The sequence below is a fragment of the Bradyrhizobium sp. USDA 4516 genome (assembly GCF_054055915.1).
This window is the reverse complement of the sequence record NZ_JBSRXT010000001.1, coordinates 6,156,185-6,213,855: the sequence shown is the minus strand read 5'-3', so window position 1 is coordinate 6,213,855 and position 57,671 is coordinate 6,156,185. Positions and strand designations below refer to the sequence as shown.

At 63.6% G+C, this 57,671-nt stretch carries 47 protein-coding genes (2 of these 47 running past the window's edge); 12 read left to right on the top strand and 35 right to left on the bottom strand.

The genetic code is table 11. From position 1 onward, the window contains the following. Positions 1-268: the 5' portion of a response regulator transcription factor gene (locus tag ACVI1L_RS28280; protein ID WP_016841655.1), read on the bottom strand. It extends 395 nt beyond the left edge of the window; the window shows 268 of its 663 coding nt (coding positions 1-268); the start codon lies at positions 266-268; the stop codon falls past the left edge of the window. Positions 269-440: 172 nt separating this feature from the next. Between ACVI1L_RS28280 and ACVI1L_RS28275 the strand changes: the two genes are divergently transcribed. Beyond that, positions 441-1,040: a VanZ family protein gene (locus ACVI1L_RS28275; RefSeq protein ID WP_210263074.1), complete on the top strand. Its 600-nt coding sequence runs from the start codon at positions 441-443 to the stop codon at positions 1,038-1,040. An 18-nt stretch (positions 1,041-1,058) separates the two neighbouring features. On the opposite strand, the gene ACVI1L_RS28270 is transcribed toward ACVI1L_RS28275, so the two are convergent. Continuing rightward, positions 1,059-1,292 carry a hypothetical protein gene (locus ACVI1L_RS28270; protein ID WP_347340178.1) on the bottom strand — a complete coding sequence of 78 codons (234 nt, stop codon included), beginning with the start codon at positions 1,290-1,292 and terminating at the stop codon, positions 1,059-1,061. Beyond that, positions 1,289-2,449, bottom strand: a complete 1,161-nt coding sequence (locus tag ACVI1L_RS28265) for a hypothetical protein (RefSeq protein WP_456784374.1) — start codon at positions 2,447-2,449, stop codon at positions 1,289-1,291. Before ACVI1L_RS28265 ends, ACVI1L_RS28270 begins: the two co-directional genes overlap by 4 nt. 126 nt (positions 2,450-2,575) lie before the next feature. Here ACVI1L_RS28265 and ACVI1L_RS28260 point away from each other — a divergent pair, with 126 nt between their 5' ends. Together ACVI1L_RS28260 and ACVI1L_RS28255 are read left to right on the top strand one after the other, a co-directional pair. Further along, positions 2,576-4,153, top strand: a complete 1,578-nt coding sequence (locus ACVI1L_RS28260) for a hypothetical protein (protein ID WP_456784373.1) — start codon at positions 2,576-2,578, stop codon at positions 4,151-4,153. Between the two features lie 36 nt (positions 4,154-4,189). Continuing rightward, the gene (locus ACVI1L_RS28255) at positions 4,190-5,176 is read left to right on the top strand and encodes a UbiA family prenyltransferase (RefSeq protein WP_229190050.1); all 987 of its coding nucleotides are present in this window, start codon (positions 4,190-4,192) and stop codon (positions 5,174-5,176) included. Between the two features lie 100 nt (positions 5,177-5,276). On the opposite strand, the gene galE is transcribed toward ACVI1L_RS28255, so the two are convergent. The 5 genes from galE to ACVI1L_RS28230 form a co-directional block, all read right to left on the bottom strand. Next, entirely contained in the window at positions 5,277-6,272 is a 996-nt protein-coding gene (gene galE / locus ACVI1L_RS28250; protein WP_253587352.1) for a UDP-glucose 4-epimerase GalE, read from the bottom strand. A gap of 139 nt (positions 6,273-6,411) precedes the next feature. Then, positions 6,412-6,669, bottom strand: a complete 258-nt coding sequence (locus ACVI1L_RS28245) for a hypothetical protein (protein WP_143271190.1) — start codon at positions 6,667-6,669, stop codon at positions 6,412-6,414. Positions 6,670-6,827: 158 nt separating this feature from the next. Further along, positions 6,828-7,457, bottom strand: a complete 630-nt coding sequence (locus tag ACVI1L_RS28240) for a transglutaminase-like cysteine peptidase (RefSeq protein WP_076833281.1) — start codon at positions 7,455-7,457, stop codon at positions 6,828-6,830. Between the two features lie 219 nt (positions 7,458-7,676). Beyond that, a complete protein-coding gene (locus ACVI1L_RS28235; protein ID WP_028345280.1) occupies positions 7,677-8,339 on the bottom strand; it encodes a ParA family protein in 663 nt (220 codons plus the stop codon). A 15-nt stretch (positions 8,340-8,354) separates the two neighbouring features. Next, positions 8,355-9,590, bottom strand: coding sequence for a glycosyltransferase family 4 protein (locus ACVI1L_RS28230; RefSeq protein WP_057020241.1), 1,236 nt, complete (start codon positions 9,588-9,590; stop codon positions 8,355-8,357). 194 nt (positions 9,591-9,784) lie between these two features. Here ACVI1L_RS28230 and ACVI1L_RS28225 point away from each other — a divergent pair, with 194 nt between their 5' ends. Continuing rightward, entirely contained in the window at positions 9,785-10,711 is a 927-nt protein-coding gene (locus tag ACVI1L_RS28225; RefSeq protein ID WP_229158222.1) for a hypothetical protein, read from the top strand. Here ACVI1L_RS28225 and ACVI1L_RS28220 read toward each other — a convergent pair. Then, positions 10,695-11,405, bottom strand: coding sequence for a hypothetical protein (locus tag ACVI1L_RS28220; RefSeq protein ID WP_456784372.1), 711 nt, complete (start codon positions 11,403-11,405; stop codon positions 10,695-10,697). The two genes, ACVI1L_RS28225 and ACVI1L_RS28220, sit on opposite strands and share 17 nt — an antisense overlap. On the opposite strand from ACVI1L_RS28220, the gene ACVI1L_RS28215 reads away from it, so the two are divergent. Continuing rightward, positions 11,361-13,292 carry a glycosyltransferase family 2 protein gene (locus ACVI1L_RS28215; RefSeq protein WP_456784371.1) on the top strand — a complete coding sequence of 644 codons (1,932 nt, stop codon included), beginning with the start codon at positions 11,361-11,363 and terminating at the stop codon, positions 13,290-13,292. The two genes, ACVI1L_RS28220 and ACVI1L_RS28215, sit on opposite strands and share 45 nt — an antisense overlap. Here the strand turns inward: ACVI1L_RS28215 and ACVI1L_RS28210 are convergent. Further along, positions 13,233-15,809 carry a glycosyltransferase family 2 protein gene (locus ACVI1L_RS28210; RefSeq protein WP_456784370.1) on the bottom strand — a complete coding sequence of 859 codons (2,577 nt, stop codon included), beginning with the start codon at positions 15,807-15,809 and terminating at the stop codon, positions 13,233-13,235. The genes ACVI1L_RS28215 and ACVI1L_RS28210 overlap by 60 nt on opposite strands. On the opposite strand from ACVI1L_RS28210, the gene ACVI1L_RS28205 reads away from it, so the two are divergent. Next, positions 15,808-17,115: a UDP-glucose dehydrogenase family protein gene (locus ACVI1L_RS28205; RefSeq protein ID WP_057020237.1), complete on the top strand. Its 1,308-nt coding sequence runs from the start codon at positions 15,808-15,810 to the stop codon at positions 17,113-17,115. The two genes, ACVI1L_RS28210 and ACVI1L_RS28205, sit on opposite strands and share 2 nt — an antisense overlap. Positions 17,116-17,250: 135 nt before the next feature. On the opposite strand, the gene rfbD is transcribed toward ACVI1L_RS28205, so the two are convergent. Together rfbD and rfbC are read right to left on the bottom strand one after the other, a co-directional pair. Next, positions 17,251-18,162, bottom strand: coding sequence for a dTDP-4-dehydrorhamnose reductase (rfbD, locus tag ACVI1L_RS28200; protein WP_456784369.1), 912 nt, complete (start codon positions 18,160-18,162; stop codon positions 17,251-17,253). Continuing rightward, a complete protein-coding gene (gene rfbC, locus ACVI1L_RS28195; RefSeq protein WP_028331576.1) occupies positions 18,162-18,716 on the bottom strand; it encodes a dTDP-4-dehydrorhamnose 3,5-epimerase in 555 nt (184 codons plus the stop codon). The genes rfbD and rfbC overlap by 1 nt, the downstream gene beginning before the upstream one ends. 109 nt (positions 18,717-18,825) lie before the next feature. Here rfbC and rfbA point away from each other — a divergent pair, with 109 nt between their 5' ends. The 3 genes from rfbA (at position 18,826) to ACVI1L_RS28180 (ending at position 21,529) form a co-directional block, all read left to right on the top strand. After that, on the top strand, positions 18,826-19,737 hold the full coding sequence (rfbA, locus tag ACVI1L_RS28190; RefSeq protein ID WP_018270712.1) for a glucose-1-phosphate thymidylyltransferase RfbA: 912 nt from the start codon (positions 18,826-18,828) through the stop codon (positions 19,735-19,737). Further along, complete coding sequence (gene rfbB / locus ACVI1L_RS28185; RefSeq protein WP_057020236.1) at positions 19,727-20,794, top strand: dTDP-glucose 4,6-dehydratase; 1,068 nt, start codon at positions 19,727-19,729, stop codon at positions 20,792-20,794. The genes rfbA and rfbB overlap by 11 nt, the downstream gene beginning before the upstream one ends. A 168-nt stretch (positions 20,795-20,962) precedes the next feature. After that, complete coding sequence (locus tag ACVI1L_RS28180) at positions 20,963-21,529, top strand: hypothetical protein (protein ID WP_225161215.1); 567 nt, start codon at positions 20,963-20,965, stop codon at positions 21,527-21,529. Positions 21,530-21,645: 116 nt separating this feature from the next. Here ACVI1L_RS28180 and ACVI1L_RS28175 read toward each other — a convergent pair whose 3' ends face one another. The 12 genes from ACVI1L_RS28175 to ACVI1L_RS28120 all read right to left on the bottom strand — a co-directional run bounded on the left by ACVI1L_RS28175 (position 21,646) and on the right by ACVI1L_RS28120 (position 42,365). Continuing rightward, complete coding sequence (locus ACVI1L_RS28175) at positions 21,646-22,890, bottom strand: glycosyltransferase family 92 protein (RefSeq protein ID WP_057020235.1); 1,245 nt, start codon at positions 22,888-22,890, stop codon at positions 21,646-21,648. A gap of 503 nt (positions 22,891-23,393) precedes the next feature. Further along, positions 23,394-24,317 (bottom strand): glycosyltransferase family 2 protein, encoded by a 924-nt coding sequence (locus ACVI1L_RS28170; RefSeq protein ID WP_168856486.1) that lies wholly within the window; start codon positions 24,315-24,317, stop codon positions 23,394-23,396. Positions 24,318-24,328: 11 nt separating this feature from the next. After that, on the bottom strand, positions 24,329-26,533 hold the full coding sequence (locus tag ACVI1L_RS28165; protein ID WP_168856485.1) for a glycosyltransferase WbsX family protein: 2,205 nt from the start codon (positions 26,531-26,533) through the stop codon (positions 24,329-24,331). A gap of 334 nt (positions 26,534-26,867) precedes the next feature. Next, positions 26,868-28,904, bottom strand: a complete 2,037-nt coding sequence (locus ACVI1L_RS28160) for a tetratricopeptide repeat protein (protein WP_253587356.1) — start codon at positions 28,902-28,904, stop codon at positions 26,868-26,870. Then, complete coding sequence (locus ACVI1L_RS28155; protein WP_076833256.1) at positions 28,901-30,247, bottom strand: HlyD family type I secretion periplasmic adaptor subunit; 1,347 nt, start codon at positions 30,245-30,247, stop codon at positions 28,901-28,903. Before ACVI1L_RS28155 ends, ACVI1L_RS28160 begins: the two co-directional genes overlap by 4 nt. Next, positions 30,237-32,471, bottom strand: coding sequence for a peptidase domain-containing ABC transporter (locus tag ACVI1L_RS28150; RefSeq protein ID WP_057020230.1), 2,235 nt, complete (start codon positions 32,469-32,471; stop codon positions 30,237-30,239). The genes ACVI1L_RS28155 and ACVI1L_RS28150 overlap by 11 nt, the downstream gene beginning before the upstream one ends. 195 nt (positions 32,472-32,666) lie before the next feature. Then, entirely contained in the window at positions 32,667-33,281 is a 615-nt protein-coding gene (locus ACVI1L_RS28145; RefSeq protein ID WP_057020229.1) for a class I SAM-dependent methyltransferase, read from the bottom strand. A 460-nt stretch (positions 33,282-33,741) separates the two neighbouring features. After that, positions 33,742-35,013: a calcium-binding protein gene (locus ACVI1L_RS28140; protein ID WP_076833253.1), complete on the bottom strand. Its 1,272-nt coding sequence runs from the start codon at positions 35,011-35,013 to the stop codon at positions 33,742-33,744. 668 nt (positions 35,014-35,681) lie between these two features. Then, complete coding sequence (locus ACVI1L_RS28135) at positions 35,682-36,836, bottom strand: glycosyltransferase (protein WP_076833251.1); 1,155 nt, start codon at positions 36,834-36,836, stop codon at positions 35,682-35,684. Further along, positions 36,833-38,821, bottom strand: a complete 1,989-nt coding sequence (locus tag ACVI1L_RS28130; RefSeq protein ID WP_456784368.1) for an alginate lyase family protein — start codon at positions 38,819-38,821, stop codon at positions 36,833-36,835. Before ACVI1L_RS28130 ends, ACVI1L_RS28135 begins: the two co-directional genes overlap by 4 nt. Before the next feature lies 1 nt (position 38,822). Then, a complete protein-coding gene (locus tag ACVI1L_RS28125) occupies positions 38,823-41,003 on the bottom strand; it encodes a bi-domain-containing oxidoreductase (protein ID WP_456784367.1) in 2,181 nt (726 codons plus the stop codon). Between the two features lie 111 nt (positions 41,004-41,114). Further along, on the bottom strand, positions 41,115-42,365 hold the full coding sequence (locus ACVI1L_RS28120; protein ID WP_456784366.1) for a glycosyl hydrolase: 1,251 nt from the start codon (positions 42,363-42,365) through the stop codon (positions 41,115-41,117). 117 nt (positions 42,366-42,482) lie between these two features. Between ACVI1L_RS28120 and ACVI1L_RS28115 the strand changes: the two genes are divergently transcribed. The 3 genes from ACVI1L_RS28115 (at position 42,483) to ACVI1L_RS28105 (ending at position 45,892) form a co-directional block, all read left to right on the top strand. Further along, complete coding sequence (locus tag ACVI1L_RS28115) at positions 42,483-43,775, top strand: glycosyltransferase family 4 protein (RefSeq protein WP_456784365.1); 1,293 nt, start codon at positions 42,483-42,485, stop codon at positions 43,773-43,775. Between the two features lie 78 nt (positions 43,776-43,853). Continuing rightward, positions 43,854-45,164, top strand: a complete 1,311-nt coding sequence (locus tag ACVI1L_RS28110) for a nucleotide sugar dehydrogenase (RefSeq protein WP_456784364.1) — start codon at positions 43,854-43,856, stop codon at positions 45,162-45,164. Between the two features lie 8 nt (positions 45,165-45,172). Further along, entirely contained in the window at positions 45,173-45,892 is a 720-nt protein-coding gene (locus tag ACVI1L_RS28105; protein ID WP_076833235.1) for a class I SAM-dependent methyltransferase, read from the top strand. 21 nt (positions 45,893-45,913) lie between these two features. On the opposite strand, the gene ACVI1L_RS28100 is transcribed toward ACVI1L_RS28105, so the two are convergent. The 11 genes from ACVI1L_RS28100 to ACVI1L_RS28050 all read right to left on the bottom strand — a co-directional run. Then, positions 45,914-46,585, bottom strand: coding sequence for a class I SAM-dependent methyltransferase (locus tag ACVI1L_RS28100; RefSeq protein ID WP_057020220.1), 672 nt, complete (start codon positions 46,583-46,585; stop codon positions 45,914-45,916). A gap of 85 nt (positions 46,586-46,670) precedes the next feature. Continuing rightward, on the bottom strand, positions 46,671-47,297 hold the full coding sequence (locus ACVI1L_RS28095) for a class I SAM-dependent methyltransferase (protein ID WP_057020219.1): 627 nt from the start codon (positions 47,295-47,297) through the stop codon (positions 46,671-46,673). Then, on the bottom strand, positions 47,294-48,613 hold the full coding sequence (locus ACVI1L_RS28090; RefSeq protein WP_456784363.1) for a polysaccharide transporter: 1,320 nt from the start codon (positions 48,611-48,613) through the stop codon (positions 47,294-47,296). Before ACVI1L_RS28090 ends, ACVI1L_RS28095 begins: the two co-directional genes overlap by 4 nt. Continuing rightward, complete coding sequence (locus tag ACVI1L_RS28085; RefSeq protein ID WP_456784362.1) at positions 48,610-49,902, bottom strand: O-antigen ligase family protein; 1,293 nt, start codon at positions 49,900-49,902, stop codon at positions 48,610-48,612. Before ACVI1L_RS28085 ends, ACVI1L_RS28090 begins: the two co-directional genes overlap by 4 nt. After that, a complete protein-coding gene (locus ACVI1L_RS28080) occupies positions 49,899-51,014 on the bottom strand; it encodes a glycosyltransferase family 4 protein (protein ID WP_456784361.1) in 1,116 nt (371 codons plus the stop codon). Before ACVI1L_RS28080 ends, ACVI1L_RS28085 begins: the two co-directional genes overlap by 4 nt. A gap of 3 nt (positions 51,015-51,017) precedes the next feature. Next, complete coding sequence (locus ACVI1L_RS28075; protein ID WP_141340799.1) at positions 51,018-51,776, bottom strand: class I SAM-dependent methyltransferase; 759 nt, start codon at positions 51,774-51,776, stop codon at positions 51,018-51,020. Then, a complete protein-coding gene (locus ACVI1L_RS28070; protein WP_456784359.1) occupies positions 51,773-52,615 on the bottom strand; it encodes a hypothetical protein in 843 nt (280 codons plus the stop codon). The genes ACVI1L_RS28075 and ACVI1L_RS28070 overlap by 4 nt, the downstream gene beginning before the upstream one ends. Further along, positions 52,599-54,872: a polysaccharide biosynthesis tyrosine autokinase gene (locus ACVI1L_RS28065; RefSeq protein ID WP_076833217.1), complete on the bottom strand. Its 2,274-nt coding sequence runs from the start codon at positions 54,870-54,872 to the stop codon at positions 52,599-52,601. Before ACVI1L_RS28065 ends, ACVI1L_RS28070 begins: the two co-directional genes overlap by 17 nt. A 129-nt stretch (positions 54,873-55,001) precedes the next feature. Further along, positions 55,002-55,664, bottom strand: coding sequence for a hypothetical protein (locus tag ACVI1L_RS28060; RefSeq protein ID WP_253640270.1), 663 nt, complete (start codon positions 55,662-55,664; stop codon positions 55,002-55,004). A 58-nt stretch (positions 55,665-55,722) separates the two neighbouring features. Further along, entirely contained in the window at positions 55,723-57,237 is a 1,515-nt protein-coding gene (locus tag ACVI1L_RS28055; protein WP_253640271.1) for an O-antigen ligase family protein, read from the bottom strand. Positions 57,238-57,268: 31 nt separating this feature from the next. Then, positions 57,269-57,671 carry the end of a polysaccharide biosynthesis/export family protein gene (locus tag ACVI1L_RS28050; RefSeq protein WP_082654016.1) on the bottom strand. The gene runs 710 nt beyond the window's last position, so 403 of the gene's 1,113 nt are visible here — the last part of the coding sequence; its start codon lies beyond the right edge, outside the window; it ends in the stop codon at positions 57,269-57,271.

Sequence of the window (57,671 nt, the reverse complement as noted above, 5' to 3'; positions counted from 1 at the left end):
CCTGAACCTTGTCGCTCCAGCGATCTCGTGCGGTGAGGATCAGCACCGGCATCACCCGCTTGTTCCGCCGCCAGGCCTCGAGCACCGAGATACCGTCCATTTTCGGCAGGCCGATATCAAGCACCACCGCGTCGTACGGCTCGCTATCACCAAGGAAATGCCCCTCCTCGCCGTCGAACGCGCGATCGACCACATAGCCGGCGTCCGTCAGCGCGGTGGTGAGCTGGCGGTTTAGATCCGGATCATCCTCAACGACGAGCAGACGCACTTTGGCCTCCGAGAGTGAGCATTACGACATTCCGGCACCAAATGAGGCTTCCCGCCGTGAACGGCTTATGAATGGACCCGCAAGGCGCCGCTAATTTTTTCGTCAGGTGTACCATCCGGGGAACCCGCGCAAGCACCCCTGGTTCCCTCCATGAGATGCGCGCGAAGTGAGATTGGGTTTCAGTTTAGGGTATTTTAATACCATAAACTTGAAAGCAATTGTTGCTGGCAACCTTCCGGCGGACCGGAGCGCGGACAACATGTCGGGTCATTTGCAGCCGACCGGCAAGTTAACCTTCGACGACCATTTTCATGTCGCTGACACCGGCGATGCGCTAATTCAACGGCGGCGCGCCCAGCGCATATGGACCGGGAAGAACGCGTTGCTTGTTTCAAAGATACGGAGGTTCGGCGTGATTGCAGGCTGGCTTGCGCTTGCGCTCATCGCCTTCGTGACACTGTCCCCGATCCAGGACCGTCCCTCGCTATTCCATCCGCAGATCGAGCATTTCGCGGCGTTCGCCGTGATGGCGCTGGCCTTCGTGCTGGGCTACCCGCGGCGCACCGCGCTGATCGTGCTCCTTGTCATCTTCAGCGCGTTCACGCTCGAAGCAATGCAATTCCTGACACCGGATCGTCACGGCCGCCTGATCGATGCGATCGTCAAGGTGGCGGGGGGTCTCGCCGGCATCGGCGTCGGTCGCTTCATGCTGCTCGTGCTGCGTAACCAGCTCGGCCGGCTGAGGTCGGGCGTGGAGCAGTCCGCGAACTGAGCGGCCGGCGCATTGCGCTCAATCGCGCTTCGGCGCTTCCGCCGACTTCGTGTCGTCTTGCGCCATGCATTGCTGAAAGAAATGCAGCCGATCGCCATTCATCGGCACGGCCCCCGGTCGCTTGTAGGGGTAGAACATGTAGGCCGCGCGCAGGCAGCGCTTTGCGGTCTCGGCGGCGGGTGCGGCGACGGCGGCACGCGATGCCAGCAGGAGCGCCAGCACGACACTGAACCGGATGGACACCCCGCTCACGGTTTCTCGCATTCCGAGTAGAACACGCCATTTGCGGCCGCCAGCCGCTGCAGGCAATGCCGCTTGTCGGTGACCGCGCCCTCGACCGTGAAATCGTAGACCTGCGCCTTCAGGATCAGCGCGTAGCGTCCCGGCGGCAGCGGCGCGTCGTCGCGCGGCAGGATCTCGAACATCTGCGGATCGTCCTTGAGCGGCGCCGCGCGGAACGGGATCGAGATGTTGCGGATCACCCAGCTGTCGTCGCCCGGCGAGACCACCGGCTTGCCGGTCGCGTCGAACGTGGTCTGCTGGCTCACATGCGCGATCAGACGTACATCGATCGGATCGGAGGCGCCGCCGGCACCCTCGCGCCGGAACACGATGAAGCGGAGATGTCCGTCAGGCAGCGTGGTCTCGCTCGGCCTGGTGATCGCCGCCGAGATCGCCACCCGCGGATCCGGCGCACGCCCCTGGATCAGCTGCAGCTCGTAGAGCTTGCGGCCGCTCTCGGCGTAGACGCCATAGACGGTCGGCAATGGCCGTTTCGGCGGCGGCGGCGCGGCGGCCGCAGCGGCCGGCGCCGGGACGGCCGCGACCACCGCCGGCCTTTGGGCTTCGGGCGGCGCCGATGCCAGCGTGCCGGCAATCATCGCGCGGGCCGCAGCCAATGACACGCCGCGTTGCTGCAGCAGGACAACGGCCGCGATCAGCCCGAAGAACGCCAGCATGACAACGTAACGCAGCGGCGCCGACGACGACCATCGCGGACCACGCGTCACCGCGGCAGGCTCGACGCGATCGAGGGTCGTGACAAAGGCCGGCTCGGCATCGATCCGGGGCGGGGCCTCGATCCGCCGTGCAGCGCCCGCCGCCTCGAGGAATGCGGGCAGCGCCCGCGCCGGCGGCACCTCGAATTTCTCGATCACATTGCTCTTGGTGTGCGCTTCGACGCCTTCGATCGCCACTTCCAGCGCCTGCATCAGACGCTGCTTTTCCGCCGGATCCTCGTGCGCAAGCTGCTGCAGCTTCTGCCGCGCGAGCTCGTAGACCGCGCTGCGCAGCTGCTGCGGGTCGGCGCTCACGGAATCGATGGTTCGCGCCAGCACCAGCGCGAACTCCACCTCGGGGTGCGCAGGACCGATGTCCCTGACCGTTCTCTGGGCCGGCGTCGGCGTCATAAATGTTAGTCTGGTTCGCCCATAATGTTACAACATTCTATGTGGATTTTACTGTTAACACAAACCACCAGGCCGGCAGATGACGCCCCGGTTTGACCGTCCCGATCCGAGCAGCAGCAGGATTCATTGACCCGTTCTCTGCCCATCCTGGACCAGTGGTTGTTCGCGCCCAAGCGGGACCGCCGATCCTGGCCGGACGTCCTGCTCCTCGCGGGATGGGTCGCGCTGGTCGGCTTCCAGATCGGCCGTCACGTGATGTGGCGCGACGAGGTCCGGGCGCTCACCATTGCCCGGAACGGCGACGATCCGGTCGCCATGCTGAGAGGGTTGCATGGCGAGGGCCACCCTGCCCTCTGGTACCTTCTGTTGCGCGGCGTGCATGCCGTATTCGATCGGGTCGAGGTGCTGCCCGCCGTCGCCCTCATGGTCGGGCTCATCACGGTCGCACTGCTGATCTTCCGGTCGCCATTCCCGCGGCCGTTGGTCCTGCTGCTGATCACGAGCCATGCGCTGTTGTTTGAATATGTCGTGATGGCGAGGAATTACGGCATCTCGGCCCTGTTCCTGTTCGCGATCGCGGCCTGCTATCGGGCCCACCGCGACCGTGGTTTGCTGCTCGGCGCGCTGCTGTTCCTGCTCGCCAACACCAACGTCGTCGGCGCGATCATGGCCGGCGCATTCCTCCTGTTCTGGCTGCTCGACCTGCTCGAGACCCGAGGGAGCCGTGACTGGCGCTGGTCGCCGCAACTCACCAATTTCGCGATCAATGCAACGATAACGACGATTGGCGTCGTGATCTGCGCGGTGACGATGCTGCCGACCTATAATGACGCCGCGGCCCGGGACTGGTCGCACGAGTCACCGCTGGCGGCGGCAATCCTGTCCCTGGTGAACCCTGGCGCGACGTCGCTGGGCGCGCTGTTTGCCAATCTGCTGCCGGGGGTCGCGGGATCGGTGCTGCTGTTCGGCGCGACGCTCGGGCTCTTGCCGCGGCGACCGGCGTTTCTCGCCGCCATCGCCGCCCTGTTGCTGACGTCGTTGTTCTTCGCCGTCGCCGCCAACGGTGCCTACCGACATGCCGCGGTCTGGCTGAGCTTCCTGATCGCGCTTTACTGGATCGGCTGGAGCCGGGTCACCGCGCCATCCGGCTCTCGCGCATGGCTCGAGCGGCGCTTGCCGGCGATCGGACGCGGGTCGCTGCTGCTGGTGCTCGCGATCCAGACCGCCGCCGGCATCAACGATTTGCGCAACGCAGTGACCGGCGTGGTCGCGAGCCGCAGCGCCGATCTCGGCCGCCTGATCGCCTCGCGCGCCGATCTCACCAATGCGGTGATCCTCAGCGAGCCGGAATGGCTGGTCGAGGCGCTGCCCTACTACGTCAAGAACCGGACCTATCTCGCGCGCGACCACAAATTCGGCAGCGTCGTGATCTTCTCGCGCAACGGCAAGATGGAGAGCGATCTCGGCGAGACCCTGCGCCTTGGCCGCGAGCTTCGCGACACGACCCGTGCGCCCGTCATCATCCTGCTGGCCTACCGGCTCGACGAGATCACGCCCGACCGGAACTACGACGAAGGCAAGGACTGGCGGACGTTCCGTGCCTCAGCGGCGCAGATCCGCGATTTCCGCGAAGCGACCACGATGCTGCGCCGCTTCGGCCCCGCCAAGACCGACGAGAGTTTCGACGTCTACCTCCTCAACTAGGCGATCGATCAACGACGACAGAAAAAGGACCGCGCGATGGCGCTGATGGACAGCAAGGTCGAAGCCGGCAAGCCGCCGGCCGCAAGCATCGGGCAGTATCTTTCCATCCTGCGGCTCGATCACAGCACCAAGCACATCTTCATCGTTCCCGGGATTGTCCTTGCCTGGCTGTTGCGCGGCCCGAGAGGCGAGCATATCGCAAGCGCTATCGTCCTCGGCCTTGTGGCCGCGATCTGCATCGCGTCGGCCAATTATGTGATCAATGAATGGTTCGACCGCGACTTCGACCGGCATCACCCGACCAAATCGCAGCGCTCCGCGGTGCAGAGCGCGATGGACGGCAAGATCATCGGGCTAGAGTGGCTGCTGCTGGTCGCGCTCGGCCTCGTCTGCGCATCTGCGAGCAGCCGCCTGATGCTGTTCGCAACCGGCATCTTCGCCGTGCAGGGCATCGTCTACAATGTCCCGCCGCTCCGGAGCAAGGACAAGGCCTATTTCGACGTCATCTCGGAATCCGTCAACAATCCGCTGCGGCTGTTGATCGGCTGGGCGATGATCGATCCGACCTCGCTGCCGCCGGGCTCGGTGATCCTGTGCTACTGGTTTGGCGGCGCGTTCCTGATGGCGGCCAAGCGGCTGTCCGAATATCGCGAGATTGCCGCGTCCCATGGCAAGGAGCTTCTGGCGCGCTACCGCGCTAGCTTCGCGCACTATACCGAGGTGTCGCTGACGGCCTCGTGCCTCAGCTATTCGCTGTTCTCGGTGTTCTTCCTCTCGGTGTTCCTGGTGAAGTACCGTATCGAGTATGTCCTGGCGATGCCGCTGGTGGTGATGCTGTTCACCACCTACTTCTCGATGTCGACGTCGCCGGGGTCGTCGGCGCAGAAGCCCGAGAAGCTCTATGGCGAGCGCGGCCTGATGCTGCTCGTGCTGGCGCTGGTCGCCGTCTTCCTGGTGGCAAGCCTTGTCGACATGCCGTTCCTCGCGCGGCTGGCCGAACAGCACTACATCACATTGAACTGAGCCTCTCGCGGCTTGATCGTTATTTGAGCATGATCTCCGCGCAAACGCGTTCCGCGTTTGTCGCGAGGGAAAACCGCTTCGCACTTTTCCGGATCATGCTCTACCGCCGGCGCGGATGCGCCTTCTGATGCCAGGCCCAGGCCGAGCGAATGATGTAGCCGAGATCGGACCGGCTGGCCTTGAAGCCGAGGCCGCGCTCCGACCTGGAGGGATCGGCCACCAGGATCGGCGGATCGCCGGCCCGGCGCTCGCGCACCACGCTCGGCACCGCTTCACCGGTCTCGGCGCGGATCGCGTCGAGCACCTGGCGCACCGAATAGCCGGTGCCGGTGCCGAGATTGAACACGCCGCCGGCGTCGCCCTTCAGCAGCAGCTCGAGCGCCGCGATATGGGCGCTCGCGAGATCATCGACATGGATGTAGTCGCGCACCGCGGTGCCGTCGGGCGTGTCATAGTCTTCGCCGAAGATGGCAAAGTCCGGCACGTGCCCCAGCAGCGCCATCAGCGCGCGCGGAATCAAATGCGTCTCGGGATCGCGGAGTTCGCCGATGGTGACGGAGGCGTCGGCGCCGCAGGCATTGAAATAGCGCAGACAGACCGAGTTGAACCGATAGGCCGCGCGGTAGTCGGCCAGGATCTGCTCGATCATGAATTTGGAGCGGCCGTAGGGATTGACGGTCGGACCTGCGGCACTCTCGGGAATTGGATCGCGTCCGGCGTTGCCGTAGACCGCGCCGGTGCTGGAAAACACCAGGCGGTCGCAGCCCGCCTCCCGCATGCCGCGCAGCAGGCCGAGCGTGCCGGCAATGTTGTTGGTGAAATATTTCTGCGGATCCGCCACGGACTCGCCGACCGCGCTGAACGCAGCGAAATGCATCGCGGCGAGCGCGTTGTGGTCGCTGATAGTGGCGGCGATCTTGTCGTGGTCGGCGACGTCGCCGATCACGAGCGGCCCCCATCGCACGAAATCACGGTGACCGGTGGACAAATTGTCGTAGACGACCGGCAGAAATCCGGCCTCGGCAACCGCCTTGGCGCAATGGGATCCGATGTATCCCGCGCCACCCGTGATCAGGATTGAACCCCTGCTCGCCATCTGAAAATTTCGCCCTGCGCGAACCAATCCCGCGCCTCAACCGGCGCAGTGATCGCATCGGTACGACATTCCGTCCGAGGCGGCAAAATGACGATGGGAATAGCGTTAAGACTGAACGGATTTGCAGCCGAAGCGACGGTCAGCGCGACCCCAGCGGCACGTTGGTCCGTTGACCGACCGGCGGCCCGTGCCGCGACGCTCTGCCATAGGGGTAAGCCGGTGTTGCCGGCGGGACCGGCTGGGTCGCCTGCGGCCGCGATGTCGGAACACCACCGCCTGGTCCATCGATCGAATAGCGCGTTGTGCCCTGCGTGGTCTGCCCGGTGCCCTGTGCAAGCACCGGCGTGGCTAGGGCGACGACCAGCGCCGCTGTTGTGACAAGGCCGGCCAGCTTCATGTCGATGCCTCGATGGGTTGAACCGGGGTCAACCGTCGATGCCTCCAATCGTTCCGGCAATGTCGCCGCGGCGCGCTGGCGATCGTCGCTGCTACGAAAAATGGCGCGGCGAAATGTCTCGCCGCGCCATTTTCGATCGATGGGGCTCGTTCAGGAATTCAGGCGCCGGCCTGCGCGACGCCAGCCCAGTGGTCGGGGTTCGCCGGGGTCTGCATCCTGACCCAACGATAACGCGCCTGCGACCAGCTGCGGATCTGCGCATTCAAATTGTCGAGCACCATGTCTCCACCCTTGGCACGGACCACCAGCACGAGATGATGCTCGCCGGAGGAGGTCACAACCTCGCTCAGCAGAAGGTCGCGCATCGGCCAGCCGCGCGCCAGGAGCTCGTGGCGCTTGCTGACCGCGTAGTCGTTGCAATCGCCGCGCGCCGGATTGATCAACCATTCCTCGCCGGCAAGGCCGCGTTCGTTGCGCTGTGGCACGATGCTGCGATTGACCGATGCGTTGACCTCGATCAGGTCGGCGATGCGTTGCTTGGTCAGGCGTGTGGCGCCGCCGCGGAACACCATCCGGGCGCGGGCTTTCGGCTTGCACTCGTCGGCATAGCGCATACAGAACATGGTGTAGGCCATCGGGGCCAGCGTCGGCTCGCTGAAGCGGATCTTCTCGATCACGCCACGCAGCGGCAGCGGGAAGCCGACCATTCCAGCCTGGGTGTTCTGTGCGCTTGTCCCGAGCGCAAGGACGGCCAGAACCAGGGCCATCACTCTCTTGACGTTGTACATTCTTCACTCCCCACAGTGACGGGAAGCATGTACGGGAAATGTCTTGAGCTTGGGCTCAAGCGCGCTGTGGCATTTGTTTCAAATGCGAGGGTGCGCGCGAGCAGTCCGTTAACCAAGCCTGCGGGGCGCCGCCGTCAGGTCAAGGGCCGGTTGCGGCCCGAACTCTTTCGTTCCCATGCCGGCATGGTTGGCCTGTCGTGAAGCCGCCGGCGCCCTCTGTTAAATCGCCACCCGCTGCCTGGGCGCGATCCCGCACCAGCTCATCACGAGATCGGCGAGCATCTTGATCTCGAGATCCGCGGGCGTCCCGCCGGCGAAATCGGCGACCGATTGCCCCAAGGCGACGGCGCGCACATAGGCCGAGCGGCTGCCGATCATCGGCCCGATCTCCTCGTCGAGCGTATCAAGCTCCTCGATCAGCTGCTGGCCTTCGAGCGTGCGCTGGTCGACGCGGTTCGGCACGATCATGGCACGGAGCGCCGTTCGCCGCGTGGCGCGCACTTCCCGCACGATGTCGAGCGTCCGCGCGGTGGCCTCGATGTCAAGGCCGGACGGCGTGCACGGCATCAGCACGATATTGGCGACCGCGAGCACCGCGCCCAGCACCCGATCGTTCGGCGCGGAGTCCACCACGATGATCTGATGCGGAATCTGGCGCATCAGCTTGGCCCATTCGGCGACCGGCCGGGTTTCCGGATCAAGCTGGTAGACGGGGAACGACAGATTGCCGGGCTCGGCCCAGTGACACGCGGACGCCTGCGAGTCGGCGTCGACCAGTCCGACCACGCCCGTGCGCCGATCCAGTTCTGCGGCGAGCAAGACCGCAAGGGTCGTCTTTCCGACTCCGCCCTTGCGCTGGGCAACCGAGATGACAAGCGGCATCGCAAACTCCTGGCGTTATCCCCCGTATGTGCGCGGGAGGACACCTTCATCAACGAGCGTCAGCATCCGGGGCAGACAGACCCGCTTTGCGTCGTAATTGTCCCGCACGAAGCTGCGCGCCTTCATCCGCATCTTCTTGAAGGCCTTGGGCCGTGACAGCACCGACAGTACCTGATCCGACAGCGCATCAATATCAAAAAACGGCACCAGCAGGCCGTTGCCGTCCGAGATGATATCGCGAAGCGGGGCGGTGTCGGATGCCACCACCGCACATCCCGCGCTCATCGCCTCCAGCAGCGACCAGGACAGCACGAAGGGATAGGTCAGATAGACGTGCACCGAGGAAATCTGCAGCAGCTCGAGATACGGTTCCCGAGGAATCCGGCCGAGGAAATGCACCCGGCGCAGGTCGATATCCGACTTGATCTCGTCCAGGAACATCGACTTCCAGCTCGAACCCTTGGGCGGGTTCGCCCCGTAGGATGTCCCGCTGCCGCCGACGATCACAACCTGCGCATTCGGCCGCGCGGCGAGTATCCTCGGCAGGGACCGCATGAAGATATGGAATCCGCGCACCGGCTCGAGGTTGCGCGAGACGTAGGTGATCACTTCGTCGTCCGCCGACAGCGTCGCACCGTTCGGAAGCTGAAACCGCGCGACGGGATTGGGCTTCACCTCGTCGGTGTCGACGCCCTCGTGGATCACCTCGATCTTGCTCTGAAACTCGGCGGGAAAGGTCGACCTCTGCCAGGGCGTCGGCGAGACGCCCGTATCGCATTCCGTGAGCGCCAGCAGCGTGGTCGCATTCTTCAGATGGAGTGCGACGTTGCCATCAAGGCCCGTCATGGGAAACTCGGGATCGAAGCCGACGTCCCTGCCCTCGGCACCGTAGTAGAATTCGCAATAGAGGATGATCCGCGCGCGCGGAAACATCGTGCGCAGCGGCAGCGTCTCGCCCCAACCGGGATGCGCGAAGATCAGGTCGGGCACGAAGCCTTGCCCCGACAGCGACGACAGCGCGTACAGAACCTCTTCGGCACGCCGCGATTCGACATCGAAGCGCCGGGCAAACGGATGGACGACCGCGGAATCCGTCTTGGTCGTCGAATATTTGAGCAGCCGGATATCCGGCGTCGTGCTCGCGGTCGATGAACCGACGGCAACGACCCTGTTGCCGGGCTGCTCTGCGAGCGCGCGCGCAATGTGGCGGTACTGGGCCGGAAAGTTATTGTGGACGAACAGGACGTTCATTGGCGGGCGAGCGCGCCCCCCGGCCGCGCGGTCTTCGATTGGGGTCAGGGTCTGCATCATCACCGGCGGTATGTCATCGATTGGCGAGTAAAACTATCTTACCGGATTAACATTAAGCCCCCTTCTATCACACAGATTTTTGGGGCACACTGCAGGAGACTTACCAATCCATTCCGTTAGGCTCGCAGGCGACAATGAACGAACAGATTCAGCAGAAAACCATTGATCTGGCACGGGGTCTCTTCCTGGTTCGATACAATGGCGCAGATGATAAGGTGTCACCTCCGGTGGTGCGCGTATACGCGGATCGCGCCAGTCTTAACAATTGTAATATCATTACCGGACCGGACGTGGTCAATGGAACCCTGTTCGCGCCCGAGACCGCGCTGGTCGTGTCGGTCGCCCGGCCGAGCCGCCTGATCGTCGAGGTCACGGCAGGGCGCGTCGGCGGGTCGACCGCCGCCAACATCAAGATCGAGCCGCTGACCCAGGGACAGGCGGCTGAGCAGCAGCCGGCCAGCCAGCCATTCGACATGTTCGAGCCGGAGGCCGGCCCCGGCGAGTTGAGCGACCTCAAGCTGCTCGCGCATGTCGCGGGCCTGGGCGACGTGACCGTCGGCTCGAATGTCTGGATTGCCGGACCGTCCGCGCCGGCCCGGATCGAGGGAATTTCCCTCGAATGGCCCAACAAGCCGCGGGATCTCCAGCTGCAATATGCCGTCAAGTTCGCCAGGCCGCAGCGCGGCGACAACCAGTTCGTTCCTCTCGGAACTTTTGCCGGAACCCGGGGACGCGCATTGGCCATCACGGGGTTCTCGCTGGAGGCCACGGGTCCCGGCGCGGATCGCTTCTCCATCGCGGCTGAAACCATCTTCCTGGGGGCTCCGACCCTGCGGGTCACCGGGAACCGGATTGTGGTGTCGGGTCCCTCAGGACGGGAACCGCTGGTGGGCCTCAAGCTCAACCTCGAGGAGCGCCGGGTGCAGGCAGCCCCTCTCGCGCCCCAGCAGCCGAGGCGCGTCGAACCCGCCACTCCGATGCCGCACCAGGACGGACCCCGCCTCGAGGGACGGGTGCGCGTGTTCCGGAGCCGGCAGGGCGCCGTCAAGACGGCAGGCTGACCATGCGGACAGATAAGGGCGCCATTTGACCGCCGCCGCGCGCAGGATCGCCTTTACGTCCAAAACGCTCCACCACGTCGATCTCGAGCGGGCCGCTGTCGGGGCGCTCGAGGCGCGTGATTTCCGCCTGGCGTTCGCGCTCGCCGACCGCCGCTGCCGGATCCTGCCGCATCCGGGCGCTCGCGCCCATCTGCTGCGCGCGGAAGCGCTGTTTCATCTTGATCTCAGGGATGCGGCCATCGCCAGCGTGGCGAGGGCGCTCGAGCTCGAGCCGGACGATCTGGTCGCTGCCCGGCGAATGATGGCTTGGGGCGACGACCTTCAGCAGATCGAGGCGGCGCGAAGCGTCACGCGGCGTGATGACGATCCGGATTCGGTCAGGAGCGCCCTCCTTCTGCTCGAACAGAGCGGCCAGGACAGCTGCGCCCGCATCGACTTTCTCGATGAAGAGGTGAAGGGATGGGTGACGTGGCGCGGGCCGGACGACCCGCACCTTTCGCTGGCGCAGGCGGATCAATCCAGCACGATCCAGCTTCCCGCCGATCCACGCCACAGATTCGCGCGTGACGGGCGACAGGCTGCGAGCTTCCGTCTGATCCGGCCCGCATCCGCGACCTCGCAGCGCCTGCAGATCACGCAGGCGGACCGGGTGATCGCAAGTGTTCAACTCCCGGCCAACCGCGTTCCGGATCATCGGACCGCACCACGCCGGCCGGCTCGCCTTCGAAACGGCGAACCTCCTCCACTCACCATCATCATCCCGGTATACCGGGATCTGGCCGCAACGCGAGCCTGCATCGACAGCGCGTTGAATGCGCTCGCCTGCACGCCGGGCTCGACCATCGTCGTCGTGGATGATGCGTCGCCCGAGCCCGACATCAAGCGCCTACTCAACGAGCTCGCCGCCGAGTTCCGCATCCGCCTCCTGACCAACGAGCACAATCTTGGCTTTGTCGGCGCGGTCAACCGGGCGCTCGGCGAGACCGGCGCCGGCGACGTCGTGCTGCTGAATTCGGACACGATCGTGCCGAAATACGCGCTGCAACGCCTGCGCAGCGCCGTGCAATCGACGCCGAGGGTGGGCACGGCGACCCCGCTGTCGAACAACGGCGAATACACCAGCTTTCCAATCCCGAACCGGTCAAATCCCCTGCCCGCGGTCGGCGAAATCGAATTGCTGGATGAACTTGCAGGCAGGGCAAATTCCGGGATTGCCATCGACATCCCCAACGGCATCGGGTTCTGCCTCTACATTACCCGCGAATGCCTCGACGCCGTGCGCGAGCTCTCCGACGACTTCTATCGCGGCTATCTCGAAGACGTCGACTTCTGCCTGCGCGCGGCGGAGGCGGGCTTCCGCAACGTCTGCATTCCTTCGGTTTTCGTCGGGCACGAGGGCTCGCGCTCGTTTCTGGGCGAGAAGCGTTCGCTCGTGATGCGAAATCTTCGCGTTCTCGAACACCGTTACCGGCGCTATGCGACGGACTGCGCCGCATTCCTGCTTGCCGATCCACTCCGCGATTGCCGCGCCGCGCTTGAGCTCAAGCTGCTCACGAACCAGCAGGTCGCCGCCGGCCCATCCGTCATCCTCTGCGGCTCGTTCGCCGGCCGCGCAATTGCCATCAGGCGCTGCCGGCAGCTGGCGGCGGAGGGTCAGCACGGTCTGGTCGTGCAGATCCGCTCCGAGGGACAACGCCAGCTGGCTGCGATGTTCGATCCGGATGGCGGAGCGCCGCAGTCGATCGCGCTTGACGTTGCGACGCCTGAGGGCCGCGAAGCTCTTCTGAGGTTTCTCGCCGATCTCAGTATCCAGTTGCTCGAGATTGCGGAGCCGAACCGCATTCCCGGCCCATGTCTGGCGCAGCTCACGCAACACTTTGCCTACGACCTCCTGATCACCGACACCGCGCTTGCAATGCGCGCTGTGGCTGGATCAGGCGTTCATCCGGATTGGACAAGCCTGGTCGCCGGGGCGCGGCGCGTGACTGCGATCGATGACCACGGCGCGGCCTTTTCGGAAGGGGTTCTCGGCCTGCAAGCCGTGAGGCTGAGCGACCCGCCCGCGCCGCCGGCGCTGTATCCCGCCGTGAGCGGCCCCGCGCGTCTCGGCCTGCTGGTCCTGCACGCCAACGCCGCGGAATTTCGCTTCATACGAGCGTTGAGCGATCAACTGGCCGACGCCGACGAAGACGTCGAGATCATCGTGCTGGGAAGTACCCTCGACGATCTCAAGCTGATGCAGCGCACCAATGTCATCGTCACCGGCGATATTGTCGTCGACGACGTCGCCACGCTCATCGAAGGTCACGGCATCACGAAATTGGTTCTCGACATCGGCGAACCGGCGTTTGGCCATCCGTTGGTGGACGCGCTGCTGGCAACCGGCCTGCCGATCGCCGCGACGGAATGGAGCCCGACGCCTCCGGGGCGCGGCCGAAGCACGGACCTGCAGCTGCAGCCAGGCTTTGATGCCGATGCAACGATTGCTGCCGTACGCGACTGGGCGGTCGATGACGTCCTGCTACAACCCGATCGGAGGAGCGGTCGACACCGGCGGCAGGTTGGCACGCGGCTTCCATGATCGCGGCGGCCATGCAAGCGAGGAGAACGGCGTCGAATCCAGCCCCAGCAGTGGGCTGTAATAGGGATCGTCGAGCAGCACCTCGCCCCATTTCGCGCGCAGGATCGACAGCTCGCGCCTGAAGCGTGCCCTGCGATCCGGCGCGGAATCGCGACCGCGGCTTGCCGACTCCAGATGAACGAGTTTCGCGTCCGGCGTGAACACGATCCGCTTTCCGAGCTGGCGCAGCTTCAGGCACAAATCGATATCGTTGAAGCTGATCGGAAAGCGGATCTCGTCCATGCCGGCGACGGCCACGAAATCGCGCTTGCGCATCAGGAGGCACGCCCCCGTCACCGCCGAACATTCGTGCGCCACCTGAAGCAAATCGCCATAGCCGGGATCACCATCCATCCGGTCGTTGAAGGCGTGCGCGGCCGAGAAATTGGCTCCCAGCACCACTCCGCCGTGCTGCACGACGCTGCTCGGCCAGAGCAGCTTTGCACCGACGGCTCCGACGTCGGGAGCCGCGAGCCGCCACAGCATCTCCGCCAACCAACTGTCGTCGAGCGCCTCGACGTCATTGTTGAGAAAGCAGATGTTCTCCGTATCGACGCAAGCGACGGCGGCGTTGTTGATGAATGCGAAGTTGAAGGGCCCCTCGACCGAGATCACGTCGATTTCCTGCGCGGACAGGCTGTCCAGATAGTCCAGCGTTTCCGGCTCGGTCGAGCTGTTGTCGACGACAAGGATCCGGGCGTTCGTCTCATTTGCCGCCGGCATGACCGTCTCGATGCATCGCTTGAGCAGCTCGGCGCGATTTCTGGTCGGGATGATGATGGTGGTGCGCTCGCTCCAATCGACGGCGCGCTTGACCTGAACGGCCGGAAGAAGACCCGCTTTCCGAGGCTCGACATTGGCCTCGATGCCGGCTCTGGCAAAATACGCCTTGCTCGCGGCGACCAGTTCGGAGGTTGCGGCCGATGCATCAATCCGCGGCAATGCCGCAACCGATCCCGGAAGATGATAGGTTCGATCCGGCTCCGCGCAGCAAAGGAAGATGTCGTAGAGCGACGTCGCCGATAGCAGCGCTTCCACGGCAGGCTCCCGACGCACCGCAAAACAATACGCCCCATAGCCCTGCTCGAGCGCGCGTTCGAGATCGAATGCGGAGAACGCCAGCGGCCAGACAGCCCCGGCGCCTGCAGCAACTTCGACGTCGCCATAGACCATATCGCAGCCGGGTTCGGACGCGAAGAGATCGGCGAAGCGCTGCAAGGCGTCTTCCGCGAGGATCGTTCCGCTCAGACAAAACACAAAGAACGCACTGCCGGCGGCATCGCCGTCGACAAACTCGCGCGCTGCCATCGGATCGAATTGACTGAACGCTCGCGCCGGCAGGGACACCGCCGACCAGGCGGAGTGCCGTTGGGCTTCGAGGCTTTCGATGCTCTCGTCCACCCTGACATCGCCGATCAGGACGACTGCCGCCTCGGATGCAACGTCAGACTGTTCAGATTGTGTCGTCGGCGAGAAGCGCTCTTTCCAGCCGCGATAGGCGTGAAACGGCATCGAGGCCGGCAACACTCGGTCGAACAGCTCTCCACGAAGCCGCTCGCTATCCCAGCGCCCGAGATCCGCGAGCGTTTGCTCCAATCCGCGATCGAAAGCGACAAAGGAAATCGGCTCCGAGATCAGACTCCGTCCCGAAATCGTCCGCGCGGATAGTCCGCGCATGCGACCGTCCGCAAAATGCTCGGGCAGATGAAAATCGATCCGGCGGCCGACGCCGAACTCGCCGCCCCGCGCAACGTTGGTCCACCCGGTCGGCTTCACGGTCATCACCGGCCGTTGCGCGATCAGAATTTCGATGTCCTCGTCGATGTCCTGAGCAAGCCAGCCTTCGAAGCGCAGACCTCCGACCCACTCGATATCGCCGATCCGGTGCCATCGCGCTTCCGGCGCAGCGACATCGCAGCGAATCGGAGCACCGACGGGAGTGCCGATATTCGCCAGCCTTGCCTCAATGATCCCGGCGTTCGCGCTGACCTGATCCTGCACGTTGAAGGTAAAGCCAAATCGAGCGTCGCCGATCCCGGCGTCGGCAAGCTCTGTTACGAACTCGTCACACAATGATGACATGTATGGCTCGCCGTCGACGAGCAGGTCGACAGTGTAACGCCGGCCGAGATCGGCGCGATCATAGACAAACCCGGAAAACGTCGTGCGATCGGATCTGGAGAACTGCGTTTGCAACGACGCGTATTCGGTTCCTGAGGGCTTCTGCTTGCTAATCGTCTTCATGCTCATGTCCACCCTCAAACGGCAGCTCGAATGTCGGTCGATTTCAAGTTGAGAATGTGTCCATGGTGCGCCCGAGGTGACTAGCGGGCGCTCAGCTGCACTGGGGCGATCACCGTTTGCACAAAAAGCCGCCGACCTCCAACACAAACTATGCGTTATAAAACTTGGCGTTGTCGGCGCCAATTGTGCTAGTGCTAACTCCTCCTCTCCACACTGATCGACGAGCGGATTCATGAAGATTGCAATGGTTGGAACGGGATATGTAGGTCTCGTGTCCGGAGCGTGTTTTGCCGATTTCGGCCATCAGGTCGTTTGCGTCGACAAGGACGCCGGCAAGATCGAAGCCCTGAAGCGCGGCAAGATCCCGATCTACGAAACTGACCTCGATAAGCTCGTCGACACCAACGCCGCGGCCGGACGGCTGACCTTCACGACGGAGCTCGCGGGCGCCGTCGCGGACGCCGATGCCGTGTTCATCGCTGTCGGAACGCCCTCGCGGCGCGGCGACGGCCATGCGGACCTGAGCTACGTCTATGCTGCTGCCAAGGAGATCGGCGCGGCGCTCAAGAAGTTCACCGTGGTGGTGACCAAGTCGACCGTGCCCGTGGGCACCGGCGACGAGGTTGAACGCCTGATCCGCGAAACCAATCCCGACGCCGATTTCGCCGTTGCGTCGAATCCCGAATTCCTGCGCGAAGGCGCCGCAATCCAGGATTTCCGCCATCCCGACCGCATCGTCGTCGGCACCGAGGACGACCGGGCCAAGAGGGTGATGGGCGAAGTCTATCGTCCGCTCTATCTGAACCAGGCGCCGATCCTCTATACCGCGCGACGCACGGCGGAATTGATCAAATACGCCGCGAATGCCTTCCTTGCCACCAAGATCACCTTCATCAACGAGATCGCCGATCTCTCCGAGAGGGTCGGGGCGAACGTGCAGGAGGTCGCGCGCGGCATCGGGCTCGACAACCGGATTGGAACCAAGTTCCTGCATGCCGGCGCCGGCTATGGCGGCTCCTGCTTCCCGAAGGACACCCGTGCGCTGTTCAAGACCGCGCTCGACCACGACGTCCAGCTGAAAATCGTCGAGGCCACGCTGACCGCGAACGACAACCGCAAGCGCGCGATGGCGCGCAAGGTCGCCAACGTGCTCGGCGGCGAGCTGCGCGGCAAGACCATCGGCGTGCTCGGCCTGACCTTCAAGCCCGACACGGACGACATGCGCGAGGCGCCCTCGATCCCGCTGATCAACGGCCTGATCGACTTCGGCGCCAAGGTTCGTGCCTACGATCCCATTGGCATGGAGCAGGCGCGCAAGGAATTGCCTGAGATCGAGTACTGCAAGGATGCCTATGAATGCGCGCGCCAGGCCGATGCGCTGGTGATCGTGACCGAGTGGCGCCAGTTCCGCGCGCTCGATCTCAAGCGCATCAAGCAGGAGATGAAGCATCCGGTCGTCGTCGACCTGCGCAACATCTACCGTCCGGACGAGATGGCCGCGCACGGCTTCACCTACGACAGCATCGGTCGGCCGCGCTGAGCGCTCGCGCCCGGCAACGATAGCCGCCGGCCGGTTCAATCCTGGAGCCTTGGTTCTGATCAAATCAGAACCAAGGCTCTTTTCTTGTCTGACGCGTTTTCTTCACGCGCACCGGCATCCGCTTCCGAAGCGGCCCTAAGCGTGGGCGGGCGCGCCGAGCTGGACAAACGCATCCAGTTCGCGCGCCAGCGCTTCCTGCCAGGTCGGCATCGCCACGCCGAACTGCGCCTTCAGCCGCGACAGATCCAGCCGCGAATTGCCCGGACGCATCGCCTTGGTCGGGAATTCGGCCGCTGCGATCGGAGCGATGTTCTCGACCGCCAGCGTGACCCCGCGGGACCTCAGCCCGCCGACAATGGCGGTTGCGAAGCCATGCCAGCTGGTTTCGCCGGCGCAGACGAGATTGACGACACCGCCCCGGCGCGCGAGCTGATCGTGCAACGTGGTGAGGTTCGGCAGGACGATGCCGGCGACCGCACCGGCGATCGCTGATGCCGTGGTTGGCGCACCGATCTGATCGGCCACGATCCGCAGCTCCTTACGCTCACCGGCGAGCCGCGCGATGGTGCGCAGGAAATTCGTGCCCTTTGCGGCATAAACCCATGAGGTGCGCGCGATCAGATGCGCCCCGCCCGCCGCCTGGATCGCGACATCACCGGCAAGCTTGCTGGCGCCGTAGACCGACAGCGGTTCGGTCGGGCTGTCCTCGCGCCACGGCCTGTCGCCCGAACCATTGAAGACGTAGTCCGTGGAGAAATGCACCAGCGGCACGCCGTTCGTTGCAGCCCATTTGGCGATCGCTTCAGGTCCCTTCGCGTTAACCAGGAACGCCAGCTCACGCTCGTCCTCGGCGCGATCGACGGCGGTATAGGCCGCCGGATTGATGATGAGATCGGGCTTCAGACTCTCAAGCTGGCTCGTCAGCATCTCCGGCTTCGACAGATCGAACTCCGCGGTGGGCGGCGCGATGATCGTGCCGTGGCTCTCCAGCAAAGGCTTGAGCGCACTGCCAACCTGGCCGCGTGTTCCCGTCAACAAGATCCGCATCAGATTTGTCCATAGGTCGGAAGGTTGCTGGCGTCGGCGAGGAGCGGCGCGTCCGCATCCTTGGCCGACAGCTGTGGCTTGTCGACGCCCCACTTGATCCCGATCGCGGGATCATTCCACCGGATCGAGAGCTCGTCCTTGGGGCTGTAGAAATCGTCGCACTTGTAGAAGAAGTCGGCGGTTTCCGAGAGCACCACGAAGCCGTGGGCGAAGCCGCGCGGCACCCATAATTGCCGGCGGTTCTCCTCGCTCAATTCGACCGCGACATGCTTGCCGAAATTCGGACTGCCGACGCGCACGTCGACGGCAACGTCCAGCACCTTGCCGCGCAGCACGGAGACGAGTTTGCCCTGGGTGACCGGGTTTTGCAGATGCAGCCCGCGCAGCACGCCATAGGCCGAGCGGGACATGTTGTCCTGCACGAACGGACGCGTGATGCCGTGCTCGACATAACGCGGAGACTGGTAGGTCTCGAGGAAGAAGCCGCGCTGGTCGCCGAACAGCTTCGGCTCGACGATCAGGACTTCAGGAAGCTCGGTCTTGATGACGTTCATCTAACATTTGTTCCAGTTTGACGCGCTTGAAATGTTAATTTCCTTCTCATAACAAACTTGTGCAGCGCACGCTATATGTTATGTTCTGATAGTCAAATTGTGAGGGACCATGAAAGGCATTATCCTTGCCGGTGGCACCGGCTCGCGCCTCTATCCGGTGACGACAGTCGTCTCCAAGCAACTGCTGCCCGTGTTCGACAAGCCGATGATCTACTATCCGCTGTCGACGCTGATGCTGGGCGGAATCCGCGATATCCTGATCATTTCCACGCCGCAGGACAAGCCGCTGTTCCAGCGCTTGCTTGGCGATGGCAGCGAGATGGGTGTCCGGTTCGCCTATGCCACGCAGGAGACCCCGCGGGGTCTTGCCGACGCCTTCATCGTCGGACGCGACTTCATCGGTGATGACTCCGTTGCCCTTGTGTTAGGGGATAACATTTTCTATGGCCACGGCCTGCCGAGCATGCTGTCGTCCGCCTCGATCCGCAAGAAAGGCGCCACCGTGTTCGGCTATGTCGTGAACGCGCCTGAACAGTACGGCGTGATCGAGCTGGACGGCACCGGCCGGGCGCTCTCGATCGAGGAGAAGCCGAAGCGGCCGAAATCCAACGTCGCGGTCACCGGCCTCTACTTCTACGACAATGATGTGGTCGACATAGCGGCCGGTATCAGGCCATCCCCGCGCGGCGAGATCGAGATCACCGACGTCAACAAGGCCTATCTCGAACGCGGCGACCTCTATGTCGAGGTGCTCGGCCGCGGCTTTGCCTGGCTCGACACCGGCACCCATTCCTCGCTGGTCGAGGCCAGCCATTTCGTCCAGATCCTGGAGCAGCGCCAGGGCCTGCGCATCGCCTGCCCCGAGGAGATCGCGCTGCGCCAGGGCTACATCTCGCTCGAGGCGTTCGCGAGGGTCGCACAGAAGACCGCCAAGAGCAGCTACGGCGAGTACCTGCTGTCGGTCTACCGCTCATTCCACGGCGAGCCGCGCGCGGCGGAGGTATTCAAACATGCGGTTTAAGGGATCGACGATCTTCGTCACCGGCGGCGCCGGCTTCATCGGCTCCGCCGTGGTCCGCCACCTGCTGCGCGACACCCACGCCCGCGTCGTCAACATCGACAAGCTGACCTATGCGGCAAACCTGGCCTCGCTGCCCCGTGCCGCCGAAAGCCTGAACTACACCTTCGAGAAGGCCTGCATCTGCGAGGCGCAGAACCTGCGCCGGCTGTTCGAGAAATATCAGCCCGATGCGGTGATGAACCTTGCCGCGGAAAGCCATGTCGACCGCTCGATCGACGGCCCCGGCGAATTCATCCAGACCAACATCGTCGGCACCTTCACGATCCTGCAGGAGACGCTGCGCCACTGGCGTTCGCTCTCGCCCGAGAAGCGCGACCGGTTTCGCTTCCTGCATATCTCGACCGACGAGGTGTTCGGTTCGCTCGGCGACGAAGGGCTGTTCACCGAGACCACGGCATATGCGCCGAACTCGCCCTATTCGGCCAGCAAGGCATCGTCCGATCACCTGGTGCGGGCCTGGCGCGAGACCTACGAGCTGCCGACCCTGGTGACCAACTGCTCCAACAATTACGGCCCCTATCACTTCCCCGAAAAGCTGATCCCGCACATGATCATCAAGGGGCTCGCCGGCGAGCCGCTGCCGGTCTATGGCGACGGCAAGAACATCCGCGACTGGCTGTTCGTCGAGGATCACGCCAAGGCGCTGACGCTGGTGCTGGAGCGCGGCGAGGTCGGCGAGACCTACAATGTCGGCGGCCGCAACGAGCGCACCAACCTGCACGTGGTCGAGAGCATCTGCGACCTGCTCGACGAGGTCGTGCCGGCCGCGGCAGGCCCGCGCCGCCAGCTGATCAATTTCGTCGCCGACCGGCCCGGCCACGACCGCCGCTATGCCATCGACGCCACCAAGCTCGAGACCGAGCTCGGCTGGCGCGCCGAGGAGAATTTCGAGACCGGCATCGCCAAGACCGTGCGCTGGTATGTCGACGAGCAACCTTGGTGGCGCGCCATCCTGGAGGGCGGCTACAAGGTGGAGCGCGTCGGCCTGAACCAGTAGTCGCCGATCTTTCCAATCACCGGCGTGGATGGCCGCCAACAGGACGTCGAGAAGCGCGATGACGACTCAACCAGATATCATCGCTGCTTGACGAGCCGCGACCGCCTTCCGACGGTGGATTGGCAGCCACCCGCCAGACAACAACTCGAGAAACCACGGAATCCCGTCATGAACATCGCAATGGACGGTCAGGAACTGACACTGTTCAAAAGTTTCGTGGACCTCTCGACGCGGTATCTGGAATTTGGCTCGGGAGGAAGCACTTGGCTGGCCTGTCAAACCAAGAAGGAGTGGGTCATTTCCATCGATTCCTCCGCGGAATGGCTCGCCAACGTTGCCGACGCCACGGGCGACGCGAGCACCAAGCCTTTGCTGCTGCACGTCGATATCGGCAAGCTGCGCGAGTGGGGTTATCCCGTGGAAAAGGACAAGGAGCGCTCGTGGCCCGAGTATCACGAACGTGTCTGGGAGCGTCCGGAAAGCAAGACCGCCGACCTGTATTTCGTTGACGGCCGGTTTCGCGTGGCTTGCTTCGTACAGTGCGTGCTTCACGCCGCACCGGGAGCCTTCATCGCAATTCATGACTTCGAGAATCGTCCCCACTACCATTCGGTGCGGACGGTCGCTCGCGAAATCGCGCGCGCCAACAACATGTCGATCTTCCAAAGGCCGGCAGAGATTGATCTCGTCGCCGCACAGCAGTTGCTTGCGAAATACCGGCTGGAACCGCTGTAGCCGATCGCTGCGGCCAGAGTAGCCGATCGCGGCGATCAAGAATCACTTCAAGCACACGATCGGGCGCGCCGCCTGGCGCGCCCTCCTCCAGCGAGGACATCGCTGTTCCCTTGAATTCAGCCCTGAACCAGTTTCTTCAGCTCCGGAAGAAACCTCTGGATCGTGGCGTCTTCGACATCGTTGCGATCGCGCAACGTGAAGAATTCCATTGCGCGGATCTTTTCAGGATCTCCATCGCCGAGCGGCCTGCCCCGCTCACGCTTCTTCAGCAATTGCTGCCGCGACTTCGTGTAGTAGTGATTGATCACGAGCTTGTTCCGCTTCGGAGCAGTGCAGCGCCCGCCGATCGGGAAGACAGGCGCGCCGTCCTCGTGAACGTAGCAACCCAAGACAAGCGATTGATGGGGATGCAGATAGGACACGATGGTGTCAGGCCGCACGATTGACTTCATGATGAAATGATCCGGGAAATCGTCCGGAGCACGACGCGTGAAAGATTCGATGCACAGACCGGCCGGCCTCGCGTCGTGACCGTTCGACCCGAAGTTCAACCAATGCACCGCCACCGCCGGCGCCGGCCCGAGCTCGGTCAAGACGTCCTTGATGTTGCCGGCCTGCGTCGGAAACAGATACTCATCGGCATCGATGAAGGCGCACCATTCGGCACAATTGCGGTAGCTGTCGATCGCATGCGAGAACGCGCGCATCTGGCCGAATTCCCCTTCCACGAAATGATAGGTGATCATTTCCGGCCACGGGAAGGACTCGATCACGGCACGAGTATCATCAGTGCTGCCGTTGTCGTAGAGGTAGAAGTGATCAACGCCGACCAGTTTGTGGAAGTGTAGCCATTCCAGCAGATCGTCGCCTTCGTTCTTGATGGCGCACACCACCGCCAAGCCGTGCTTCTTCCGATCGACCCCGGCGTAGAGCTTCTTGGCCTCCATCACGCGCAGGAGGCCGGCAAACTCTCGCCGCAGATTTTCACTTTTCGGGGCCGCAATGAGCGCGGCAAGATAGACATCCTGCGCTTCATGGGCGGACCCCATATTGAGGGCCGCGATTGCCAGGCGATGCAACACCCGCGAGTCGGATGGCATCTGCTTGACGAGGTCGAGAAGGATTCCACGCGCTCCGGCGAAATCGCATGCCTGCACAAGCGCCGCCGCCTTTGCAAACTGGAATTCCTTGTAATCACCGAATTGCTGCTCCAACTGCTTGACCGATTGGATCAGCTCGTCGGGCTTCGGATTTGCGATCCGCCCGGAAAAGAAATCTCTAAGCCTTGTCTCGATCTCACTTGCTGGAAGCGTATCGAGATTCACGCCTGAGCTGAAACTAGACAATGCTGGAATTTCCATGTCCAACCTGAGCCGCTCCACGAGATCAACAAGCTATTAACATTGGTTCGCACCACGAATTCCCTATTAGCGCACATATCCTACAAGAATAAGGCTATAACACGCAGTGCTCACAATTAACTCTTGTAAGGTTATTTCGAGGAAAATCAATACAATAGAGCAAGGGGCTCGACGTCATTTGCACGAAAACCGCGTCACGGGACCGGAACGATCGGAGATCGCCGATGGACGACGGGAATGAAGCAGTCCGCTAGTCGTTCGGGCTTACAAGAACGATGCTTTTGACATCGTTATCCGCAAGCCTCCCGCCCGGCGCGTTCAGCTTTTTGAGTTCCAGCACCCTGCTGCGGCTGCGGCACGCTCCAGACCTCTCGTCGGCGCAATTCGATCGGACGCCAGGCTCCCAGCCGACGAAGCGATGAAGCAATCGCTCGGTCTCCATCCCAATCAAGGCCCCGTTCCGATTGTGTCGGAACGGACAAGGCTGGCCTTGCATTGCTCGATCAGCGCCAGCGAACCGGCCGGGTCCGATCGTTCGACTCCACCGTCCGGTGTTCTACATGATAGGGCGCGTAGATCTGCTTCACCCAATAGTTGAAGTTCGGGTGCAGCTTCACGAAGTCATAGAATGAATCGCCGAAATTTGACGGACTGAGGCAGGTCTTGTTCTGAGGCCGTGACGCGATTGCATTCAGGCAATACGACATCATGCAAGCCTTTGTCTCGCTCTCTGCCACCTTGCTCAGACTTCGGAAACTGTTGGTTGAATGAAGTCGGTACAGATAGCGGTCGGTCTCGAGATAGGTCGGCTCGACCTTGGTTACCGCGCGCAACGCAAAGTCCCAGTCATGGCAGTATTTGAGATCGGCAAGCCAACCCACCTGCCGCAGCAGTTCACGGCTGAAGACAAAGTTTCCGGTCGATGCCGCGATCTGAGAATCCAGAAATGTCCATGACAACGGCGCACCTGCGATCTGGGCCCGATCGATCGCATAGCGCAGGCGCGTTGGAAACTGGAAGTTGCTGATCGACTTTCCATGTTCGTCGATTGGCTCAACCGCCGAGAAGCCGAAGAACAGCCGATCATTGGCATGCTTATCCGCGAACAGCCGAACCCGATCCTTGGAAAAGGCATCGTCCGAATTCAAAAGAAAAATCATGTCGCCGTTCGTCAGCGATAATGCCCTGTTCCAAGTGTAGTGGGCGCCAAGATTTTGAGGGTTCTTGAGCAGCTTGCAGGAAACAAAGCGCTTTCCGAACGACCTCTTCTTGAGGACCCTCTGCGCGACTTCAAAACTCTTGTCCGGCGAATTGTCGTCTACGATGACGAGCTCGATGTCGGCAAACGTCTGTTGATAGACAGTCTCAAGGCATTCCTCAAGATACTGCTCATGCTTGTAGCACGCGATGACAACACTTGCGAGCATTGGTGGCGACCTCAACGTCTCACGATGATCGAGTGGCGAGACCGCACGAGTGCACTAGTCCCGTCGCCGACCTCCAGAACCGCGAGTTGATATTCACCATCCGGCAAATCTCGAATCGAGAAGGACAGCTGGAAACCGAAATAGCAGTCCTTGCTCTCGGCCTTCATATACTCCTTCACGTCCACGCGCTCGTGCCAATCTACGATCAGGCAATAGCCGCCGTTTGCTGCGCCATCCGGAGTAAGCCCCGACAGGACCAGGAATCCCGTTCTCTGTCGGCTGGCCTCAAAGGCGTTGCCCGCGCAAATCCATCCCCGCACCAATATCTCATAGCGCGGATCGACAATCACCCGTTCGCCAGTTTGAGAATTGATGTTCTCGATCACCAGCAACGAACCTGCCGGATTACCGGACGCGCCTTCTGCCTCCACTGGCGTGCCGCTTCTTACGCGCTGCACCCCCGAATGGGTGAGGCCCGACCGGTGCAGGCTTGCGAGCACTTCGACATGCGTCGAGGCTTCTTTTACCGCCCACTCAAGCTCCTGCCTGCTCAGGCAATCCAGCAAATCCGGGCTATTTCGAATCTGGGCCGAAATGGGCTCAGCCGAAGCGACCCTTCGCACGACCTCGAGAAACGCCCGTCCATGGCGCGAATCCGGCTCGAGATGCGCACCTTCCGCCCACTCGTTCCAGGAATTGATAAACACCAATGATTCGGAAAAGCTGTTGCCCTTGGCACGCAGGGTTGCATCGCGAAGCCAAACCTCAAACGCTTCCGGACTGGACCTGGTAAAGACGTGACCGCGCGGCCCCTTGCGAGGCGTATTGTCCCAACGCGGCATCACCGCAGGAAAGAACGGGAAGTCGTAGATCTTGCCGATCGACGATCGCATGGCGTCGACATAGTCGTACACCTTTCCAGCGAAGGTCGGCGGTGCATCGACTTCGGTCGGCGGCACCTCCCTTGTCGAGACCGTGTGCGGAGGAAACTCGATTGCCGCGTCGCAATTGACGTCGCGCGGATCGAACTCTCCGAACGTCATCGCATTGCAAATGAGAAGCTCGCCGATTCCGAGTTCTCTGGCTCGCTCGCGCCAAATCTCGAACAAGCGCTGCTTGTCCGGCAACAATGACGGCCTGTAGATGACGATGACCTTTCGACCGTCGACAGTTATGTAGCGCTCATCGAGCAGCAGGTCGGCCATGTCGTCGATAAAGCGGACATCGTCGTCCAGGGAGTGGTTTTGTCCCAACAGAAGCTCAGCGTCCGAGCCGTCCCACCGACGAGACCAATTCTCGTTTGCCCAGCAAATGCAGAAAGGCAGGTTCGGCTCGCCGTCCTCGAGCAGCAGCTGAAGCGGCTTTTCCAATAACCTTCGGCCCTGGAACCAATAGACGTAGTAGCAAAATCCATCGATGCCGTACTGGCGCGCCAGTTCGCCCTGCTGACGACGCGTTTCCGGCAGCCGGACGTCATAGAATCCAAGATCGGCCGGCAACCATGGGGACTCGTGTGCCGGAAACTGGGCACGCATGCGCGCGACGTTGGTCCACTCGGTAAACCCTGGCCCCCACCACCTGTCATTTTCATCAAATGAATGGAATTGCGGTAGGTAGAAGCAAATGTAGCGCACCTCCTTGGGAGGCGCGTCCGCCAGTCCAGCAACGATCCTGTTGTTGCTCGGAAACAACAGGTCGTCGTAGTCCGCGGTCGAGAACCCCAGCGCGACGATCAATTCGCCTGGCGTATAGTTCTCGAACAGGGGTATTTCGTAGTACTCGCCATCATTCAGGCTGATACGCAGATAGATCTGCGCACGCTTAGGCTCCACAAGCGCGTTTCTCAGGGCGCGCGCCAAGCGACGGCGCACTCCCGGCGCGGATAGATCGATACGAAATCCGGGACGCCCGATCACGCTCCGCGGACCTACGCGGGCCGGCATAGATCGGCCTGTCCGTCCCTCCTCGACACAGTGGGAACCGACAAAAAGCGCGATCGAAACGGTTGAAGCGGGCGACTGGGCATCGACAATCCAACCCGAAATCCCACGCCCCGAATACTCCAGTATCGCGCCGCGCAGACGCGATCCTGACTGGAGATCGCCTACGTCGGGATCCAGGAACAGGCTCTGCGGATGGTCGTCCTGCTGAACCGGACTGGCAACGGGCAACATATCCTTTGTATCCCTGACGCTCCGTTCGACCATCTTGTTCATTGCCACTCAATCTCCTGCCAACGCTCAGCGCCGGGTCCAGTTTCTCTTTCCCGGTCGCGCGGAAGTTCGATCCCGAGATCACGCTGCCTGACATGCCCGGATCGTGACCTCTTGATCCTTATCGATCATCTCCACACAACCAGAGGTACAATGAACATTTCTTCCGCGAACGCAACATTAGCGCAATCTCTCTGTCGTCGATGTGAAAACCATTGTTAGTTCTGCCTAGATTGTCACGCGGACTTGCCCGCTTCCGTGCCTTCGCGCTCAAAAACAAAGCTGTCCATCATCTCTGCCGTTGCCTGCGCGCGACGCGATGCCGCCTCCAACAATCTCAGCCAACGCTCTCGCCCATTGCCTGCAGACGACGTCGCGCGCCTTCGTTGTTCTGCTGCGCCGCTTGTCGATACCAGTACAGCGCCTGATCGCGATCCTGTGCGACGCCGTTGCCGGCGCGCAGCGCATCGCCAATTGCGAGTTGGGCTTCGATCATGCCCTGCTTCGCAGCGGCCTCGAACCATTCGGCTGCCTTCGCCGGATCGGCGTCGCACCCCTGTCCCCGGCCGAGCATCACGGCAAGGTTGTATTGCGCCGTCCTGTGGCCCTGGCGCGCCGCCGCCTCGTACCACGTGACGCCCTTGGCGAGGTCCTGCTCGACGCCCTGCCCGGTGCAATACATCACCGCAAGCTTGAACTGCGCCGCGGCATTGCCGCCGTCCGCGGCCTTGACAATCCAGCCGGCGGCGGCCTGCGGATCCTTGAGGCCGCTCTTGGGATCGGAATACAGCAGCGCCAAAGTGTGCTGGGCTTCGACGTGACCGGCGCTTGCCGCACGTTTGAACCATTGGGCTGCGGCCGGAAGGTCGACGGCGCCGCCGGATCTTCCCATGTGAAGCCCGCCCAGCTGAAATGCCGCAGCCGGATGGCCCGCCTCGGCAGCGTCGGTCAGCAGCGCACGTGCTTGCGCAAGACGCTCCGCGGACGGTTCATCCTGGATAAGAAACATCGCATAGGCCGTCTTCGCATCGGCATCGCCGCCGTCGGCCGCCTTGCTGAGCCACTCCGCCGCACGCGCTTGATCGCGCGGCACGCCGTTGCCCGCCGAGTAGAGCCGGCCGAGTTGCACGCCTGCGGCGCTAATGCCTCCCTCGGACGCGCGCTCGAACCACTTGATCGCAGTGGCGATATCGCGCGCCACGCCCCTGCCATTGAGATAGAACACCGCAATGTTGTGGGCCGCCGTGGCATGGCCGCCCTCCGCCGCACGCTCGAACCATTTCGCAGCCTGGCGAATGCTGGGCGGAACGCCGGTGCCGGTGGCATAGAAGCGTCCGGTCAGGAACTGCGCCTGCGTATCGCCGCGCTCGGCCGCCTTCTCGTACCAATATGCCGCCTCGCGCAGATCCGGCTCGGCGGCAGTTCCGAGCGCATAGAACTCAGCGAGCGCCTGGATCGCCGGCAGGTAGTCCTTCCGCGCCGCCTTGCGCAATGCGGTCTCGGCCCTGTCGAGATCCTTGACAGCCCCTTTGCCGCTCAACCGCAACAGCGCAATGTTGTAGAGCGCGATCGTATCGTCATGCGCAGCGGCGCTCTGGAACAGCCGTGCGGCCTCTTCGACATTTTCGGGGAGCCCGGTACCCTTGAGGCACATGAAAGCCAGCGCAACCTGTGCGCGAACATGTCCCTGTTCCGCGGCCTTGTGATACCAGATCGCGGCCTGCGCGAAATCGACGGGAACGCCCCGCCCCTGATAATACACATCGCCAAGCGCGAACTCACCGGCCGCCGCCTTCTGCTCGGCCGCGGCCTCGTACCAGCGCAGGGCGGCAGCGTGATCTTTCGTGCAGCCTTGCCCGTTGGCGTACATATCGCCAAGGATCGCTTGCGCCTCCGCTTTGCCGGCCTCCGCCGCCACCGATAACCAGAGGAACGCGGCGTCGATATCCCTGGGCACGCCGATTCCGTTCGGGAAAACCAGATCGTGGAGGTTGACTGCCTTGTCGCCCAGACGCGCCGCAGTGGATTGCCGCCACATCTCTGGCCTGTTCGGTCCAACCGTGGCGTTGACGCCGTTGAAGTAGATCAAGCCAAGCTGGAATTGGGCTTCGGTATGTCCCTTCAGGGCGGCGCGTTCGTACCACGCGACCGCATCCGGAAGGCTGCCGATAACACCCTCGTTCCGCGCATAGAGCAGCCCGATCCGGTAATCCGCCTCCGGATCGCCGGCTTGCGAGGCGAGCCGCCAAAACCGCAACGCCTCGAGATATTGCTGGTTCTCGTACGCCTCCAGCCCCCGTTCAAACGGCTTCGAGTCTGAACGGGACGAGCCGGGGCGCAGCAAGTCGAGAAGGGAACGCGTCGATACCGTCATGGCTCGCGCATTGCTTCTTTTGCGCTGCGCAGCATGCCGCCGAGCAGATACATCGCCACCGAGCGGGTGCCGACATTGACATCACCCTGCAGCGTCATGCCGGGGATGAGGCGGAAGGTCTTCGGAACATCCTTGAAGTTGGTCTGGTCGACCGAACACCGCGCCTTATAGAAGGCGTCGACAGGCTTTCCATCATCGTCGTTCGTGAAGGCGCCTTCGCTGATCCAGCGAATCTTGCCTTCGGCCGTACCGTGCTCCGCCGCGTTGAACGCATCGACCTTCATCGTGCAGGGGTCGTTGGGCCGGACGAAGCCGACGTCGCGCGACAGGATCTGGATCTCGGCCTCGAGCCGCGTCTTGAGCGGCATCAGCGTGATGAAGGGATCACCCGGCTTCAGCACGGACCCGACCGAGAGCTTGGCGAGGGTCAAGACGACCGATGGCTCGGCAGCCGTCCACCGCACGAGGTCCTGATGCTTGATCGCCTTGTCATACTGTGAGCGGGCCGTATCAAGGTTGTTGCGCGTCGTGACCAGATCCTGGCTCAGCTGCGCGTTCCACTGCTCGGTGAAGGCGTTGCGATCCGCCTTCAAGGAATCCAGCTGGTGCTGCGCTTCAAGCAAAGTGTTGTGCGTGTTGTCGATCTGACGCAACAGCTCCAGGCGCGTGTCCTGCGAAAGATACAGGTTCAGCTTGGACCCGCTGCCGCTTTCGGCGAGCGTCGAGCGCATGTCCTCGATCTTGCCGGCGATCTCGGCACGCTGACTGTACCGCTCGTCGTCCTTCTTCGACTTCTGGATCGTCGCTTCGGTTTGGCTGATCTTGGAATCGTAGCTGTTCACCTGTGCGTGGTACTGCGCGACGCGCTGGTCGTAGAGCGCCTTTTGCAAGGAGTTGTACCTGGTGACATCAGGATCGTTGGATTGGCCGTACGACAACGGCTTTCCGGACAATTCGGCCTCGTCCCGGGCGACCTGCGCCTCAAGGCTCGCAACCTGCAGCTTGTACTGCGTGACATCGGCAGCCGTGAACGTCGAGTCCAGGGTCGCGAGCAATTGTCCCGTCTCAACCTGCTGACCTTCCCGAACATCGATCGTCTTGATGATGGACGCGTCCAAAGCCTGCAGGACGTTGATCTGATCGACGGGAACGATCTTGCCGCCCACGCTCGTGATCACGCGATCGACGCGCGTGAAGCACATGATCGCCACGACGGCGGCGAGGAACCCCACCAGGACGAACAGCGTTGCGCGGGCCAGCAACGGCTCGGCGGCCTCGCGGATCGCATCGGTCTCGGACTGGAACTGGCGAACGGTCGCGAGCGAAGCTTGATTAGGAGACAAGGGTCGGACTCCTGAAATTCTTTTCATTGCGGCCCGCCGGCGCAAGGTGAGTGTTCTGCTGGTACCAGAGCGAGCTGTAGATGTCGTTCCGTTCAAGAAGTTCCTCATGACGACCGATATCGTCGACGACGCCGCGGTTGAGAACGAGGATCGCGTCGGCCTTCGTCAGCGACGACAGACGGTGCGAGATGATGATCAGCGTGCGGCCATGGGCAATCCGCGAAATATTCGCGTTCACGATCGTCTCGCTCTCCGCATCGAGCGCGCTGGTCGCTTCGTCCAGGATCAGAATCGGCGGATTGACGATCAGCGCTCGCGCGATCGCGAGGCGCTGGCGCTGGCCGCCGGAAAGATTCGTGGATCCCTCGTAGATATAGGTCTCATAGCCTCGCGGCAGCTTGTCGATGAATTCCTCGGCACCGGCCAATCGCGCCGCCCTGACGATGTCATCGAAGGTCGCATCGGGCTTTGCGGCCGCAATATTCTCGCGGATCGTGCCGCTGAACAGGAAGTTCTCCTGCAGCACGACGCCGACGTTGCGCCGGAGATGGTCGACGTCGTATTCGCGGACATCGATACCGTCGACCTTGATCAGTCCGCCATAGTCGGAGTGCAGGCGTTGCAATAGCCGCGTGATCGTGGTCTTGCCCGAGCCGCTCTTGCCCATCACGCCCAGCGTCGTACCGAGCGGAATCTCGAAGGAAATATTGTTGAGCGCCGGCGACACCGCGCCCTTGTACTTGAACGTGACGCCGGAGAATTCGACCAGCCCCTTCAGCGGGACCCTCACACCATGGCCGGAGCGTCCCTCCTCGGCCGGCTGATTCACCAGCCTGCCGACGATCGTGACCGCGGTGCGCGCCTCGTCATATTGGTTGATGAGCTGGGCCATCTGCATCAGGGGGCCGGCAACGCGCTGCGACAGCATCAGAAAGGCAAACAGCGCGCCAACATAGACCGGATCGCCACTCGACACGGCCATGTAGACGCCGAACGCATAGGGAGCACTCACCGCCAGCCGCTCCAACGGCTTCACCAGCGTCTGGATGGCGGTTCCGGTCATGCCTTCCGCAAGCCGCGCCTTGGCGACGCGCGCCACCAGCACGTCCCACATGTGGCGCTGGCGCGCATCGAGCGCCAGCGATTTGATGGTCCGCATGCCGTTCAGGCTCTGGATCAGAAACGCTCCCTGTGCCCCTTCGGCCGCCAGGGTTGCCGAGGACTTCTTCCGATAGGCGGGCAGCATCACGATCAGCCAGGTCACGATCATCGCAGCAAAGGCAAGAACCATCAGCGTCATGAGCGGGCTGAAGAAGAACATGACGGGCAGGAAGAAGAACAGCGTCGTCGAATCGAGAATGGTCCCGAACAACTGCCCGGTGAGAAAGCCGCGAATTCGAAATACTTCGCGGATATCCCGGGAAATCAGGCCGACGGGATTCTGCTCGAAGTAGTCGATCGGCAGATTGAGCACCTTCTCGAACACGTAGGTCGACAGTTTGACGTCGAGGCGTGCCGTCAAACGCTGAACCAGATACTGCCGCAGGAACGAGAATGCCGCCTCGAACACGATGACCACGAGCATCGCAGTACACAGCACATAGAACGTATTGTAGGCCTTGTAGAAGATAACCTTGTCCGAGAGCAGCCGCCAAAACATGATCGGTGCCAGGCCCATGAAGCCCAGGATCAGCGCCGCAATCGCGACGTCGCGCAGGATGCGCCGTTCGCGGAACAACAACGCGGTGACAAAGCCGAAGCTGAACGGCTGCGTCTCGTCGGAAATCTCATAGTCGCGCTTGGCCATGACGACGTCGCCCGACCAGATGTCCTCAAAGCGCGGCTGATCGATAACGAGCAGCGCGTCCTCGCTCGCGTTCGGATCCTGCAGGACCACCCGGGAGCTGTTCTCGTCGCCTTCGAGGCGCAGCAGCACCATGTGGCTGCCGTCGCGCAGCCGAACGATGGCCGGCAGCGCCCTCTTGAGATGGCTCAGACCCTTCCAGTCCAGCGTGACGGCCTTTGCCGTCATGCCCGAGGAATTCGCACACTTCAAAAGCTCGGCCAGCGTGACTTCCTGATCGCCCAGGAGGTTGTCGTGGATCAGCTGGGACGGGGTCAGATGCAAGCCATGCTGCCTTGCCACGATGACGAGACAAGCGAGGCCCGAAGGTGGCAGCGCCTCCACCGAAGGTGCGCCGACGAGCGAGAGGTGTTTGGTCATGGATGCCTCGAAGTTTCGACTGCGCAAGGTCCGGTCCCAGCGAGATATAACGTATCACTGTTAGTTCGCTAACGCAGCATTTTCAGCGCGTCACCCGAAAAAGATATGTTTCACGGCAGGCCGCGAAGCTAATTTCGAGCACGTTCTCGCGCGATTTAACCAGGGAACCTTATAACATTGTTTAACATCGACAAATCACGAGTCGGCGGTCACCGTCTCCTGGAAGTCGAATCCGCAGGCCTCCAGCTGCGGCCTGATCCGCTCATCCCTGGCCTCCGGCATGAGTGCCAATGCACAGATCTCAAAATTCCCGCTCCGAACGGAAACCGTCGGAAAGCCGGCGCTGAGCAGCAGGTTTCCCATCCGCTCGGTCGAAAAGCCGGTCTTGTGCGCCATGTGATAGCGCCCCTGTTCGATCGCGCCGGAATGCCCGTAGATCATGTCCAATGGCCGGATCGGACCGGCCGGCGAGACGTAAGCGATCGCGCCGAGGCCGCGCGTCAACATGTGCTGCGCGACCGCCTCGAGGTCGGGAGACATGATCAACGCGAATCCGTCCGGCTTGAGGACTTGGCGGAACTGGACGAATGTGGGGTGAACCTCATGGGCGTAGAGATGCTCCATGACATGAGAACACCAGATCGCGTCGAACGAGGCCGCCGGGAACAACCGGGCAAGATCGGTAATCGACCCGACGACGTCGGGGCTCACGCCGCCGTCGACGTCCAATCGAATCTCGTCCCATTCATGCGATGTCAGGAGCGGCTGGATGCGCTTGGTAACCGTCGATCCAGCGCCGGCATTCAGCATTTTTTTCTTGGCCAATTCGAGAGCTCCGCGAGTTCGTTAAGCGGCTGGGTTCTGCAGCGATCGTTCGTCTTGAACAAAGGTGCCAGGGCCGCAGATAGCCATCGGGCGCAGCTCCGTTGTGTCAAGCGAGCGGCACGGCTTTACAAAAGCTACGTGGTCCGAATGTGACGAACTAACTTATAACATCCATTGGCGGAAATGCCCCGGGCGGAACTTGTGATTGATTTGATGCATCCGACGCGAATCGGCCGACAAAGTTCCAATCGGAATGCGCGCATGCGCTTCCCCTTGAGGCGAGCCGTCGAACTCATCGCAGGTGCGTCATGATCATCAACGGCAGCGTATTCGATTGTTCAATTTCAATTACCCATTCCTGACGGCCATGCCGGCGATCAAAGAAAAAAAGCGCCGCCTCAACCTCGGTTGGGGCGGCGCTTTCGCTTAGTGCAGACCTAGGATCTTACAGCTTGGTCGAGTTACCATCGTTGAAGATCAGGTATTCGATGTTGCTGATCTGGGTCACCTGACCATTGCTGAAGGTGATGTCCATAGAACCGTTCGATCCAGAGCTGATGTTGCTCACGTCGGTCGAAGCGTGATCCAGGAAGGTCAGGGAGTCCTTGTTGCCGCCACCGCCATCGATGGTGTCGCTGCTGGTGGCGTTGTTCAGGTAGAAGTAGTCCTGACCGGAGCCGCCGACCATCGAAGCCGTACCGGTGTCGGAGCCGACGAACGAGTCCTTGCCGTCGCCGCCGATCAGCGTCTGCGTGCCGGAGCCGGCGACCAGCGTATCGTTGCCGGAACCGCCATGCAGCGTGTCGTTGCCGGCACCGCCATAGAGCGAGTCGTTGCCGGCACCGCCATCGAGCGAGGTCGCGTGCGACGCATCGCTGCCCGAGTAGAGCACGTCCTTGCCGTTGCCGCCGAACTCAGCAGCAGTCTGAGCACCGCCGACAAGGAGGTCATTGCCGTTGCCGCCATGCAGCGTGTCGACCCCGGAGCCGCCATACAGCGAGTCGTTGCCGGCGCCGCCATCCAGGCTGTCGTTGCCCGCACCACCGTACAGCGCATCGTTGCCCTTGCCGCCATCCAGCGTGCTGGAATTGCCGGCGGTGCTGCCGGACACCAGCACGTCCTTGCCGTCACCGCCACTCAACTGCGACGAGCTGCCGCCGTAGAGCGTGTCGTTGCCGGAGCCACCGTTCAGGGTGTCGGCACCGGAGCCGAACAGCAGATCGTTGCCCTTGCCGCCATCCAGCGTGCTGTGACCGGAGACGTTGTCGACCAGCACGTCGTTGCCGGAGCCGGCATCGATCGAGTCGTGACCGGCACCGCCGAAGATCGTGTCGTTGCCGGAGCCGGTGAGAACCGTCGTGTCGCCGGTATTGTTGATGAACACCTGATCGTTGCCGTGGCCGGTCGCGACCAGCACCGGGGTGCTGCCGTTCACCGTCAGCGTGACGTCCTTGTTGGTGTCCTCGATGATCGCCTTCAGGTTGGCGTCGGTGTTAACGGTGTTAATCGGGTTGGTTTCGATCAGAACATTGGCGTTCGGATCCGGGTTGGTGATCCCAGCCCCTTCCTGCACCGGAATCGTCGCGCCGTTATCCGGGCTGGTGTATCCGATCCCCGCGTTGATCAGATAGTCAAGAATCTGTTGCTGGGTCGAGTGATCGATCGTTCCGTTGATCGCGTGTTTGAGGTCCGTCTGGTCTAGATTGTAAGTCGCCATCGATGTAGCCCCTGCTTGGGATACGAGGATTCAAGCCGCTCGCCCACACATAAGCTGTTGATTCACAACTGGTTTGTTGCGACGCAACTCAAATGTGGACCCAGGTTACGAACTTGTTAAGTCCATTGTTAAGACCGTTAGGCCAGAGTGTCAATCAGCAATGCGCTGTTAACACCTGGTTCCCTGAGATTTATGCGGGACTTAGCACTACTTCGAATGCACCATAACATTCAACGCACGCCCATCGCCAATGTTAGCCGCGACGCAAAAAAGGGTAGCGATTATACGGGGTTTCACGGGGCCCCCGGATACCGCGGGAGCGCAGAATTTCGCTGATGCCGTGAGCGCTTCGACGCGATTTTCTGATCTGAAAAAAATATTTCTGCATCGCATGAGACGTTTTGCAAAAAAGCGTCAAACTTCGCAGCCGGCGCCCGACCGGCCAGTGTTATAGCGCCCCTTGGCAGCAGTTTGCGGGCTCGATCAAGCGAGATCCACGGAATCACCCGCAGAATCAGCGCCGTTCGACCGCAAGATCAAAAACCTGGCGCGATGCCGCTCAGACACCCTGCTGTAACAAATTAACACCAGATTTGCCGCAATATGTTAGCAACGTCGGCATGGAACCGGCGATGCCCGATCGCGGGCAGAGCGCCGACCTGCGGCGATCATCCCCCGGCGGCCCGCGCGTAGATGGCCTCGAGCAGCCGGCGGTTCTCGTCCGGCGCGTAGCGCTCGAGATAGGCGGCTCGTGCGGCCCGTCCCCATGCGGCGGTCAGTTCGGCGGCGCCGAGAACCTCACTGATCCGATTTCGGAGCGTGGCCGCGTCGCCCGGCGGCACCAGCGCGCCGGTCTTGCCGGCGCTCACCACCTCGGCAAGTCCGCCGATCTCGGAGGCGATGACCGGCGTGCCGCACGCGAAGGCCTCGACCACGACAATCGGAAATCCTTCGTACCATAGCGACGGCACCACCAATGCCCGGGCATTCGCCATTTCCCGCAGCACCTCATCGCGCGAGAGCCCGCCCAGGAAGGTGACATGATCGGAAGCCCGAGCCTCCAACGCAGCACGCTCCGGCCCCTCGCCCACGACGCGCAAGGGCACGCCGGTCCCCGCAACGGCCTCGAGCAGCACGCCGACGCCCTTCTCGCGGCTCAGCCGTCCAACATAGAGTAGCCCGCTGCGCGGCGTGGCTGCATCGGGCGCCCCCGGATCGACCATGAAATTCGGTTTCACGTCGATCCGATCGGCGTCGAAGCCGGCCTGCGTGAACAGGGTTTTGGCGAACTGCGTCAGCGCGATCAGGCGCAGGCCGGGACGCGTCCAGGTGCCACGGCGCTGGTGCTGCGCGATCATGTAGGCCGAGGCGATCGAGCCCGGAAGCGATCCGCGGTAGCAGCGGTGCACGACGCCCCAGAGGTGTCCGCGATCGAGGCACTTGTGGCAGATGCGGCCGTCGCGCAGCAGCATGCCGCCGGTGCAGATGCTGCGATAATTGTGCAGGGTCGCCACCGCGGGCACGCACTTTTGCCGGCAGAGATCGAACACGGCGGGCGACAGCAGCGGGAAGAAATTGTGGACGTGCACAACGTCGGGGCGAAAGCGGTCGATCGCTTCCGCCACGACCCGCTTTCCCTCCGCATTATCGGCGATCGACAGCGTGGTCGTGATGCGCGCGGGGAGCGAATTGATCGCCGCGTTGCTGACCGTGAGCGTTTCAACGCTGTGTCCTGCGGCGCGCAGCAGGTCGACTTCCGCTTCAAACACGACGTCCTCGCCGCCGCGTCCCTGATACCTGTTGTGAGCGACCAGGATCTTCATGATCCGGCCGGGTCTGAAAACCAGCGCAGCTCGGTCACCAGGTTTTGCCCGCCCGCGAGCGTACCGCAGCCGATCAAGGTCGTCGCCGGCACCTTGAGATCGAAGGACGGCGAATACCAGCCGGCCGGCATGGTCTCGTCACCCCGATACGGCACCCAGCTGAGGGCCGCCGGCAGATCGAGCTCGCCGCGCCCGCCGGGCCATGCGAGCTGCGCCCTGTGCCCTTCGAGCCTGCATTCGACCTCGGGACCGAGATGCCAGCTGAGGCTCGCCGGCACCGCAAGCGCTTCATCAGCCAGCACGGTATCGGTGACGACGAGCCGCGCCGCCCGACGCTGCAATTGCACCGCGCGGCGATGCACGACACCTGCTTCGTCGCGATATCCCGAATGCTCCGCGACCCAGCTCGCATCCGGATCGCGATCGTCCAGGCCGCTGGCGGCGACAAGCCGGCTCTGCGCATGCCGTGTCCAGAGAAACGGCCCGCCCGACACTGACTGGTCGCGCGCGAACAGGCACAGCGTGTTGTGCGCCAGCGTGGAGCGGAAGTAGGCCCGCCATCGCGGATCGCCATGGTAGCAATAGGTGCCGGGGTCGGCGAGGATCTCCACACCGCCGATCCTGCATTCGAGCGACAACGCGTCCGCATGGGCGTGGGCGGCAATGCGGCCGAAGCCATGCGGGCCATGGTCACAGCGGCACCACACCGCGCGGTCGGAATCGATCAGAAAGGTCTGTCCCGCCCCCTCGAGCAGATGCGGGCGGCGCTTGGGCCGCCCGGCGATCGCACGGGCCTCGATGCCGTCGGTGAGCACAAAGCTGCGCAGATCGGGCTCCGGCGATGTGGGCCACCATGGCAGAGCGCCGAACAGGCGCGCGCCGCTGGCGAGCAAGCCGAGCCAGCGATTGCCGGCGTGATCGTCGAGCAGCAGGCCGATGCCGTCGTCGCCGTCGCCCTGCCGCGGCGGATGACCGCGATCGTCCAGCATCGCAGCAATGACGTCGCTCATGCGGCACATCGTGGTCCACACCGCATCGCCAAGCGGATGTCCGGAGGACTCGCCCTGCACTGCCGCCGCCAGCAGCAGTTCGAGAACAAAGCCATGATAATCGGTCGCGAGCTCGCTGTTGCTGCCGCAGGCAAGCGTCTGCGCAACGGCTTCGTGCGCCAGTGTGGCGGCCGATTGCTCGCGCCATCGCGCACTGTCCTGGAAGAACGGAAACACGCAAGCCGCCACGAACTGCCCGGCAGCCTCCGCGATGAGGTGGTTGTTGGCCGAGGAGCCACGGCTTGGGAACTGCGACAGCCAGTATTGATGCGCATAGAGCTGCGTCAGGAACAGTTCGTTGTCCTCGAACAGCGCGGCAGCGCCGGGCCAGTTCTGCAGCAGCTGGCGCACCCAGGCCCATGAGATCAACCGCACGCCAAGCTCGATGCCGCTGATCCAGTGCGGGCCGCGCGGGAACGGATTTTCGCGCCACCAGCTCACCAGATGCTCGGCCGCGCGCACGGCGTAGCGCTCGTCGGAGCTCAGGTAATACGCGGCCGCGAGCACCGTGAGATGGTGATGACGCGACGGCTCCCAGATGTATTTGATGTTTCCGACCGCGGTTTCGTCACGATAGGGAACCGCGAATGCGTGCACACCGGCCGGCGCCCGCTTGCCGCTTCTGATATCGACGAACCAGTCAGGCCGTTCGCCGAGGGCCCCATGGTCCCTGGCGAAAATCCGCCAGTGCCCTACGAGAATCCGGTCGGCGCTCTGGATCAGCCGTTCGGCGGCCTGTTGCGGGGCGCTCGCCCGCGAAGGCAGCGGCTTCAGGCGCGGCTGCCGCGGGCCGGGAGCGAGCCTGGCGCCGGCACGCCGCGCGATATCGGGCGGAGTGATCCGCCAGAGCAAATGCAGCACCTGGTCGTTCACCCGCCCCGCAAGCTCGGACGGCTCCATGCGCTGCAGCCTGCGCAGATACCAGGCCGGATTCATCTCACGCCGTCGAGGCGTGCGCGACGCCCTGCTCTGCTGCACCGGCCGTCAGATCGATCGGCATCCCGGCGGCCGCGCTTTCCTGCACGGCAAGCGTTGCGCGCGTGGTCGCCAGCAGCCCGTCGAGCGCGATCGGCATCGCGGCTCCCGATGCGACCGCGGCGATGAAGGCATCCAGCATCGGCCGCTGGCCCTTGTCGAGCCGCGCTGTCTTCGCCGTGCGCTGTCCGGAGTGCCAGACCTCGAAGCCCGAGAAATTGTCGAAGGCGGCAAAACCCGTGCTTGCCGATATCTCGAGCGCTTCCTTCGGCACCCGCGGATCGCCGCCGGTGAGATAGCTGAGACTCGCGACCGAACCGTCGGCAAAATCGAAGGTGGCGACGAGATTGTCGACGTCCCTGCCCGCCGTGCTCGCGGAGACACGCACCGGCTCGGCGCCGAGCCACCAGCACAACACGTCGATGAAATGGCCGCCCTCGCCGACGAAGCGGCTGCCTTCGCTCTCGGCCTGCAGATACCAGGACGATTTCTCTAGCGGCCCGGCGATGACGCGATATTGCAGGGTCTGCGGTCCTGCCGGCGCGAATGCCGCGCGCATGCCCTGCAGCAGCGGCGAAAAGCGGCGGTTGAAGCCGACCATCAGCCGGCTGTTGCCGGTTTCCCGGATCACCTGCTCCAATCGATCGAGCGAGCTTGTATCGATCGCCAAGGGCTTCTCGACAAACACCGCCTTGCCGGCGCGCAGCGCCTGCGTCGCGAGGTCGGCATGGGAGGCATGGCGCGTTGCGATCAGCACGGCATCGATGTCGTCGGCGCCGAGCACCGAGGCCGCATCCGTCGAGGCACGCGCGAAGCCGAACTTGCGGACTGCCGTGGCGCCGCTCAGGCCGGTATTGGTGGCGACCTCGACGAGATCGACGCGCTGGTTGCTCGCAAGCTGCGGCAACAGCATGCTGGAGGCATAATTGCCGGCGCCGATGACGCCGAGCCGCACCCGGCCGCTGCGCAGGGCAACCGCCGGACGATAGGTCATCTGCATCGCGCGGGGAGCGGCGTCCGGATAGGCGAACACCATGCCGAGACCGACCTCGCCACGGCTCATGCGCTCGAACGCCGACGTCGCCTGCTCCAGCGGCACCGTTTCGGAAATCAGCGAGGAAAAATCGAGCCGCCCGTCGGCCAGCAGCGCGACGATCGCCTCCATATTGCGCTTCTCGGTCCAGCGCACATGACCGATCGGATAATCGATGCCGCCCTCCTCATAGAGCGGATCGTAGCGGCCGGGGCCGTAGGACCGCGAGAAGCGCACGTCGAGCTCCTTGTCGTAGAATTCGCTCCACGGCAGGTTCAGCGTGCATTTGCCGATATCGACAATGCGGCCGCGGTCGCGCAGCAGCGCCGCCGAACGCGACGCGAGATCGGGATCGTCGCTGCCTGCGGTGATGAACACGCAATCGACGCCGTTGCCTGCGGTCAGCTGGTCGATCCGGGCGCGGAATTCGGCCGCGGCATCATCCGATGCGACGGCACAGACCGCGGCGCCAGCAGCCTCCGCCTGCCGGCATCGCGCCTCCAGCCTGTCGAGCCCGACGACCACGACACCGGCGCTGCGCAGCAACCGCACCATGATCTGCCCGATCAGGCCAAGGCCGATCACGCAGGCGGTCTCGCCGAAACGGATCTCCGACTGGCGCATCGCCTGCAGCGCGATCGCGGCGATCGTGGTGAATGCGGCCTGGTCCAGCGCAGCGCTGTCCGGCAGCGGCACGCAGAGGTTCACCGGCACCCAATTATATTCGGCGTGGGTTGCATATTGATTGCCGCCGCAGCAGACACGCTGTCCGACCGAGAAGCCGCCGACGCCCTCGCCCACTTCCACGACGGTGCCCGACAGCGAGTAGCCGAGCGGCGTGTAGGAATCGAGGCGGTTCATCACCTTCTGATAGGTCGCAGCCAACCCCTGCTGACGGACCGAACGCACCACCTTGGCAACCTGGTCAGGTCGCGCGCGCGCCTTGCCGAGCAGCGACAGGCGGCCTTCGGTGAACTTCATCATCTCGGTGCCGGTCGACACCGCCGAGAACGCCGTGCGCACCAAAACCCCGCCGGGGCGGCAGCGCGGCGCCGGCACATCGATCAGCTTGAGCTCGCCGCTCTTATAGTTCTGCGCGATCTGCTTCACGGTCGGTCAATCGCCTCAAGTTAACAGCGCTCCTTGTATCGCGCCTGCCGCCCGCAATGAAGCCAGGATCATCGTCATAATTATCTCATTGCCGGAGACTTAACATTGTTATCATTCCAGCAACAGGACCGGTTTTGGCGAGATCTCGACCTCGCCGTTGGCGACAGGCCCTTCGCCGCCGTCGAGGCCCTGGTAAAGGCTGAAGCGCGGGTCGACCCGATAAACGGACCGGCCTTTGGTGGTCCAGAGGATCAAGCCGTTGCGGCCATCCGGCATGCGAAGCTCGACGCGCCAGGTCGACGGCGACGTCCTGCCTGCCGCCACGACGCTTGCACCGACCAACCAGGACTGGATCGTGCGGTAGGCAATTCCGCTCGGAAGCAGCCCGCGCGCCGGGTCCCATAATTTTCCAAAGTCGCTGCCGCCTCCGGCAAACTCGTACCAATAGAACCGGTCGACGCCGCTGATCCATTTCAGGATGTAGGCGCGCGCCAGACACCCGTCCGGATTGTCCTCATAGGACGACCAGCCGGCCTCGGTGTCCCAGATCGGCCTCGCGGACAGGTCGTGCGCGGCAAGGATTTTCCTGAAGCGCGCAATGATTCCAATCACCGCTTCGGGTTCGCTCGTGTAGCCGTGGAAGGCGAACACATCGGCATATTGTCCGCCGCCTTGCGCCATGAAGGCCTGTTGCCAGCGATATCCGTCCGGCGTGCCGTTGGACGGCGGTGTCAGCACGGTCAAGGTGGGATCGCTGGCTTTAATGATCTCGTAGGCCCGCTTCTGCAGCTGGACCATGGTCGCGATATCGCCCGAGTAATATTTGGGATCCTCGGGCTCGTTCCAGATTTCCCAGTATTTGATGCGGCCGGCGGCGCGCGCCACGGCCGCGCGCACCCAGTCGTCCCATGACGCGAGATCGGCCGGCGGTGAGCTTGCACCGGGCGTGAACGCCGGCGGCGCATCCTTCACCGACGCGGCCCAGCGCGGCGTATAGGCGAGATTGAGAACGATCTCGACGTGTTCTCGCTCGGCCGCCGCCAGGATGGCATCGAAGCGCGCCCAATTGTAGATGCCGGGCGCCGGGTTGATCTGTGCCCAGTAGATCGCGCCCCATAGCCGAACGCCGTCGAATTTGAGCTCCGGCCAGGGCTGCGACTTTGGCTGCGACTGCCCGATTGCGTTGATCGTCATGCCGAACAGCGCCGGCGGGATCACCGCATTCACGCGACTCGCACTCAGCGCATCGCTTGACGTCGAACCATTCCACTGCAGCGGCCAATTGTAGGCCAGCGGCAGCACCGCGCTCAAAACCAGCGCAATCAATGCCCGTTGGCCCCAATCCCTCACTCTGCCTGCCATGTCCCTGTCTCGTCGCCGTCACATCGGTGCCGGGATTGCATAGTGGAAGCCGCGCATGTTAATGCCGATGTTAGTCGGATTGTGATGTTGTTAGGTCAATGGTATAGATCATCTCAGATGTCGAGAGCTGAACCATCACCGCGGCGGATCCTGTTCATCGTCGAGAACCTTCCGGTTCCTTTCGATCGCAGGGTGTGGTGCGAAGCAACGTCGCTGCGCAAGGCGGGCTATGAAGTTTCTGTGATCTGCCCGAAGGGCCGCGGCCATGACGAATCCTACGAATGCCTCGAAGGCATTCACATTTATCGCCATCCGATGCCCGTGGAAGCGCGCGGGATCGCCGCCTACCTGATCGAATATCCGGTCGCGCTGTTCTGGGAAACGCTGCTCGCGATCAAGGTGGCGTGGAAGCACGGCTTCGACGTGATCCAGGGCTGCAATCCGCCCGACCTGATCTTCCTGATCGGCCTGTTGTTCAAACTCGGCGGCAAGCGCTTCGTGTTCGATCATCACGACGTCAATCCCGAGCTCTACGAGGCGAAATTCGGCCGCAGGGACTTCTTCTGGCAGCTGCTGCGGCTGGTCGAATATCTCACCTTCAAGACGGCGAGCATCTCGATCGCGACTAACGAATCCTATCGCGAGATCGCGATCACGCGCGGCGGTATGCCGGCCAGCCGGGTTTTCGTGGTGCGATCCGGCCCCAATCTCGACCGGGTGCGCTCGCGGCCGGCCGATCCGGCCTGGCGCCGTGGCCGGCGCTACAGCGTCGGCTATGTCGGCGTGATCGGCCAATCGGAAGGCATCGATCTTCTGCTGCAGTCGATCGGCCACATCGTGCACGATCTCGGCCGCACCGACATCCAGTTCAACATCGCTGGCACCGGGCCAGAGTGGAATGCCGTGGTCAAGCTCTGCGAGGAGATGCAGCTCTCCGACTACGTGAACTTCACCGGCGCCATCGCGGATGACGCGCTGTTCACGATGCTCTCGACCGCTGACGTCTGCGTCAATCCGGACCGCGTCACGCTGATGAACGACATCTCCACCATGAACAAGATCATGGAATACATGGCGCTCGGACGGCCGATCGTTCAGTTCGACGTTCGCGAAGGCCGCCGCTCGGCGCTCGACGCCTCGCTCTATGCCGCGAAGAACGATCCAAAGGATTTTGCCAGCAAGATCATCACGTTGATCGACGATCCGTCGTTGCGACAGACGATGGGGGCGTTTGGCCGCAATCGCGTCGAGCGCGCGCTCTCGTGGACACATGAGGAGCCGAAGCTGCTCGCGGCCTATGAGGCGTTGTTCGCCAGAAAGGTCCCCGCACCGCGCGCGCATGCACCCGCCGAGCGGCCGACCTCGCAACCTTCCAGCGCGAACGCAGCCTCCGGACGGGCATCGTCTTGAACGCGCAGCCGCCTCACTCACGTCAAACGCGACGCGGCTGCGGCCACGCGCACGTCCTGGATTGTTGAAGGTCGAAGCATGAACGTCAGCATTTTCGGCCTCGGCTATGTCGGAACGGTGTGCGCCGCCTGCTTCACCGAACTCGGCCACCAGATCATCGGCGTCGACAAGAGCGTTGCGAAGGTCGACCTGATCCGCGGAGGCAGGTCGCCGGTCGTCGAGCCGGGCATCTCGGACAAGGTGGCGCGCGCGGTGGCAACCGGTCAGCTGACCGCGACCACCGACGCCACCGAAGCGATCGTCAACAGCGACATATCGATGGTCTGCGTCGGCACACCCTCGTCCGGCAACGGCAACCTCGACCTGACCGCGATCCGACAGGTCGCGATCGAGATCGGCCGCGGACTGCGCGCCAAGAACGCGCCGCACACCGTGACGATCCGCTCCACCGTGCTGCCTGGCACCACCCGCGGCACCGTCGGGCCGCTGATCGAGGAAGCCTCCGGCAACAGGATCGGACGCGATTTCGACCTTGCGTTCAATCCCGAGTTCCTGCGCGAGGGCAGCGCGATTGCGGATTTCAACGCGCCGTCCAAGACCGTGGTCGGCGCTTTCAATCAGGAAACCGCCGACCGCGTCATGGCGCTCTACAAGGACCTGCCGGGCGCCAAGATGACGCCGCCGGTCGAGACCGCGGAACTGGTGAAATATGTCGACAACAGCTGGCATGCGCTCAAGGTCAGCTTTGCCAACGAGATCGGCACGATCGCGAAGACGCTCGGCATCGACGGGCGCGACGTCATGAACATCTTCATGCAGGACACAAGGCTCAACATCTCGCCGGCCTATTTGCGGCCAGGCTTTGCGTTCGGCGGCTCCTGCCTGCCCAAGGACGTCAAGGCGCTGAAACACCTTGCGCACAGCCGCGGACTGTCGACGCCGGTGCTCGAGAGCATCCTGCCGAGCAATGATATGATCATGTCGCGCGGCGCCGACTGGATCCTGTCGCATGAGGGCCGCCGCATCGCGTTCCTCGGCATCAGCTTCAAGGCCGGCACCGACGACGTCCGAGACAGTCCGTTCGTGAGGCTGGTGAAGAGCCTGCGCGGCGAACGGCGCGACATCCGGATCTACGACCCCAATGTGCAGCTGTCGCAACTGATCGGCGCCAACCGGGAATTCCTGATGCGCAATCCGGAGCTGGTCGGCCTGTTGAACGACGACGTGACGGCAACCATCGAGTGGGCCGACATTATCGTGCTGACGACGGCGGATCCGCGCTTCGTTGCGGCGCTGACGGCGACCCGTCCCGACCAGGTCGTGCTCGAACTGTCGGAGATCGGATTGCCCGAGCAGGTGCGCGCCAAAGTGAGCGGCTTCCACTGGTAGGGAATATCATGGCCACCATGGGCCGGACCCGCGAGCGACCCGAAATCCGCTTTCACGACGAGATTTCGTCGGGGTGGGAGACGCTGCATCAGAGCCGCACCTTCAGGGCGCGGACGGCCGCGATGTTCGGCCTGCTCGGGAACGCAGACCTCAATGGGCAGCGCTGGCTCGACGCCGGTTGCGGCACTGGAACGCTGTCCCGCCTGCTCGCCGGGCGCGGCTGCGACGTCACCGGCGTCGACGCCTCATCGGAGATGATTGCGGCGGCTCGCGGCCGCGGCGCCGACGGCACGCTCGCCGGGCGGCTCAAATTCCAGCAGATTCCGACCATCGCAAGCCTGCCGTTTCCCGATAGATCCTTCGACGGCGCGCTGTGCGCGAGCGTGCTGGAATATGTTCCCGACGTGGCGCAGTGCCTCGCCGAGATGCATCGCGTGCTCATGCCCGGCGGGCTGTTGCTGCTCTCGATCCCAAACCGCGGATCGCTGCTGCGCCGGAGCTACAAGCTCGCGCATGCGGCCTCTTCACGCGTATCGGCGCGGCCGCTGTTTCGCTATCTCGCGTTCTCCAAATTCGACACCTCGCCGGCGGCCATGCAGGGTCTGCTTCGGCAACATGGCCTCACGATGCTGGGGAGCAGCTTTGCCGGCTCCCCGCTGCCGCCGGCGCTCGATCGCCAGCCCGCAGTGGGCACGCTGATCAACATCCTGGCCCGGCGCGACGATTGACGTGGCAGGCGGATAGCTGCCTCAGGCCTTGATCGCCATCAGCGATTTGGTCATCCCGAGATAGCGTTCGCGATAGATCTTCGCGTCCGGAAACGTTTCGGTCATCTCGCGCCAGTCGAACAGATGCCAGTCGGGCGCGGTGCGCTTGAACCAGAAGCGATTGAATCGCTCGATCAGCGCGATCTGCAGCCGCCTCGGCAGCAAGACGATGATGCCCGGCAGCCAGGTATGGCTTTCGATCGGAAAGTACCGGTACGGCGTCTGCACGTAGAAGGACTTTGCGACCCGCGAGATCTCGCCCGCAAAACGGTTCTGATGCGCGCGCGCGATGCTCTGAAACGCCGCTTCGTCCTCGATCGTCACGACATCCTGCTTCGGCCCGGTGACATGTTCGATCACCGACGAGCAGAAGCAGAAGTCGAACGCCTGATCGTCGAACGGCAGGCGCTCGGTCTCCCGGAGCAGGACCGTCTTGAATCCAAAGCGCTCGCGCGCGGCCTTCAAATCATCGGCAGATATGTCGCAGACCGTGATGTCGGTATGGCGCGGCAGGATCGCGCGAATGTGGCGGCCGGTGCCGCCGCCAAGATCGAGGATTTTCGCATCAAGCGGCAGGTTCACGGTGCGAACGAGGAATTCGCCGCGCCGCTGGCGCGCTGCATTGGAAAATCGGGCTTGAATCGCACCCAGCAAGGTTAGTCTCCTGCTACCGGTCGGTCCGGTCTAGCACGGCATGCGCGATCCCTCACGCTACGATGCATCGATTTTGCTGTCGCGCTCACTTGATGGCCTCGAAGAAGATCGACTCGTCCGGCCGGTTGTCGAGCCGGTCGATGTCGGGACAGACCCCCTCGCGATAGGCACGGGTGTAGGTTTCCGAACAGCCGGCGTTGCGGAATAGCGCGGCGAGCGAGGCGCGGGTAAAGCCCCAGTGATGCGCGAAGGCGGCCTCCTTGCGGCGATCGATCTCGAAAACGCCCTTGAGGAAAGCCAGCGGCGCCGCCGGATCGTAGAGCGCGACGATCCGCTCCATGTCGGGGACGACGATGCGACATACCCCGCCAGGCGCCAGCACCCGCGCGATCTCGCGCGCCAGCCGCTCGACCTCGTCGGGAAACAGGTGCTCGAAGACGTGCGCGCTGAACACCGCCGAGAGGCTGCGATCCGCGAACGGCAGCGGCTTGGTCAGGTTCATGTGGCGCAGTCCGGCAAACTTGCCTTGGCGATGCTCGGCATAGCGGGCATCGCTCAGCATGCCGGCGAGATGTAGCGCTTTCGCCGCGAACGGCACCCGCGCGATCCACAGGTGCATCGTGATGTCGGTATTGATCCAGCCGTCGATGCCGCAATTGAAGGCACCGATATGCAGCTTTTCGAGCGAGCCGCCGCGCGCGTCGTCGGTCATGTCCGCTCCCGCGCCGAATTGGTCAGCACAACCGTGATCACCGACGCCGCGCTGGAGGCCACCATCGCCGCAACCGCGCCCATCACCTGCCAGGCCTCGGCTGCGAACGGCAGGACGCAGCACAGCGCGACGAGGCCGGCAATCCGGCTCAGCATGAACCGCTGCGGCTTGCCGGTCGCAAACAGCGGCAGCGCGAGGCCGAGCCACACCGCGTCGAGCGCCATCGCAGCGCCCATCAAGGCGAGGCTGCCGGTGCCGATCTCATAGCTCTGTCCGTGGATGACAAGCGCCAGAATGCGCTGGCCGAGCAGCACGACCGCCGCCCCATAGGCCGCGGCGATCGATCCGAGCAACAGGGCATTTTCGCGCGCGGCAGCGGCGACCGCGCTGCGCCGGCCGGCGCGCAGTTCGGCCGCGATTTCCGGCAGGCGAACCGAGAACATCGTCGCGCAAAATTGGCTGAGCGGTGCGAACACCAACAGCAGGATTCGCAGCGACGCGCTCGCGTCCAGCCCGATCAGGAAGCCGCAGACCGGGATCAGCCCGATGCTGCCGATCCAGTAGGTGAGCGAGGTCGCGACGAACCAGCGCCCGTTCCGAAACAGCCGCCGCAGCGAGCCGCGGAAGATTCTGGCTTGCGGCCAGGCCAGCTCGCGGGTGTGGGCCAGCAGCAGGCTGCCGGCGAGCGCGGCCGAGATCGCGATACACGCCATCGCCGCGGCGGCGCCGGCGAGCTTGAGCGCGATCATCAGCCCGGCCGAGACGACCAGCGCCACGCAATAGGTCAGCGAGGACGCCAGCGCGCGCGGCAGTCGCCCGTCGAGATAGCAGATCCGGCGGAACATGCTCTGCAGCCGAACCGCCGGGATCGCGAGCCCGGTTGCGATCACGAGCCCGCCGGCGTCCGCGCCGACGGCTGCGATCACAAGCCCCGCACCCACCAGCAGCAGGCCGAGCGCACCCGAGACGAGCAGCGACGACAGATAGAGGCCGAGCCGCAGCTGCGGCCATAGCGACTTCGGGATGCGATGCGCGGTCGCCGGCAGCCCGTCGTCGAACAGGCCGCGCAGAAACACCGCCTCGATCAGGATCGAGAATGCCCAGGCGACGCTGAACCTGCCGAATGAATTGATGTCGAGCACGTTGGCGAGCACGATCGTCAGCACGAAGGCAGACCCGCTCAGCAGCGCCTGATCGATCAGGCCAAGCGCGACATTGCCCCCGGCATGCCGCAGCCGGCGAAGCAATCCGCTCATGGCACCGGCGACCCGGGTCTGAGCCGCCGCCCGGTCCAGCCTGTTGGTCAACGCACTCACGCCTCACTCACCCGCAATCTGTTGAATGTCCGCCGCGGCGCCATCTGCAGCCTGGCCTCCGGGCCGAAATAGCACCAGAACACCAGCACGCAGCCGAAATAATTGTGCAGCAGCTGGCTGGAGTCATTGGCCGACGCGATCACGACGAACAGCAGCATCGCGAATGGTGCCATGCAGTACATCCCTCTCCGCTCGAACGCGAAGACGATGCTGTTCCACAATGCGCGCGCCAGCAGCAGCATATAGAGCGCACCGCCGAGCAGGCCGAACTGGAGAAAGGCGTCAAGATAGGAATTCTCGAACGAGCCGAACTCGGTATTCCACGGCGCCATGCTCGTCAGCTCGTTCACCGGCGAATTCGGCAGTTCGTTGAAGAATCCCGAAAACCCGTAGCCGAGCCAGGGGTGCTGCCAGAAGAAGTGCGGCCAGACCGACCAGAGGAACGAGCGGCCGGTCAGGTTTCCGCTGCGGCCCACCAGCCCGTACAACTCGTCGCTCGGCAGGGCGAACACGATAAGCGCAACAAGAGCGAGGCCAAGCCAATAGATCGAGGCAGCCCCCCTGTGCCCGAGCACCACGAGCACGAGCCCGAAGGTCACGGCAAGCGCCGTCAACATGCTGATCAGCGGACCTGCGGCGCCGGCCGCGGCGAGCGCAAAAAGATGACATCCCATCAGCAGCAGCGTCCAGCCGAACTGGCGGCGCGGTCCTGCCAGCATGCGCACGAAGCAGATCAGCACCATGAGACCGAAGAATGCGCCCGCGAGGTTCTTGTGACCGAACACGCCGGCATAGGCCTGGGTTCCGAGCACCGTCGGCCGATGCAGCGGGTCGTAATCCCATTGCGAGCCGATCACCGGAAACAGCAGGACGTGAACGATCAGCACCACGATCCCGATCCGGAACAGCGCATCGACGAGACGATCGACCGGGCAGCTGATCACGACCCACGCCGAGAACATCGTGGTCAACAGATACATCGCGAACTTGATCGACGAGCCGGCGGGGTCGGCGCTCAGCGCCAGTGATACCAGGGCGAAGGCGATGAACGTCAGATAGAGATGCGACTGCAGCATCAGCAGGCCGAAGCGCTTCCGATCGATTGCAATGTGCAGCACCAGGAGGATGTAGAGCAGCAGCCAGGCGCCGCGGAACAGCGTGGATTCCCCGGCCCTTTCCGCGAACGAGATGCCCTCGATGAAATTGAACAGGAAATAGATGCAGCCGAGCACCATCACCAGATAGGCGTGCAGAAAGACATCGGTTCGCAGCCACCATCTGCCGATCATTGCCCGGCCTCCTGCCGGACCGGAGCCCTCAAGAGATGATCGACCGCGGCCGCAAAACGCGCCGCGGCGTCGGCAAGCGCATCGCGTCGCACGCTCTGCCGGGCCTGCCGCGACATCGCCTCCCAGCGCGCGGGATGTTCGAGCAAGCTGCGCGCCGCGTCGACCCAAACCTGTTCATCGAGCGCGCAAACATAGCCGTTATCTCGGTCGCAAACCAACTCGCCGCCTGCCCCGACATGGGGCGATACCAGGCAGGGAACCCCGCACTGCAGGGCCTCGTTGCACACCAGGCCCCACGGTTCTAGCAGTGAAGGCAGCAGCAACAGCCGCGACTGCAGAAAAGCGTCCGATATCGCCTGCCACGGCAGATAGCGGTCGTGGCTGACATCGATGCCGGCACCGCCGAGCCGCGCCAGCATGCGCCGCTCGGCTGCACCCGACCCGACCACGCGCACCTTCAGTCCGGGCACGATCCGGCCAAGCGCGATCGCGACGTTCTCGAAGAAGATCGCGTTCTTGGCGTCGTCATTGAGGCGGGCGCACCAGAGCAGATGAAATGGACGGTCGTCGAATGCCGGCACAATCGCCGGCGGATCCCATGCCGGCACCAACGGCACCACGAACAGATCGTCGGCGCGAACGCCTTCGCCGCGGAAATACGCCCTGCCCTTGTCGCTGCAACACACCACTGCGTCGCACTGGCGCAGCAGCCAGGGTCGCGCCAGACGGTGATAGGCGGTGTTGGGCATCGTCTCGCGCCAGCCGTCGATCGTCAGCGCGAGCGCCTTGCCGTTGGCGCGCGCCCATGCCGCGCCCGCCAGCATCGAGGGATAAAGACCGTTCACGAACAGCAGGTCGGGCGCGAGCGCATTCAAGGCGCGCCCGACCCCGATATTGACATGGGTGTGACGCGACCGCGACAGCGGAATCGATACACCCGGCACCGTGCGCGTGATGTAGCGCGTCGTGAACGAGCCGGCCCAGGAGCGATCGGCCTCCTGCTGTGTACAGGACAGCACGGCGAGATCCAGCCCGCGGCTGGCCAGCTCGTTGTAGAGACGGTTGGTGTAGGGTGTGATCATGTTGTTGAAGACGACCACGCGCGGCGCCATGGCTTACCGGTCCCGCGGCAGCGCCTGCGCCTCGTCACGCCGGCAGAGCGCCCCGCAATGATAGGTCGCAAGCCTGGTCGCGAACGCCGGGCCGACCGACAACAGCGACTTCCGCACAATGCTTTTGGCGAGCCCCTTCACCCGCGACGAATGGAACGCATGAACCGGCAGGCTGTGATCATAGGTGCCGAAGCCGGTGACGCGGAGCCCGGCCGTCTCCAGCACCAGGCGGAACGTGTCGGGCGTGTAGAAATTGATATGGCCGATGTCGAGCGTCGATTGCAACGCCCGGCGATTGGTCCGCGCGTGTAGCTCGCACGGCACCTCGACATAGACAAAGGTCCGCGCGACCCGGGCGAGCTCGTGCAGGAATGCGCGCGGTTCGGGCACGTGCTCCAGGACGTGGCTGGCATAGACGAGGTCGAACGATCCGTCGGCGAACGGGATCGTCACGCCGTCATAGCTGGACCAGCGGAACGGAGCCGAAGCGGCGCCGTCGATCTCCAGATTGGTCGCGGGATCGATCACGTCGATGCCGGTGAAGTCGCGGCCGACGCCGATCGCCGACAGCCGCGCCAGCACGGCGCCGGTGCCGCAGCCGACCTCGAGCACATTGCCGACCTTCGCGGCGGCTGCGCCGAGCAAGCCGGCGATATGATCGGCCTTGTCGACCGCGCAGACGCGGCGCCAGTCGCGCTCCTGCGCCGAATAGACGCCCTCATAATGCGCGTTGTGCTGTCCGATGCAAAATTCCATCGTCATGGCCTAGCGCTCGCCTCCGGCGGCATTCGGGCAGGCTCGTCGAGGCGGTCGTTCGATTTGTGCTCCCAATTGCGCCGCTCCGCCGGCGAGCGGCGGTCGAGATCGTATCCAATGTCGGCCATGGTGCGGGTCAGGATGTCGACGTTCCGTTGCGGGACAGCTGCAAGGCCGGCCAGCAGCGTGTCGCGGTGCGCCCAGCCCGGTCCCTTCAGGAGATCGATTGCCTCGGTGTACAGTTCGGTCTTCACCAGACGCGCGAACTCGGCAACCACGTCGGACGAAAGGTCAGGCGGCAGCGCGTCGAACATTGCGAGCGCCATCGCGCTGCGCTTGGCCACGATCCAGCCCTCATTGGGTCCGAGCCGGTACGACATCCGCAGCAGGTCGAAATTGGCGTCGCTCAAGCCCTGCCGTATATTGCGAAGCCAGAACAGCACGAGCCAGAGATAGGGATCGGCCGGCGCGCAGCCGAGCGATTTGCGGACGGCTTCGTCAAGCTCGCCCATCCGGGCGTCGACCTGCGCGCCGGATGCGAGCGCGTTCTCGGCGAGCCGCAGCCGGATCACCGCCGCGCTGCGATCGATGGCCGGCATGCAATCCTTCTCCGCCACGGCGCGCGACAGCAGCGGACCGAGGTTGTCGAGCTCGGCGTCGCTGACCGGTACGTTGCGAAGGATCAGGTCCTTTGCGCCGTCGAGTCGGGTCTGGTCGACAAAGTCCGGAAAGGTGGTCGTGCCCCAGGCGACGGACGAGCACGCGACCGCGGCCAGCAAGCCGCGCGCAAGCCAGGCGGCTGCGCGCCCGGGCAACCCGCCGTGCGTCTCACTCGGTGTAGCCATATCGCCCATAGTGCGAGTTGTAATAGTAGTTCTTGCCGCCATAGCCGCTATAGCGGCTCATCGCGGCGATATCGGCCTTGTTGAGCACGACGCCGAGCAGGTTCTCGTTGACCGCTCGCGCACTGCGCAGCGCACGCTCGACCACCTGCACCTGGGTCTTGCCCCATTCCACGATGAAGACGAAGGAATCGACGAAGTGCGCGGTGATGCGGACATCGACCACCGGCGTGAGCGGCGGGAAATCGACGATCACGTAGTCGTAGTGGCTGCGGGCCCCGTCGATGAAATCCCTCATCTGGTCGGAGGCCAGCACGTCGTGCGAATGGGCGATGCGCGATCGCGTAGCGCCAGGCAGGAAGGCGAGGCCGGTCTCGGGATCGCGCCATAGCGTGTCCTGCAAGGTCGCATTATTCGACAGCACGTCGAGGATGCCGCGCTCGGCAGTCGCCGCGACCTTGCGGCTGAGCGAGGGATTGCGCAGATCGCAATCGATCAGGAGCACGCGGGCCCCGCTCTGGGCAACCAGTTGCGCAAACACGAAGGCCAGCGTCGACTTGCCCTCGTTGGGCAATGCCGAGGTCAGCCCGAGGATCTTTGACGGCTTGGTGACGTTGAGGTCGGCATTGACCTTGATCGAGCGGATCGCTTCCGAGAACCGCGAGAATGGCGAATCGATCGCCGCCCACAGCACCGGCTCGTCGCCGCGCCGGATCGTGCGCGGACCGATCGGCAGACTGGGACGACCGGCGACCGGCGCCTTGATCTGGCCCGGCGAGACGCGGGGAACGATGGCGACGCAGTCGGCCTCGAGGATCGTCTCGACCATTTCAGCGGTGCGGAACACCCGGTCATAGAGGTCGCGCAACACGCCGAGCCCGAGCCCGGCGATCAGGCCGCCGAGCGCCGAGAGCGCGAGCACGACCAAGGTTTGCGGATGGCTCTTGCTGAGCGGACGCGACGCACGGGTGATCACCCGCGCCTCGCTGACCGGGAACGACTGCTGCTGCACGTTTTCCATGTAGCGCTGCAGGAAATTGTCGTAGAGCGAGCGATAGGTCTGCGCCGAGCTCTCGAGCTCGCGCAGCGTGACCTGCGCCTGGTTGGTCGACTGCGACTGCGACACCGAGTCGTTCACGGCGCGCTCGATCTCGTTCTGGCGCTGCTGGGCGATCGCATAGTCGCTCTTGTAGCTTTCGGCGAGCCGCTTCAGTTCATCGATGATCGACGACTGGATCTCGCGCATCTGGTTGCGCAGGTTGACGGCGGCCAAATGATTGTAGCCGTAGCGCGACGACCAGTCGGCCTCGCGGTTGGCAAGCTCGAGATATTGCGAGCGCAGCTTGGTGATGACCTGGTTGTTCAGCGTATCGGCCACCGTCGCATCGGGGACGCCTCCCTTCACCACCGCCTCGATGCGGTCGAGCTTGGCCTTGGCGTCGGTGACCTGCGACTTCACCTGGAGCAGCTGGGTGTTGAGCTCGCCGAGCTGCTGCTCGTTGAGCAGCTTGCCGCTGGAGGTGACGATGTTGTTGGTCTTCTTGTAGTCGAGCACCGCGCGCTCGGCGTTGGATGCCTGCGTGCGCAGCTCCTGGATGCGGTCCTGCAGCCAGACACTGGCGCGGCGCGTCGCCTGATATTTGGAATCGAGCTGATCGACGATATAGGCGTCGGCGACGGCGTTCGCGATCTGCGCCGCACGCTCGGGATCGAGCGAGCGGAAGCTGACCTCGATCACATAGGTCATGCCGCGGCGGCGGACGTCGAGCTGCTTCTGGAACGTGCGGACCGCGCGCCGGGTCCGGTCGAATTCGGTGGGCGGCGCCCCGCCGGCGAGCAGGCCGGACACGAAATCGAGCACGGCTCCTACCGCGCCGGCCCTGGAGCCGACGAATTCCGGATCCTCGTTGAGCTTGAGGTCGCGGATCACCGCGAGCGCCACATTCTCCGACTTCAGGATTTCGACCTGGCTCTCGACCGCGGCGGAATCGACGGGGGCCTCGCTCACCGGCGATTGCTGCTGGAAGGCCTGGAATTTGCGCGTGTCGATGATCATCGTGGCAAGCGCCGTATAGCTCGGCGCCGCCGTCGCCAGATAGCAGATGCCGCCGAACAGGCAGAGCGCGGCGGTCCCGAGGATGACCCAATATTGCCGGAGCAGATAGGTGACGAAGGCGTCAAAGGTTTCCGCCAGCGACGGCAATTCAGCCGGACGATTTCTCAGATCGACAGACGGCGAAATCTGGTTGCGCTGAAGCATCTCGTCCTATCGCCGCGCCGGCAGGATGGATCCTGCCCTCGCGCCCTCCAATGATCCTGGGAAGCGTCCCGCCGCCGACACCGAAGCGCGTTGCTGCAGAAAGTTCTCCATTGGCGATCGGACGTCCGCTCAGGGGGTAACTGTTGAAATGAGTGTGGTGCCGGTGCCCGTGGCGGTACCGGTCGTCGTGCTGCCCGAACTGCTGACCGACGAGGTGAAGCTGAAGATGCCGGTGTTCACGCTGTTGCCGTCGATGGCCTCGAGCGTTCCGCCGCCGGCGCCGCTGGCGCCCAGCGCGCTGGTCTGGCCGCCGGATGCACCGGCGCTGCCCGCGCCGCCGGCGCCGGTCGCCGCGGTGCCGCTGTCACCCGACGCAGCGGCAAACGCCATCACGGTGTCGAGATCCTTGGTGTCGGCAATCGCCTGCTGGATGCGCGTCGCGTAGGGCTGGTTGCTGCGCACCACGATGCGCGCGGCCTGGGCGAGACCGGCGGCGATCGCCGTCTTCTGGTCCTTGCTTGCCTTGGCGAGCAGCGCGATCAGCGGATCGAGCGATGTCGGATCGTTGAGGGCGAAATCGCGCGCCCGCGAGGTCAATTCCACGCCCGCATTCGGATACTGGGTCAGCAACTGCTCGGGATTGGCCTTGAAATTGGTGACCGCCTGGGACGGCTGTATCAGCCCGCCAGGTGTCTCCGCCAGCGCCGCGCCACCGGGTGTCGCGAGCACCAGCATCACCAACATCGCAAGGCGCGGGGCGGAAAAGCCGCCGGATCGCTCAAATGTGAACACAGCTATCTCCCTAACGAATACTAACAGTTCGTTAGCATAGTCAGAGTTATCGCGCCAATTAAATAGCCGCGCCGGCCGCGGCCGGGCCGTGGCGCGCGAAATCAGCGTTAACCGGCAGCCCGACCGTAACACTGGCGTCACGGTCGGAGCCGCCACCGCCGGCGCCCCGGCCGGAGCGGAAGGATTGCGACAGGCCTGCCCCGAGCAAGGCCGCGATAACAACGGCATAGCCGGTGATCTGGAGCGAGAAATCGATCATCGAATGGAGTACGCCGGCGACCGACGCGCAGAGCGCCGCGAGCGGCACGATCACGTCGCGGCGACGGGTCCGCACGCCATGCGCGAGCACGACGAACGCCGCGAGCAGCGCGATCATGGCGGCGCCGGCCATTAACATTCCGCCGTCGGACGCCAGTTCGAGCCAGCTGTTGTGTGCCCGGTTCCAAGTCCCGCGCAGCGAGATGTCGTCGGTGCGATAGGCCGGATAAACCCATTCGAAGGTCCCGAAACCATCGCCGAGCCACGGGTGATCCCAGATCATCCGCAACGTTGCGCGATAGGTCGAGAACCGTCCCTCATCGGACAGGCCCATCGTGCTGAAGCGCGCGCCGACACCGCCGCCGAGAAGCTGCAGCAGTGCCAGCGCGACCAGGCTGCCGACCCCGAGCGCCACGATCATGCCGTAGCGGCGCGGCACCCGGTTGCGAAAAAAGATCGCGACAGCCGCGACCGCGGCGAGCAGCGAGACCCCGACGCCGCCGCGCGAGCCGGTCAGAAACATCGCCAGCAGGCAAGCGAGCCAGCCGAACGCATGGCCGGCGAGCCGGCGCCGCGCCGGCATATCGAGGCGCGCGAGCAGCCGTGACAGGCCGGCACGGCGCGGCGGCCAATGCCGCTCGATCAGCTCGCAGCCGAACAACAGCCAGATCAGCGCGCAGCAACCGTAATAGATGCCGGCAGTGTTGCGATTGACGAAGGGAGATGTCAGCCACGCCAGGTGCGCCTGCTTCTCGTGCAGCAGGTAGATCCGGGTGGGATCGATCACGAAAGTGATGATGCCGCAGATCGCATAGACCAGCCCCGCTGCGGCCACCGCCCGCAACAACCCGCGCGCCAGTCCGCGGTTGGCACCGAGCACGACGCCGATGGCGAAGCTGAGCAGGCAAACGATTCCGACGCCGATCGAATAGAACGGCTGACCGCGCGCGATCGACACGGCCGGCGGCAGCTCGGCAGGCAGCAATCTGCCGGCCTGCGCCCACAACGCGTTCGGCGCCGCACCCGACCAGGGCCGGACGACCGACTGCTCGTGCAGCACCAGCATGGCAAGCGCCGTCAACAACGCCGTCACGGCGAGGATCATGAGCTGACTGCCGCGCAGGCGCATCGGCAACACCCCGAACAGTGCAATCCCGAGCAGGATGGACCAGATCGCGGGCGCAACCGTACCGACCGAGCCGAGCGGCAGCGGCGCCAAAGCGACGACGGCGCAGAACAGCCACGATGACCAGCGCACCGGCCACGGCAACGCCGTCGCCTCGCTTGAGCCGGAAGCTAATCGCAAACGTGTCATGAAGCCGGCCGTGCCGGCTCACGCCCCAATATCAGGGCGCAAGCTTGATCGAATTACGAAGTAGGGTTGCGTTGTAGGCGGCCACGATCGGATCGTTCGCCGTTGCGGTCACGAGGCGGATCTGCTGCATCACCTTGGCGTCCTCGACGGATGCCGCGTTCGACGCATAGAGCACGTCCTTGTTGCGCAACTGGAAACGCGTGGCCAGGAAATAGCCGGCCGGATCGCGGAAATTGATGTTGTAGACGACCGGGATGATCGGCCCTGAATATTTGCTGACGTCGACGCCAAGCTTGGCGGCCACCTCCGGCAGTTCGCCGCGATAGACGAACACCGAGGCCGGATCGGCCGAGGAGTCGTTCAGGCCGCCCGCCTTGGCAACGGCTTCGGCGAGCGAGATGCGCCAGGCCTCGAAATTGAACTGGCCCTGCGCG

What these genes read in the sequence shown, in the direction of transcription:
- ACVI1L_RS28235 (WP_028345280.1), bottom strand. Translation starts at nt 8,339, where the DNA reads ATGCCGCTTGTCATCTCGGTTGCCCAGCGCAAGGGCGGAGTCGGAAAG.
- ACVI1L_RS28130 (WP_456784368.1), bottom strand. Translation starts at nt 38,821, where the DNA reads ATGAATCCGGCCTGGTATCTGCGCAGGCTGCAGCGCATGGAGCCGTCC.
- rfbA (WP_018270712.1), top strand. Translation starts at nt 18,826, where the DNA reads ATGAAAGGCATTATCCTTGCCGGTGGCACCGGCTCGCGCCTCTATCCG.
- ACVI1L_RS28070 (WP_456784359.1), bottom strand. Translation starts at nt 52,615, where the DNA reads ATGGCTACACCGAGTGAGACGCACGGCGGGTTGCCCGGGCGCGCAGCC.
- ACVI1L_RS28055 (WP_253640271.1), bottom strand. Translation starts at nt 57,237, where the DNA reads ATGACACGTTTGCGATTAGCTTCCGGCTCAAGCGAGGCGACGGCGTTG.
- ACVI1L_RS28210 (WP_456784370.1), bottom strand. Translation starts at nt 15,809, where the DNA reads ATGAATCCGCTCGTCGATCAGTGTGGAGAGGAGGAGTTAGCACTAGCA.
- ACVI1L_RS28255 (WP_229190050.1), top strand. Translation starts at nt 4,190, where the DNA reads ATGGCGCTGATGGACAGCAAGGTCGAAGCCGGCAAGCCGCCGGCCGCA.
- ACVI1L_RS28085 (WP_456784362.1), bottom strand. Translation starts at nt 49,902, where the DNA reads ATGATCGGCAGATGGTGGCTGCGAACCGATGTCTTTCTGCACGCCTAT.
- ACVI1L_RS28245 (WP_143271190.1), bottom strand. Translation starts at nt 6,669, where the DNA reads ATGAAGCTGGCCGGCCTTGTCACAACAGCGGCGCTGGTCGTCGCCCTA.
- ACVI1L_RS28135 (WP_076833251.1), bottom strand. Translation starts at nt 36,836, where the DNA reads ATGAAGATCCTGGTCGCTCACAACAGGTATCAGGGACGCGGCGGCGAG.
- ACVI1L_RS28140 (WP_076833253.1), bottom strand. Translation starts at nt 35,013, where the DNA reads ATGGCGACTTACAATCTAGACCAGACGGACCTCAAACACGCGATCAAC.
- ACVI1L_RS28110 (WP_456784364.1), top strand. Translation starts at nt 43,854, where the DNA reads ATGAACGTCAGCATTTTCGGCCTCGGCTATGTCGGAACGGTGTGCGCC.
- ACVI1L_RS28150 (WP_057020230.1), bottom strand. Translation starts at nt 32,471, where the DNA reads ATGACCAAACACCTCTCGCTCGTCGGCGCACCTTCGGTGGAGGCGCTG.
- ACVI1L_RS28265 (WP_456784374.1), bottom strand. Translation starts at nt 2,449, where the DNA reads ATGACGCCGACGCCGGCCCAGAGAACGGTCAGGGACATCGGTCCTGCG.
- galE (WP_253587352.1), bottom strand. Translation starts at nt 6,272, where the DNA reads ATGGCGAGCAGGGGTTCAATCCTGATCACGGGTGGCGCGGGATACATC.
- ACVI1L_RS28175 (WP_057020235.1), bottom strand. Translation starts at nt 22,890, where the DNA reads ATGGAAATTCCAGCATTGTCTAGTTTCAGCTCAGGCGTGAATCTCGAT.
- rfbD (WP_456784369.1), bottom strand. Translation starts at nt 18,162, where the DNA reads ATGCGGATCTTGTTGACGGGAACACGCGGCCAGGTTGGCAGTGCGCTC.
- ACVI1L_RS28230 (WP_057020241.1), bottom strand. Translation starts at nt 9,590, where the DNA reads ATGAACGTCCTGTTCGTCCACAATAACTTTCCGGCCCAGTACCGCCAC.
- rfbC (WP_028331576.1), bottom strand. Translation starts at nt 18,716, where the DNA reads ATGAACGTCATCAAGACCGAGCTTCCTGAAGTCCTGATCGTCGAGCCG.
- ACVI1L_RS28120 (WP_456784366.1), bottom strand. Translation starts at nt 42,365, where the DNA reads ATGGCAGGCAGAGTGAGGGATTGGGGCCAACGGGCATTGATTGCGCTG.
- ACVI1L_RS28180 (WP_225161215.1), top strand. Translation starts at nt 20,963, where the DNA reads ATGAACATCGCAATGGACGGTCAGGAACTGACACTGTTCAAAAGTTTC.
- ACVI1L_RS28105 (WP_076833235.1), top strand. Translation starts at nt 45,173, where the DNA reads ATGGCCACCATGGGCCGGACCCGCGAGCGACCCGAAATCCGCTTTCAC.
- ACVI1L_RS28225 (WP_229158222.1), top strand. Translation starts at nt 9,785, where the DNA reads ATGAACGAACAGATTCAGCAGAAAACCATTGATCTGGCACGGGGTCTC.
- ACVI1L_RS28160 (WP_253587356.1), bottom strand. Translation starts at nt 28,904, where the DNA reads ATGACGGTATCGACGCGTTCCCTTCTCGACTTGCTGCGCCCCGGCTCG.
- ACVI1L_RS28075 (WP_141340799.1), bottom strand. Translation starts at nt 51,776, where the DNA reads ATGACGATGGAATTTTGCATCGGACAGCACAACGCGCATTATGAGGGC.
- ACVI1L_RS28170 (WP_168856486.1), bottom strand. Translation starts at nt 24,317, where the DNA reads ATGCTCGCAAGTGTTGTCATCGCGTGCTACAAGCATGAGCAGTATCTT.
- ACVI1L_RS28145 (WP_057020229.1), bottom strand. Translation starts at nt 33,281, where the DNA reads ATGCTGAATGCCGGCGCTGGATCGACGGTTACCAAGCGCATCCAGCCG.
- ACVI1L_RS28220 (WP_456784372.1), bottom strand. Translation starts at nt 11,405, where the DNA reads ATGATCCGGAACGCGGTTGGCCGGGAGTTGAACACTTGCGATCACCCG.
- ACVI1L_RS28080 (WP_456784361.1), bottom strand. Translation starts at nt 51,014, where the DNA reads ATGGCGCCGCGCGTGGTCGTCTTCAACAACATGATCACACCCTACACC.
- ACVI1L_RS28095 (WP_057020219.1), bottom strand. Translation starts at nt 47,297, where the DNA reads ATGACCGACGACGCGCGCGGCGGCTCGCTCGAAAAGCTGCATATCGGT.
- rfbB (WP_057020236.1), top strand. Translation starts at nt 19,727, where the DNA reads ATGCGGTTTAAGGGATCGACGATCTTCGTCACCGGCGGCGCCGGCTTC.
- ACVI1L_RS28115 (WP_456784365.1), top strand. Translation starts at nt 42,483, where the DNA reads ATGTCGAGAGCTGAACCATCACCGCGGCGGATCCTGTTCATCGTCGAG.
- ACVI1L_RS28165 (WP_168856485.1), bottom strand. Translation starts at nt 26,533, where the DNA reads ATGAACAAGATGGTCGAACGGAGCGTCAGGGATACAAAGGATATGTTG.
- ACVI1L_RS28240 (WP_076833281.1), bottom strand. Translation starts at nt 7,457, where the DNA reads ATGTACAACGTCAAGAGAGTGATGGCCCTGGTTCTGGCCGTCCTTGCG.
- ACVI1L_RS28065 (WP_076833217.1), bottom strand. Translation starts at nt 54,872, where the DNA reads ATGCTTCAGCGCAACCAGATTTCGCCGTCTGTCGATCTGAGAAATCGT.
- ACVI1L_RS28205 (WP_057020237.1), top strand. Translation starts at nt 15,808, where the DNA reads ATGAAGATTGCAATGGTTGGAACGGGATATGTAGGTCTCGTGTCCGGA.